General features: G+C 68.4%; 55 protein-coding genes, 1 tRNA gene and 2 pseudogenes. 28 read left to right on the plus strand and 30 right to left on the minus strand.

Annotated elements, in window-relative coordinates:
• Nucleotides 1–64: 64 nt before the first annotated feature.
• Nucleotides 65–1,153 carry a GAF and ANTAR domain-containing protein gene (locus tag CV1CTNOD_RS04655; RefSeq protein WP_131784929.1) on the minus strand — a complete coding sequence of 363 codons (1,089 nt, stop codon included), beginning with the start codon at nt 1,151–1,153 and terminating at the stop codon, nt 65–67.
• Nucleotides 1,154–1,265: 112 nt separating this feature from the next.
• On the minus strand, nt 1,266–1,505 hold the full coding sequence (locus CV1CTNOD_RS04660) for a mycoredoxin (RefSeq protein WP_131765516.1): 240 nt from the start codon (nt 1,503–1,505) through the stop codon (nt 1,266–1,268).
• A gap of 95 nt (nt 1,506–1,600) precedes the next feature.
• Here CV1CTNOD_RS04660 and CV1CTNOD_RS04665 point away from each other — a divergent pair, with 95 nt between their 5' ends.
• From CV1CTNOD_RS04665 to CV1CTNOD_RS04685, 5 genes are all read left to right on the plus strand, one after another.
• Nucleotides 1,601–3,913, plus strand: a complete 2,313-nt coding sequence (locus tag CV1CTNOD_RS04665) for an ATP-dependent DNA helicase UvrD2 (RefSeq protein WP_131784930.1) — start codon at nt 1,601–1,603, stop codon at nt 3,911–3,913.
• A gap of 263 nt (nt 3,914–4,176) precedes the next feature.
• The gene (locus CV1CTNOD_RS04670) at nt 4,177–4,446 is read left to right on the plus strand and encodes a hypothetical protein (protein ID WP_131784931.1); all 270 of its coding nucleotides are present in this window, start codon (nt 4,177–4,179) and stop codon (nt 4,444–4,446) included.
• 187 nt (nt 4,447–4,633) lie between these two features.
• A complete protein-coding gene (locus CV1CTNOD_RS04675; protein ID WP_206442960.1) occupies nt 4,634–4,909 on the plus strand; it encodes a WhiB family transcriptional regulator in 276 nt (91 codons plus the stop codon).
• Between the two features lie 376 nt (nt 4,910–5,285).
• The gene (locus tag CV1CTNOD_RS04680) at nt 5,286–6,944 is read left to right on the plus strand and encodes an alkaline phosphatase family protein (RefSeq protein ID WP_131784932.1); all 1,659 of its coding nucleotides are present in this window, start codon (nt 5,286–5,288) and stop codon (nt 6,942–6,944) included.
• Nucleotides 6,941–7,123: a hypothetical protein gene (locus CV1CTNOD_RS04685; protein ID WP_131784933.1), complete on the plus strand. Its 183-nt coding sequence runs from the start codon at nt 6,941–6,943 to the stop codon at nt 7,121–7,123. Before CV1CTNOD_RS04680 ends, CV1CTNOD_RS04685 begins: the two co-directional genes overlap by 4 nt.
• Here the strand turns inward: CV1CTNOD_RS04685 and CV1CTNOD_RS04690 are convergent.
• Nucleotides 7,113–7,412 (minus strand): DUF433 domain-containing protein, encoded by a 300-nt coding sequence (locus tag CV1CTNOD_RS04690; RefSeq protein ID WP_131784934.1) that lies wholly within the window; start codon nt 7,410–7,412, stop codon nt 7,113–7,115. The two genes, CV1CTNOD_RS04685 and CV1CTNOD_RS04690, sit on opposite strands and share 11 nt — an antisense overlap.
• A gap of 104 nt (nt 7,413–7,516) precedes the next feature.
• Here CV1CTNOD_RS04690 and CV1CTNOD_RS04695 point away from each other — a divergent pair, with 104 nt between their 5' ends.
• Nucleotides 7,517–7,795, plus strand: coding sequence for an SCO4848 family membrane protein (locus CV1CTNOD_RS04695; protein ID WP_131784935.1), 279 nt, complete (start codon nt 7,517–7,519; stop codon nt 7,793–7,795).
• 216 nt (nt 7,796–8,011) lie between these two features.
• On the opposite strand, the pseudogene CV1CTNOD_RS04700 reads toward CV1CTNOD_RS04695, so the two are convergent.
• Nucleotides 8,012–8,401, minus strand: a pseudogene (locus CV1CTNOD_RS04700) (GNAT family N-acetyltransferase); the annotation flags it as partial.
• 32 nt (nt 8,402–8,433) lie between these two features.
• On the opposite strand from CV1CTNOD_RS04700, the pseudogene CV1CTNOD_RS26290 reads away from it, so the two are divergent.
• A pseudogene (locus CV1CTNOD_RS26290) lies at nt 8,434–8,861 on the plus strand (DUF5131 family protein); the annotation flags it as partial.
• Nucleotides 8,862–9,242: 381 nt separating this feature from the next.
• Here CV1CTNOD_RS26290 and CV1CTNOD_RS04710 read toward each other — a convergent pair.
• The 3 genes from CV1CTNOD_RS04710 to CV1CTNOD_RS24400 all read right to left on the minus strand — a co-directional run bounded on the left by CV1CTNOD_RS04710 (nt 9,243) and on the right by CV1CTNOD_RS24400 (nt 12,889).
• Complete coding sequence (locus CV1CTNOD_RS04710; RefSeq protein ID WP_131784937.1) at nt 9,243–11,048, minus strand: ABC1 kinase family protein; 1,806 nt, start codon at nt 11,046–11,048, stop codon at nt 9,243–9,245.
• A 152-nt stretch (nt 11,049–11,200) separates the two neighbouring features.
• Nucleotides 11,201–12,397, minus strand: coding sequence for a ThiF family adenylyltransferase (locus tag CV1CTNOD_RS04715; protein WP_131784938.1), 1,197 nt, complete (start codon nt 12,395–12,397; stop codon nt 11,201–11,203).
• A gap of 330 nt (nt 12,398–12,727) precedes the next feature.
• Nucleotides 12,728–12,889: a DUF5679 domain-containing protein gene (locus tag CV1CTNOD_RS24400; protein WP_165034771.1), complete on the minus strand. Its 162-nt coding sequence runs from the start codon at nt 12,887–12,889 to the stop codon at nt 12,728–12,730.
• A 398-nt stretch (nt 12,890–13,287) separates the two neighbouring features.
• Here CV1CTNOD_RS24400 and CV1CTNOD_RS04720 point away from each other — a divergent pair, with 398 nt between their 5' ends.
• Nucleotides 13,288–14,088, plus strand: a complete 801-nt coding sequence (locus CV1CTNOD_RS04720) for an enoyl-CoA hydratase/isomerase family protein (RefSeq protein ID WP_131765525.1) — start codon at nt 13,288–13,290, stop codon at nt 14,086–14,088.
• Between the two features lie 167 nt (nt 14,089–14,255).
• On the opposite strand, the gene CV1CTNOD_RS04725 is transcribed toward CV1CTNOD_RS04720, so the two are convergent.
• On the minus strand, nt 14,256–15,668 hold the full coding sequence (locus CV1CTNOD_RS04725) for a zinc-dependent metalloprotease (protein ID WP_131784939.1): 1,413 nt from the start codon (nt 15,666–15,668) through the stop codon (nt 14,256–14,258).
• A 321-nt stretch (nt 15,669–15,989) separates the two neighbouring features.
• On the opposite strand from CV1CTNOD_RS04725, the gene CV1CTNOD_RS04730 reads away from it, so the two are divergent.
• From CV1CTNOD_RS04730 to CV1CTNOD_RS04740, 3 genes are all read left to right on the plus strand, one after another.
• Nucleotides 15,990–16,574 (plus strand): molybdenum cofactor biosynthesis protein MoaE, encoded by a 585-nt coding sequence (locus CV1CTNOD_RS04730; RefSeq protein WP_131784940.1) that lies wholly within the window; start codon nt 15,990–15,992, stop codon nt 16,572–16,574.
• Between the two features lie 57 nt (nt 16,575–16,631).
• Nucleotides 16,632–16,868, plus strand: a complete 237-nt coding sequence (locus CV1CTNOD_RS04735) for a hypothetical protein (protein WP_131784941.1) — start codon at nt 16,632–16,634, stop codon at nt 16,866–16,868.
• Nucleotides 16,869–16,979: 111 nt separating this feature from the next.
• A complete protein-coding gene (locus tag CV1CTNOD_RS04740) occupies nt 16,980–18,020 on the plus strand; it encodes a YlbL family protein (protein ID WP_131784942.1) in 1,041 nt (346 codons plus the stop codon).
• A gap of 156 nt (nt 18,021–18,176) precedes the next feature.
• Here the strand turns inward: CV1CTNOD_RS04740 and CV1CTNOD_RS04745 are convergent, their stop codons facing one another.
• Complete coding sequence (locus tag CV1CTNOD_RS04745) at nt 18,177–18,683, minus strand: PPA1309 family protein (RefSeq protein WP_131784943.1); 507 nt, start codon at nt 18,681–18,683, stop codon at nt 18,177–18,179.
• 96 nt (nt 18,684–18,779) lie between these two features.
• Here CV1CTNOD_RS04745 and CV1CTNOD_RS04750 point away from each other — a divergent pair, with 96 nt between their 5' ends.
• Together CV1CTNOD_RS04750 and CV1CTNOD_RS04755 are read left to right on the plus strand one after the other, a co-directional pair.
• Nucleotides 18,780–21,788, plus strand: a complete 3,009-nt coding sequence (locus CV1CTNOD_RS04750) for a UPF0182 family membrane protein (protein ID WP_131784944.1) — start codon at nt 18,780–18,782, stop codon at nt 21,786–21,788.
• Between the two features lie 110 nt (nt 21,789–21,898).
• A tRNA-Met gene (locus CV1CTNOD_RS04755) sits at nt 21,899–21,972 on the plus strand.
• 95 nt (nt 21,973–22,067) lie between these two features.
• Here the strand turns inward: CV1CTNOD_RS04755 and CV1CTNOD_RS24405 are convergent.
• From CV1CTNOD_RS24405 to CV1CTNOD_RS04765, 3 genes are all read right to left on the minus strand, one after another.
• A complete protein-coding gene (locus CV1CTNOD_RS24405; RefSeq protein ID WP_165485312.1) occupies nt 22,068–22,244 on the minus strand; it encodes a hypothetical protein in 177 nt (58 codons plus the stop codon).
• A gap of 190 nt (nt 22,245–22,434) precedes the next feature.
• A complete protein-coding gene (locus CV1CTNOD_RS04760) occupies nt 22,435–23,178 on the minus strand; it encodes a hypothetical protein (RefSeq protein ID WP_131784945.1) in 744 nt (247 codons plus the stop codon).
• Nucleotides 23,179–23,431: 253 nt separating this feature from the next.
• On the minus strand, nt 23,432–23,689 hold the full coding sequence (locus CV1CTNOD_RS04765; RefSeq protein WP_131765590.1) for a hypothetical protein: 258 nt from the start codon (nt 23,687–23,689) through the stop codon (nt 23,432–23,434).
• Nucleotides 23,690–23,979: 290 nt separating this feature from the next.
• On the opposite strand from CV1CTNOD_RS04765, the gene CV1CTNOD_RS04770 reads away from it, so the two are divergent.
• Complete coding sequence (locus CV1CTNOD_RS04770) at nt 23,980–25,371, plus strand: polyamine ABC transporter substrate-binding protein (RefSeq protein ID WP_131784946.1); 1,392 nt, start codon at nt 23,980–23,982, stop codon at nt 25,369–25,371.
• Between the two features lie 141 nt (nt 25,372–25,512).
• On the opposite strand, the gene CV1CTNOD_RS04775 is transcribed toward CV1CTNOD_RS04770, so the two are convergent.
• Nucleotides 25,513–26,808 (minus strand): aspartate aminotransferase family protein, encoded by a 1,296-nt coding sequence (locus tag CV1CTNOD_RS04775; protein ID WP_242606367.1) that lies wholly within the window; start codon nt 26,806–26,808, stop codon nt 25,513–25,515.
• Nucleotides 26,809–26,996: 188 nt separating this feature from the next.
• Entirely contained in the window at nt 26,997–27,488 is a 492-nt protein-coding gene (locus CV1CTNOD_RS04780) for an Lrp/AsnC family transcriptional regulator (protein WP_347402891.1), read from the minus strand.
• Nucleotides 27,489–27,734: 246 nt separating this feature from the next.
• Between CV1CTNOD_RS04780 and CV1CTNOD_RS04785 the strand changes: the two genes are divergently transcribed.
• From CV1CTNOD_RS04785 to CV1CTNOD_RS04800, 4 genes are all read left to right on the plus strand, one after another.
• Entirely contained in the window at nt 27,735–29,132 is a 1,398-nt protein-coding gene (locus CV1CTNOD_RS04785) for an aspartate aminotransferase family protein (RefSeq protein ID WP_131784948.1), read from the plus strand.
• Between the two features lie 391 nt (nt 29,133–29,523).
• A complete protein-coding gene (locus CV1CTNOD_RS04790) occupies nt 29,524–30,954 on the plus strand; it encodes a gamma-aminobutyraldehyde dehydrogenase (protein ID WP_131784949.1) in 1,431 nt (476 codons plus the stop codon).
• Nucleotides 30,955–31,052: 98 nt separating this feature from the next.
• Nucleotides 31,053–32,117, plus strand: coding sequence for an alpha/beta fold hydrolase (locus CV1CTNOD_RS04795; protein WP_131784950.1), 1,065 nt, complete (start codon nt 31,053–31,055; stop codon nt 32,115–32,117).
• A gap of 557 nt (nt 32,118–32,674) precedes the next feature.
• On the plus strand, nt 32,675–32,881 hold the full coding sequence (locus CV1CTNOD_RS04800; RefSeq protein WP_131765539.1) for a hypothetical protein: 207 nt from the start codon (nt 32,675–32,677) through the stop codon (nt 32,879–32,881).
• 306 nt (nt 32,882–33,187) lie between these two features.
• Here CV1CTNOD_RS04800 and CV1CTNOD_RS04805 read toward each other — a convergent pair whose 3' ends face one another.
• The 5 genes from CV1CTNOD_RS04805 to CV1CTNOD_RS04825 form a co-directional block, all read right to left on the minus strand.
• Nucleotides 33,188–33,970, minus strand: a complete 783-nt coding sequence (locus CV1CTNOD_RS04805; protein ID WP_131784951.1) for a glycerophosphodiester phosphodiesterase — start codon at nt 33,968–33,970, stop codon at nt 33,188–33,190.
• Nucleotides 33,967–34,887: a histidinol-phosphatase gene (hisN, locus tag CV1CTNOD_RS04810; protein WP_131784952.1), complete on the minus strand. Its 921-nt coding sequence runs from the start codon at nt 34,885–34,887 to the stop codon at nt 33,967–33,969. The genes CV1CTNOD_RS04805 and hisN overlap by 4 nt, the downstream gene beginning before the upstream one ends.
• Before the next feature lie 171 nt (nt 34,888–35,058).
• A complete protein-coding gene (gene rsgA / locus CV1CTNOD_RS04815) occupies nt 35,059–36,165 on the minus strand; it encodes a ribosome small subunit-dependent GTPase A (RefSeq protein WP_131784953.1) in 1,107 nt (368 codons plus the stop codon).
• 38 nt (nt 36,166–36,203) lie between these two features.
• A complete protein-coding gene (aroA, locus tag CV1CTNOD_RS04820; protein ID WP_131784954.1) occupies nt 36,204–37,526 on the minus strand; it encodes a 3-phosphoshikimate 1-carboxyvinyltransferase in 1,323 nt (440 codons plus the stop codon).
• Nucleotides 37,527–37,715: 189 nt separating this feature from the next.
• Nucleotides 37,716–38,603: a methyltransferase domain-containing protein gene (locus CV1CTNOD_RS04825; protein ID WP_131784955.1), complete on the minus strand. Its 888-nt coding sequence runs from the start codon at nt 38,601–38,603 to the stop codon at nt 37,716–37,718.
• 376 nt (nt 38,604–38,979) lie between these two features.
• Here CV1CTNOD_RS04825 and CV1CTNOD_RS27625 point away from each other — a divergent pair, with 376 nt between their 5' ends.
• From CV1CTNOD_RS27625 to CV1CTNOD_RS04845, 4 genes are all read left to right on the plus strand, one after another.
• A complete protein-coding gene (locus CV1CTNOD_RS27625) occupies nt 38,980–39,486 on the plus strand; it encodes an alpha/beta family hydrolase (protein ID WP_347402896.1) in 507 nt (168 codons plus the stop codon).
• A gap of 246 nt (nt 39,487–39,732) precedes the next feature.
• The gene (locus tag CV1CTNOD_RS04835) at nt 39,733–40,656 is read left to right on the plus strand and encodes a sigma-70 family RNA polymerase sigma factor (protein ID WP_347402892.1); all 924 of its coding nucleotides are present in this window, start codon (nt 39,733–39,735) and stop codon (nt 40,654–40,656) included.
• The gene (gene rsrA, locus CV1CTNOD_RS04840; protein WP_131784956.1) at nt 40,653–40,937 is read left to right on the plus strand and encodes a mycothiol system anti-sigma-R factor; all 285 of its coding nucleotides are present in this window, start codon (nt 40,653–40,655) and stop codon (nt 40,935–40,937) included. The genes CV1CTNOD_RS04835 and rsrA overlap by 4 nt, the downstream gene beginning before the upstream one ends.
• Nucleotides 40,938–40,986: 49 nt before the next feature.
• A complete protein-coding gene (locus CV1CTNOD_RS04845; RefSeq protein WP_131784957.1) occupies nt 40,987–41,937 on the plus strand; it encodes a GDP-mannose 4,6-dehydratase in 951 nt (316 codons plus the stop codon).
• A gap of 183 nt (nt 41,938–42,120) precedes the next feature.
• Here the strand turns inward: CV1CTNOD_RS04845 and CV1CTNOD_RS28105 are convergent, their stop codons facing one another.
• Both CV1CTNOD_RS28105 and CV1CTNOD_RS04850 read right to left on the minus strand, forming a co-directional pair.
• Entirely contained in the window at nt 42,121–42,195 is a 75-nt protein-coding gene (locus CV1CTNOD_RS28105) for a 50S ribosomal protein bL37 (RefSeq protein WP_369809780.1), read from the minus strand.
• Nucleotides 42,196–42,246: 51 nt separating this feature from the next.
• Nucleotides 42,247–42,888: a DUF5317 domain-containing protein gene (locus CV1CTNOD_RS04850; RefSeq protein ID WP_131784958.1), complete on the minus strand. Its 642-nt coding sequence runs from the start codon at nt 42,886–42,888 to the stop codon at nt 42,247–42,249.
• A 281-nt stretch (nt 42,889–43,169) separates the two neighbouring features.
• Here CV1CTNOD_RS04850 and CV1CTNOD_RS04855 point away from each other — a divergent pair, with 281 nt between their 5' ends.
• Nucleotides 43,170–43,400 (plus strand): biotin/lipoyl-binding carrier protein, encoded by a 231-nt coding sequence (locus CV1CTNOD_RS04855; RefSeq protein ID WP_131765544.1) that lies wholly within the window; start codon nt 43,170–43,172, stop codon nt 43,398–43,400.
• Between the two features lie 43 nt (nt 43,401–43,443).
• Nucleotides 43,444–43,650, plus strand: coding sequence for a hypothetical protein (locus tag CV1CTNOD_RS24410; protein ID WP_207386192.1), 207 nt, complete (start codon nt 43,444–43,446; stop codon nt 43,648–43,650).
• Between the two features lie 187 nt (nt 43,651–43,837).
• Here CV1CTNOD_RS24410 and bioB read toward each other — a convergent pair whose 3' ends face one another.
• From bioB to CV1CTNOD_RS04875, 3 genes are all read right to left on the minus strand, one after another.
• A complete protein-coding gene (gene bioB, locus CV1CTNOD_RS04865) occupies nt 43,838–44,911 on the minus strand; it encodes a biotin synthase BioB (RefSeq protein ID WP_131784960.1) in 1,074 nt (357 codons plus the stop codon).
• A 127-nt stretch (nt 44,912–45,038) separates the two neighbouring features.
• Nucleotides 45,039–45,755, minus strand: a complete 717-nt coding sequence (gene bioD, locus CV1CTNOD_RS04870; protein WP_131765595.1) for a dethiobiotin synthase — start codon at nt 45,753–45,755, stop codon at nt 45,039–45,041.
• On the minus strand, nt 45,752–46,975 hold the full coding sequence (locus tag CV1CTNOD_RS04875; protein WP_131784961.1) for an 8-amino-7-oxononanoate synthase: 1,224 nt from the start codon (nt 46,973–46,975) through the stop codon (nt 45,752–45,754). Before CV1CTNOD_RS04875 ends, bioD begins: the two co-directional genes overlap by 4 nt.
• 141 nt (nt 46,976–47,116) lie before the next feature.
• Here CV1CTNOD_RS04875 and CV1CTNOD_RS04880 point away from each other — a divergent pair, with 141 nt between their 5' ends.
• Entirely contained in the window at nt 47,117–48,589 is a 1,473-nt protein-coding gene (locus tag CV1CTNOD_RS04880; RefSeq protein WP_131784962.1) for a sensor histidine kinase, read from the plus strand.
• Between the two features lie 270 nt (nt 48,590–48,859).
• Here CV1CTNOD_RS04880 and CV1CTNOD_RS04885 read toward each other — a convergent pair whose 3' ends face one another.
• Nucleotides 48,860–49,108, minus strand: coding sequence for a WhiB family transcriptional regulator (locus CV1CTNOD_RS04885; RefSeq protein WP_013872459.1), 249 nt, complete (start codon nt 49,106–49,108; stop codon nt 48,860–48,862).
• 556 nt (nt 49,109–49,664) lie between these two features.
• Between CV1CTNOD_RS04885 and CV1CTNOD_RS04890 the strand changes: the two genes are divergently transcribed.
• Complete coding sequence (locus CV1CTNOD_RS04890) at nt 49,665–50,402, plus strand: glycerophosphodiester phosphodiesterase (RefSeq protein ID WP_131769595.1); 738 nt, start codon at nt 49,665–49,667, stop codon at nt 50,400–50,402.
• Between the two features lie 13 nt (nt 50,403–50,415).
• Here CV1CTNOD_RS04890 and CV1CTNOD_RS04895 read toward each other — a convergent pair whose 3' ends face one another.
• Nucleotides 50,416–51,411 (minus strand): diacylglycerol/lipid kinase family protein, encoded by a 996-nt coding sequence (locus tag CV1CTNOD_RS04895; protein WP_131784963.1) that lies wholly within the window; start codon nt 51,409–51,411, stop codon nt 50,416–50,418.
• A 133-nt stretch (nt 51,412–51,544) separates the two neighbouring features.
• Here CV1CTNOD_RS04895 and CV1CTNOD_RS04900 point away from each other — a divergent pair, with 133 nt between their 5' ends.
• The gene (locus CV1CTNOD_RS04900) at nt 51,545–52,024 is read left to right on the plus strand and encodes a hypothetical protein (RefSeq protein ID WP_242606368.1); all 480 of its coding nucleotides are present in this window, start codon (nt 51,545–51,547) and stop codon (nt 52,022–52,024) included.
• A gap of 71 nt (nt 52,025–52,095) precedes the next feature.
• Here the strand turns inward: CV1CTNOD_RS04900 and CV1CTNOD_RS04905 are convergent, their stop codons facing one another.
• The 3 genes from CV1CTNOD_RS04905 to sodN form a co-directional block, all read right to left on the minus strand.
• Nucleotides 52,096–53,070 (minus strand): RNA polymerase sigma factor SigF, encoded by a 975-nt coding sequence (locus CV1CTNOD_RS04905; RefSeq protein WP_131784964.1) that lies wholly within the window; start codon nt 53,068–53,070, stop codon nt 52,096–52,098.
• Between the two features lie 32 nt (nt 53,071–53,102).
• Nucleotides 53,103–53,645 carry an anti-sigma factor gene (locus CV1CTNOD_RS04910; RefSeq protein ID WP_131784965.1) on the minus strand — a complete coding sequence of 181 codons (543 nt, stop codon included), beginning with the start codon at nt 53,643–53,645 and terminating at the stop codon, nt 53,103–53,105.
• Nucleotides 53,646–54,085: 440 nt separating this feature from the next.
• A complete protein-coding gene (sodN, locus tag CV1CTNOD_RS04915) occupies nt 54,086–54,481 on the minus strand; it encodes a superoxide dismutase, Ni (RefSeq protein WP_131765551.1) in 396 nt (131 codons plus the stop codon).
• A 149-nt stretch (nt 54,482–54,630) separates the two neighbouring features.
• Here sodN and CV1CTNOD_RS04920 point away from each other — a divergent pair, with 149 nt between their 5' ends.
• Nucleotides 54,631–54,954, plus strand: coding sequence for a S24/S26 family peptidase (locus CV1CTNOD_RS04920; protein ID WP_131765552.1), 324 nt, complete (start codon nt 54,631–54,633; stop codon nt 54,952–54,954).
• Here the strand turns inward: CV1CTNOD_RS04920 and rfbC are convergent.
• The gene (gene rfbC / locus CV1CTNOD_RS04925) at nt 54,915–55,565 is read right to left on the minus strand and encodes a dTDP-4-dehydrorhamnose 3,5-epimerase (protein ID WP_431607069.1); all 651 of its coding nucleotides are present in this window, start codon (nt 55,563–55,565) and stop codon (nt 54,915–54,917) included. The two genes, CV1CTNOD_RS04920 and rfbC, sit on opposite strands and share 40 nt — an antisense overlap.
• Nucleotides 55,566–55,741: the final 176 nt, after the last annotated feature.

The following is a 55,741-nucleotide window of genomic DNA, read 5'->3' on the forward strand; positions in this document are numbered from 1 at the left end:
GTCCGCAGCCGCGGTTCCGGGACCAGCCCCGAACCGCTCCGGAGCCGGCCCGTAGCCGTCGGAGTCAGTGACGGGACTGGTTGGGCCGCGGCGGTGCCGGTCGGGGAGGGCTGCCACCGCGACCGGCCAGTTCCCCGGGTAGGACCGTCCGTGGGTCGGAGACCGACTCGACCACCTGCCGGGCGAGGTCGTGTACGCGTCGTCCCATGCCGCGAGCGGTCCGCCGGAGCCGCTCGAACGCCTCCCGAGGTCGCAGACGGTGACGTTCGGCCAGTACGCCTATTGCCTGCTCGACGATGACCCGTGAGGCGAGCGCGTGCTCCAGCTGCACCACCGACAGCCGCAGCTGTTCGATCTCGGTCAGGTCGTGATCGGGACGCCGGGGCCGGCCGGGTGGAGCGAGGTCCTCGGCGAGCAGGTCGGCGAGAACCATCGCGGACAACAGGTCACCGACCGGTCGGACCTCGCCTGCGGGGCCTTCCACGATCCATCCGACCGGGGCCCGGCGCAAGCACAGCTCGGGACGAGCGGTCGGTGAGGGCCCGGTGGGCGATGGCGGCGCCGCGGGCGTGACCGCGGAGCCCCGGGCGGGCGGCCCGTCCGGGGCCGGCCCCGGACGCGCGGGCCGGGCCGCGGCTCCGCCCGGCTGCGCGGTCGGAGCCGACGGTGGCTTACGGCGTGCGGTCTCCGTACGTTCGGCTGCCTCGACGCGTTCGGCCTCACCCACGATGGCACCCAGGGCGTCGGCGATGCCTCGCAGCAATGTGACCGCGGGCGTGGCGATGGTAACACGCTGTCGATCGAGTCCGACAAGCAGACCGTGTAACCGTCCATCGTCGCCCAATACCGGCATGGCGACGTAGCTGCGGACTCCCAGGCGCGACGGTTCGTCCGTCCCCGCGAACGCGGGATCGTCGCTGACGCCCGCCAGGGCGACGGGCGCGCCGTCGAGCACCCGCGTGCTGACGGTCTCGCTCCAGGGCAGCGTCAGACCCGCGTCGAGGCCGGGCAGGGTTCCTGCCGTCCGCTGGTAGGTCGCGGTCGAGCCCGACAGGACCACGAAGCCCGTCGCTTCCATCTGATGGACGGCGCCCGCGGCCTGCAGCGCGGCATCGACTGCGCTCCACGTAGGTGCTGAAGGTACTGACGACACAGCCCGAACTCTCCCACAAACTTCACGGGCAGTGACGGAGACCGTCCCCCGATCAAGCTCTACGGGCTCAAGTCGGCGCGCGACTGCTGGCGTCTGTTACTTGGAGTATCCGTTATGCGGCAGAAGCGACCTTCTCGGTAACCTGGCGCAAGCTTGGGTTCGTCATCGCGGTGCCGTCGTCGAAGACAACGGTGGGTACAGTTGCGTTGCCGTTGTTGACCGCTCGAACGATCTGCTCGGCCTGTGGGTTCTGCTCGATGTCGACCATTTCGTACGGGATACCTTCCTGGTCGAGCTGGCGCTTGAGACGGGTGCAGTAGCCGCACCACGACGTGGTATAGATCGTCAGCACGAACGGTCCCTTCTGTGGCCATGGCAGAACAAATCTTCATAACCACGGCGCGGCCCGGTCGCTTCCCGTCGGTGGCGGCGGCTACCGTTCCTCCCATGGCGCGTGCGACCGTCGATGACCCGGTGCCCGCGGTACCGCTGGTGCCGGACGCGCCGTTCGAGGGCGGGCCGGGCATGTCCGGGCAGTGGTTGGCCGATGCGCTCGATCCGGAGCAGCGTCGGGCGGTGCTCGCCCCGGTCGGCCCGGTCTGTGTCTTAGCCGGTGCGGGCACGGGCAAGACGCGGGCGATCACTCATCGGATCGGCTATCTGGTCGCTTCGGGCACGGTCCCGGCCGGCCAGGTACTTGCTGTGACTTTTACCACACGCGCGGCCGGGGAGCTGCGCGGACGCCTGCGGACGCTCGATGCAGACGGCGTCCAGGCGCGTACCTTCCACGCGGCCGCGCTACGGCAGCTCGGCTACTTCTGGCCCAAGGTTGCCGGAGCCGCACTGCCCCGGCTCGTCGAGAGCAAGATCGCACTGGTGGCCCAGGCGGCGAACCGGATACACCTGTCGCCGAGCCGGACCGAGCTTCGGGATCTCACCTCCGAGGTCGAGTGGGCCAAGGCCACCCTGCTCACCCCCGAGGAGTATCCGGCGGCCGCGACCGCGGCGGCGCGCGAGGCGGCGCACCCGCCCGAGGTGATCGCCCGTCTGTACACCGCCTACGAGGAGGCCAAGCGGGAGGCGGGGGTTCTCGACTTCGACGACCTGCTGCTGCTGACCGCGGCCGTGATCGAGGAGCACGGCTGGGTCGCCGAGGAGCTGCGCTCTCGCTACCGGCACTTCGTGGTGGACGAGTACCAGGACGTCAACCCGTTGCAGCAGCGCCTGCTCGACGCCTGGCTCGGCGAGCGGGACAGTCTCTGCGTGGTCGGTGACGCCAACCAGACCATCTACTCGTTCACCGGGGCGTCTCCCCGCTACCTGCTGGATTTCCCCCGGCGCTTCCCCGACGCCCCTGTGGTCCGCCTCGTGCGGGACTACCGCTCCACGCCGCAGGTGGTCAGGCTGGCCAACCGGCTGGTCGCGCGAACCGGCACCGGTGGCACTGCCGGCGCACCGGGGGCATCGGGCGCACGGGGTGCATCGGGCGCGGCCGTGGGTGCTGCTCCCGCCGCGTCCCGGCACGAACCGCTGCGGCTGGTCGCGCAACGTCCGGACGGCCCGGCACCGGCGTTCACCGAATTCGACAGCGAACCCGAGGAGGCGGCCGCGGTCGCCCGCCGCATCCGCATGCTGCTGGACGCGGGCGTGCCGGCCAGCGAGATCGCCGTGCTGTACCGGGTCAACGCCCAGTCCGAGGCATACGAGACCGCGATCGCCGCCGCCGGTATCCCGTACCTGGTCCGGGGCGGCGAGCGGTTCTTCGCGCGGCCGGAGGTCGCCGAGGCCGTCCGGCTGTTGCGGGCGGCCGCACGGTCGGCCGACACCGACCGGCCGGAGGGTCTCGCGGCCGAGGTCGCGGAGGTCTTCGCCGCGCTGGGATGGCGGGGGAACGATCCGCCGAACGGCTCGGGCGCACAGCGGGAACGCTGGGAGAATCTGGCCGCGCTCGTGCGGCTCGCAGACGACATGGTGGTCTCCGACCCCGGGGCCACCCTCGACCGGTTCGTCGCCGATCTCGCCGACCGTGCCGCCCACCAGCACATTCCCACCGTCGAGGGGGTCACGCTCGCCTCCCTGCACGCGGCCAAGGGCCTTGAGTGGGACGCGGTCTTCCTGGTCGGCCTGGTCGAAGGGACGATGCCGATCATCCATGCGCAGACTCCGGCGCAGATCGAGGAGGAGCGGCGCCTGCTCTACGTCGGTGTCACCCGGGCACGGGAGCATCTGGCGCTGTCGTGGGCGCTTGCCCGCAACGAGGGCGGCCGTAAGTCTCGCCGGCCGTCACGCTTCCTCGACGGGCTCGTGCCCCGTTCGGCGACGTCGGCGAGTGCGTCGGCCGGCGGGCCGGCGGGCACTGGTGCGGATGGCGCTGGTGCGCAGCGGTCTCGCAGCCGCTCCGCGGTGCGTTGCCGGGTGTGTGGGCGTCCGCTGGTGGGCCAGGCCGCCCGGACGGGCAGGTGCGACGACTGCCCGTCCGGCGTCGATCAGGCGCTCTTCGACCGGTTGCGTGCCTGGCGGTCCACCCGGGCCAAGGAGCAGGGCGCGCCGGCCTTCGTGGTGTTCACCGACGCGACTTTGCTGGCGATCGCCGAACACCGGCCCACTTCCGTCGCCGAGCTGGTGGGCATCCCTGGAATCGGCCAGGCCAAACTCGACCGCTACGGCGAGGACGTGCTCGCCCTGGTTGACGGGCGTGAACCGCCCGGATCCCTCTCGTCGCCTTCCGCCGGGGTCCCCGGCTCCGAACCAGCCGGATAGTGATACCGGCCCCGCTGTCCCAGCCGCTGCCGTCCTGGCGGGAACCCCGCCTTCCCGGTAGGGATCATCCGCCGTCCCGTCGCAGGTGATGCCGCCAGAGCGGCGATGATCGTGCTACCTTCAGTTAGGTTCTCGACTACATCAGGTACTTGATCGGAAACGCAGAAAATAGGTTGCGACCGTTCCGGTCGGCTTCTACGGTGCTGATGGGCGCTGAGTGTGCCCAGTCCACGCCCGACACGAACGCGAAGGAGGTGATCCCCATGAGGATGACGGGGATCGTCGCCGTGTTCGTGCGCCGAGCGTATCCGCTTGGCCTGCGTAGCGCGGTCCGGTTGGCCGCGGCCGTGACGTCCAAGCACGTCCTTGCGTCCGCCGGTTTCCGAGCTACCCGTGGGTTTGCCGACGGTCCGCGCTGGGCTGACGCAGCCGCGCACCACACCCCGACCGCGGATGCCCGCATCCAAGCATCGACGATGCGCCGCCACACGCTGTACGTCCCGGGTCCACCCCGAGGTCTGCTCCTGGTTTGACAAGCCAACCGAGCGCCGACCGAGGCCGCGGATCCCTGACGGGAACCGCGGCCTTTGTCGTCTCCCGATCCGATCCGCCGGGACAACCGAACCGATTGAACCGGTCGAACCGACTATTCCGATCTGACTGTTCCGACCGAACCGTCCCCGACCGATCCTTTTTCCTTCAGTGCCGGAGGTGACACCGGTGTTCGACCCCTCGATCGTTGCCCGGATCGAGCTGGACCGGTTGGCGCTGCCCTGCTGGGACGTCGACCCGGACCTGTTCTTCGCGGAGTCCCCCGAGGACGTCGAATCCGCGAAGGCGGTCTGCGGTGGCTGTCCGCTGCGGCACGCCTGCCTGGCCGCTGCTCTTGACCGGCGCGAGCCCTGGGGCGTGTGGGGTGGCGAGCTCGTTGTCACGGGCGCCGTCGTCCCACGCAAGCGGCCCCGTGGCCGTCCCCGCAAGAGCGTCGCGGCCTGACGCTCTCCCCGCGTCCTACGGCGTGTGTCCCGGGGCTCCTGCCGGATCGGTTGCGTCCATCCGGCAGGAACCCCGGGCGGTGGCGGCGTTGCATGTACTGGAAGGTATGTGGCCACAAATTTGTGATATATGACCTATGACGACCGGCTCGCCGCAGCCGCCGGCGACGCCGGATTCAGCCTGCTCAGCCCACGGGACCCACCGGCGATCGACGCCGGCCTCCAACCGACCCGGAGACCTCTGGCGTAGGGCATCGGCGGAGTCGCGGAGGAGGGCAGCGTCGGCGTACGGATCCGCCGGGTCGTCTGTTATGTGATCGCAAGATGTTGACGTGTGTGTTTCCTGCCGGGCCATATGGTGCCGGTAGTGTTCGGTCGTGCCCAGCAGCAAGCCCGCCCAGGCGGCCCGGATCGGCGCTCCGGGGATTTCCATCGCCGCGGACGTCGCCGTCGAGCGATCGGGAGGCCAGGCGTCCGGCAACGACCCTGCTCGGCACGACGGCGCATCCCTTGGTCGTCCCGGTGGTGCACCCTTTCGCAGGGCCGGCGGTGGCGAGCTGTCCGCGGTGGTCGCGGTCCTCACCAGGCCGGATCTCGCCGGGATCGTGGACCTCGTCGCCTGGGTGGAGGGCGGATGGCTCCATGTCGCGAACGCGGACGGTGCCTCGCGGCTGTCACTGACCGACCCGAGCGGCCCCTGGGAGGTGCTGCGTGGTCGTGATCCGGTGGCCGTTCAGGATCCGATGCACGGGGTCCCCCTGAGCCTGGCGCGCAAGGACCCCTCGCCGCCGAACGACCGCAACTCCTACCCGTTCGCCGGAGCGCGGCTCGCGTCGGTCTTCGCTGATCCGGCCCGGTCGCCGGACGTCGTCGTCGTGCACAGCGCCGCGCACCACTGGCCGCGGCGCGGGGGGCATCTCGGCGAGCACGGGTCGCTGGACGCCGGCCAGTCCCGAGCGCCGCTGCTGCTGTCCGGGGCCGGCGTCCGCAGGCGGGGGCTGCTTGCGCGTTCAGCCCGCGTCATCGACGTCGCACCAACCCTGGCGTACCTGGCCGGGGCGTCCATGACGGGTGCGGACGGCCTGGACGTCGACGGCCGGGCCCTCGCGGACCTGTGCGTGCCCGGTGCCCGTCACGTCGTCGGCCTGCTCTGGGACGGCGTGAACTGTAACGACCTGCTGAACATGGCCGGCGACGGCGAACTGCCGGCGATCGCCCGTCTGCTGGCGCGGGGCGCTGCCCTGACCGGTGGTGCCGTTGCGGAGTTCCCCAGTGTCACCCTGACGAACCACACCTGCGCGCTGACCGGTGTCGGCCCGGGGCGGCACGGCATCCTGAACAACGTCTACTTCGACCGGGAGACCGGACGCCGGATCGTCGCCAACGACGCGGCCACCTGGCATGTGGCCTGCGAGCAGCTCCGGCCGGGCGTGCGGACGGTGTTCGAGGCGATCGCAGCCTCCCGGCCCGGGGTGTCGACGGCCTGCGTCAACGAGCCGATCGACCGGGGCGCGACGTATTCGACGTTCGGGGTCGTCCGGGCGATGAACAGTACCGACGGTGCCGGCGGGCTGGGCCAGCATCTGCCGTCCGCGTCGGACGACCCACACGCGACCCAGGAGTGGGTGGCCGCCGACCCGGACTACGCCTGGTCGACGCAGGTGGACGCACTCGGTCTTGCGCAGGTCAGCCAACTGTGGGGTGAGGAGGCGGAGCCGCCCGCGTTCACCTGGTGGAACACCACGGTGACCGATACCGGGCACCACGGGGGCGGGCCCTATTCGCCGCAGGCCCGGGCGTCGATGGTCGATGCTGACCGGCGCCTCGGGGTCTTCCTCGACCTGCTGGAAGCCCGTGGACTCGCCGACGACACCGCCATCCTGCTGACCGCGGACCACGGCAGCGAAGGTGCGAATCCCGCGTGCACGGGGGATTGGGACGAGGCGCTGCGCGCCGCCGGTATCCCCTTTCGCGACGAGGCTTACGGCTTTCTCTACCTCGGTGCCCCGCCGGAGAGGCGTGATCGAGGCCGATGAGCGGGCTGCGTGCGGAGTTCTTCTTCGACGACGAAGCCGGCAATTGGCATTTTCGTGTCCCGGCGCTGCACACCATCGGTGGTGGCACAGCGAGTCGGGCGGAGGCGGAGAGCGAATGCCTCTCCGCGGTTTCGTTTCCTCTCCAAGGAGATCCGAGCGAGTTCGACATTATGATCTAGGTTTCTTGGAGCCTCCGGTCAGTGCGTCAGCTCTGGTGGAAGGGCTGTCTACTGATCGGAGGGCTGAGTGCGGGGCCAGGAGCTGACGTTCGAGGATGGCTTCGGCGGTGAAGCGGAGAGCCTCGCGGACGTCCTCTCTGCCGAGGTCGGGCAGCTCGTTGGTCACCTTGTCGACGGACATGCCGTCCGCGATCATCCCCATGACGGTGGCGACCGGGATGCGAAGCCCACGGATACAGGGCGTGCCGCCCATCTGAGCCGGGTTCACGGTGATGCGGGTGAAGCGCACGGCTTCTCCTCCCGAACTCAGGATACGGCGATCATGAACCTCGGAGACTGGCCCGACGGGGAAGGCCACAGCGTCATGCGCGTGAGGAGTGCGAAGCTGGAGGGGTGACCTTGTCGAAGCGTGCGTCCTGGTTCCTGATCGCTGTTGGCGTGTGGTCGTGGATCATCTGGCCCACGTTCCTCAAGAACGTTTGGAAGGACGATCGTTCCTGGGACGACGGTCCGACCGGCTTCTTCCTCGTCCACCTGGTCCTGACGGTCGTCTCGCTCGCGATCGGCACAGCCGTCGGCTGGCTCGGCATCCGCGGGGTGCGCGCCGGCCGGCGTGGCGACACCACCCGTGTAGCTTCGTCCGATCGTGCCTTGATCGACTCAGGCCGCTGAGCTCTTCGAGTTCAAGACGGTCATGCCACAGTGTGGTCTCACAACCTGCGCTGATGAGATCGGCAGGCCATCTGATGCGATGAAGGAGCGGGGCCTCCGTTCCCGGTGACTCTTCCGTTCCCGGTGACTCTTCGAGGCGGGGTAAATTCTCGGGGTTCTCACGTCTACCGACAAAGGAGGCTTCAGTGAATGACCCGCGGTCTTCTCTGCACCAGTTCACGTCCGGTCGAAGGGTTTGGGGTAGGCGAACCTCCCACGCAGCGATGGGTCACAGGCCGTCAGAGCGCGTACCTGGAAGTGCGACCGCCACTCGGGCTTGGGCGGAGTGATGCCGCGTTCGTCGCCGAGGACAAAGCCGAATCGGGAGTAGTAGCGCGGGTCGCCGAGCAGAGCAACCAGCGGTTCGTCGAGCGCGTCGGCGGCGCCGAGCACGGCGTGCATGAGTGCGTGACCGACCCGGCGTCGCTGCTGGTCGGGCCGGACGCTGAGCGGTCCGAGTGCGAGCACCGGGATTGTGTCGATTCTGCCGCGGGTGCGCAGAGCGTGGCCGATGACCTCGCCGGCGGTGCTGGTCGCGACGAGCGAGAGCGCAGGCAACCACGCCTCACTGGCACGAAGTTCGCCGCGGGTGTGTGGTCATGAGCACCTCAACAAAGATCGAGTGGACGCGTGGCGACGACGGTGTAGCCGGGGCGACGTGGAATCCGGTGACCGGGTGCGTGAAGGTCTCCGAGGGTTGTGATCACTGCTATGCGGAGACGTTCGCGGAGCGGTGACGGGGTGTCCCCGGCCATCCGTTCGAGCAGGGCTTCGACCTGCGTCTGCGGCCGGAGCGGCTGGCATGGCCGTTAACGTGGCGCAAGTCCAGGCGGGTATTCGTCAACAGCATGTCCGATTTGTTTATCGGACGTGATCAAGTGCCCGGTGCGTTTATTGCCGCGGTCTGGACGACGATGTACTGGACGTCGCCGGAGGTCCGGGGCTCTTGCCGGTCAGGCGCCATCGGCAAGCGATCCACACCTACCAGGTCCTGACCAAGCGGCCGACGCGGATGCGGGCCTGGCTTGCCAGGTGGGCCGACTGCGACCAGCGGGTCCGGATGCTGATCGAGGCTGCCGAGCAGGGCTGGGCCGACGATGAGGATCTGCGGGACGTGCCGCGGATGCCCGTCGTGCTGCCGAATGTGTGGGTGGGGACACGGTGCGCGCGGTAAGGCGGACGACCCGTCTGCGTGGCCGGCTGACCTTCGTATTTGTCAGTTTCCAGCCGCTGGATGGGCGGTTTCCGCATGAATTTCGCAGGTCCTCGACGCGGTGGTCTCCTCGATCGGCCGGTCCTGGTGCATAGCCGACCGGTAGCGGCGCCACCGGTCGGCTATGCACCAGAAGAGTTCAAGCAGGTCCAAGGCCGAACGTGTGGCTACTTCGTACTGCGGGATGGACGTGGCTCAGGTGGTTTCGGCGGCTGTTTCGGGTGGGTTTCGTGTGCCGGAGTTGTCGTTACCGGGCCGGGCGTTACCGGGTGTCGTGGCGGCGGGAAGATCCGGTTCGTCGCTGGCGTCGCGTGGCCTGGGCGCCGGGACCTTCGGCTGCCTGGGTCGCCTGGCCCGTTTCGGCTGTCTGGACGGAGTGCCGGCACCGGAGGATGGCGTTCGCGGGGCGGGTGCGCCTGCCGTGCCGCCGGCCGGCGTCGGTTGCTCCGCGACGGGTCGTGTCGGATCGGCGCCACCGTCATCGCTGCCGTCGCCGTCATCGGTGCCGCCCGCCGGCGAGGCCTCCGACGGTGGCGCCGGAGTCCCCGGCAGCGGTGCCGGGACGAACAACCCGTGCGGGGATCCGGACGCGAGCGGCCGGATCACATCGGCGTCCATCTCGACGGCGAGCGCCGGTACCTCGCGTCCGGGTTGGTTCGCCCAGGCCGCGTGTTCGGCCGTTGCCGACCCCGGCGGGGCGAAGCCGGGATGCCAGCGCTGCATCTCGGCACGAAACGCCCCTGCGCTGCCAAGCTGGCACAGGATGCCGACCGCACCCAGGGTGACGCGGTGGATCAGCAGGTAGGACGGGGGCAGGTTGAGCTGGCGGCCGAGCTGGGCCGCGGGGGAGCGGGGGTCGCCCAGCCGGACGGCCTCTCCTCGCAGCCAGTTGCGGGAGAAGCGGAACTCCTCGGCGGCGACAGGTGCGAGAAGCGGCACCAGATAGTCGAGGAGGTCCGCCGCCTTCATCTTCACCGTCGGCAGGATGAAACCCTCAGCCCGCAGACCCGCCATGACCGCGTCCGCGTCGCCTTCCAGCGCCAACCGGCTGAGCCGGCCGATGGGTTCGGGCAGCCCGTCCGGAAGGCGGTTGACCGCGCCGAAGTCCAGGACGCCCAGGCGGCCGTCTGCCAGCAGCCGGAAATTACCGGGATGCGGGTCGGAGTGCAGAAGGCCGACCCGCGCGGGACAGGAGTACAGGAAGCGCACAAGCAGCAGCCCGGCCCGGTCGCGTTCGGCGTCCGTGCCACTGTTTATGATCGTTGACAGGGGCTTGCCGTCGATCCACTCCGTGATCAGCACGTGATCGGTCGCGGCGACGGCCCTGGGCACATGAATGTCGGGATCGTGGTCGAACGCCTCGGCGAAGGCCGCCTGCCCTGCTGCTTCCAGGCGGTAGTCGAGCTCCTCGAGGATCCGTTCCTTCAGTTCGGCGACCAGCGGCTTGATGTCCAGACCAGGGGCGATGGCGCTGAACAGCCGCGCTGCGCGCCCGAGTTGGGTGAGATCGCCGAGCAGGGCCGGACCGACATCCGGATACTGGATCTTCACCGCGACCTCGCGTCCGTCCGCCCACACGGCGCGGTGCACCTGGCCGATGCTCGCCGCGGCGGCCGGGGTGTCGTCGAAGCTGAGGAAGTTCGCCTGCCAATCCGCGCCGAGGTCGCCGGCGAGCACGCGATGGACCGAAGCCGCGGGCAGGGCGGGTGCGGTGTCCTGCAGCTTCGTCAGCGCCGCCCGGTAGGGCCGTGCGACGTCCTCGGGTAGCGCCGCCTCGAAGACCGACAGAGCCTGCCCGAGCTTCATCGCGCCGCCCTTGAGCTCGCCGAGGACACGGAAGATCTGAGCAGCGGTGCGCTGCTGCAGTTCCGCGGCGACGATCTCGGCGGGGCGTCCGCCGAGCCGTTTACCCGCACCGATCGTGGCCCGCCCGGCGAAGCCGAGGGGAAGGCTCGCCAGCTTGGCGGTGCGGACGACCGCGCGTTTTGGGATTTCGGACACAACTCCATCGTGCCTGTTCTGTGGACGGGAGGCGGGAGGGATCGTAGCTTGCAGCCTTAATACTACTCACTGTAATGATGACGGCAGGTTCGGTGGGTGGCGACCCCTGGATGGTGCTCGCTCCGCCCGGCCACAGCGTCCGGTTCACTCGGTCACAACCTCCGATCCGCCCGATCGGAGGCTGTGACCTCGTCCGGATCCCCGCCCGCCGGCTTGTCCTCGGCATCCCCGGTGCATGCAGCTGCTAGCAGCCGAGCACTATGACAAGGACACGAGGGGTGAATCGACCACGATCGGCGCCGGAGCCGAAGGTCGGAAATCGTCATTTCCAGTGTCCCGTCGATGGTGGGCAGCTCTTCGGCCGCCGGCTGACGCAGTTGCCCCAGCCCCTGAGCCTGGTCGTGACGGCCGGCGCCGTGGTTGTTGTGATCAATAAGAGCGAGTGCCTGCATGGCGGTGAGCCCGGCGGCGACGGCGGCGAGCGTCACGTCGCAGGCGTCAACCCCCGTGTCCGGACGGCGGGACATCTGCAGGGCCAGCAGTGGCCAGGCCGGCTCCATGCCTCGGCGGCGGAGATGCTGGCAGTGTAGGCATGATGTCACCCCAGGTAGTACAAGTGGCCCGATCACCGCGGTTGTCTCACGAACACCGGCAAGCAGGTGTGGGATGCCGGAGCGTTCCAGCTCAAGTGACTCCTGTGGGTGGACGACCGGTATACCAGCCGGCGTCACGACGACCAGATCGGGATGGAACGGCGTGGAGTGCCGGAGCAGGCGTGGCGTGAGGGGACGCGTCACCCGCGCGATTGCCGCGGTGGCGGCAACCGAACGCGGACGCCCGACGTCGTCGAGACGGGCTCCGCCCGGCGCGACGTCGGCCGGCCGGGTCGTACCGGTGTCGTCGACGACCACGTGACCGACCCCGGCGGCGGCCAGCAGAGCCGCTACCTGAGCGCCGATCCGGCCCGCTCCGCGGACCTGGATCCGTGCCCGGCGGCGGGCCTGCATCGCGCGTCGGGCGTGTGTCGGATCGGTCGAACCCAGGGACATCGCCGCCAGATCCGGCTGGAGGCGCTCCTGGTCCAGCAAGGGTGGTGGTGACCGGTCGGTCGGACCGGCGTCCGCCAGCATGCCCGTCCTCTCCAGCAGAAGAACGAGTTCCGCCCGGGTGGCGTCCAGCGAACTCAGTACCTGCTCGCGGGAGCGGGTGCCGTCCAGCAGGTCGAGCACGGACGCGTCTCGTGCCGTCAGCCCACCGAGGACGATCGCCCGTGCCGGGTCGACGCCGATCTGCAGGGTGGACCCGTCACGCCAGAGCCGGCGTAGACCGGGCTTGAGGATGGGGCGCATCGCGTCCTCCCCGACAGAAGGTGACCGGATCGTGATCAAATGGTCTCACGCCGTTTCCCATTATGGACATATGTCCATTTTCTGTGGATATACCACTGGTGTCGGGGAGGAGGTGACGGTAGCTGTGGATAACTTCCGCCGGACTGTCCTGTGCGGGCATCCGCCGGTCGGTCCGTGACGGTGCTTCGCGACGTCACGCCGGCCCTGTCCGCCGGCCGAGCCGACACACCATCGTCCGGTATCGGTTCGGCCGGCGGCCCTGCCGCCAGGTGTGAGCCGGTCAAAGAGCGCGCGATAACGGTTTGTCGCGCGCTCGGCGGCCCTGGAGATCTATGAGGATGAAGCCTTGCCGAGGATTCTGTTGATCGTGGTTCCGCAGACCGGGCAGGTGCCGCGCGCCATCCGGCGTCCGGAGTCGCTCACCCGCACCTCACCCTGGTAATGCCGTTTCTCCTTGCACTTGACGCAGTAGCCCTCGAACGTCTCTGCCACTCGTTCTCCCTCTTGCCGGCGCTCGCTGATGGACCGCGGGTTCGCAACGAAGAAGGCCGGCCTGAACGGCCGACCTGGAGCCATCCTCCTCAAGTCAAGGATCTTGTTTTGTGTCGCCCCCCGGAAGATGCCGTGGCTGATTTTCCGTTGTCCCGCAGTGGTTCTTTCTTCGGTGACAGGTCCTGCGGCTGTGGTGGGCCGTGGTGGAAGCGGTGCGGGCGTGGTCATGTTCGCAGCGCCGGAAGCTGTGAGCCTCTACCCTCGGGAGGGTCGCCGACGGGGGGCGAAAAACATGATCGCGCTGCCTTTGGCTCTGGCAACTCGGAGACCGGGGCCTCCGGCAGCGCGAAAAACATGATCGCGCCGCCTTTGGCCGTCCAGACTTTCAGGAGCCGACTGTGTCCGAACCGCTGCTGGTCGAACGTCCCGCCGACGGTGTCATCCTGCTGACGTTGGCCCTGCCTGAGCGGCGCAACGCAATGACCGTGGCGCTGACCGAGGCGTGGTCGGAGGCGCTGGACACGATCAAAGCCGATCCTTCCGCGCGGGCCGTCGTCGTCACGGGGCAGGGCCGCGCATTCTGCGCGGGTGGCGATCTCGATTGGATCGACCCGCGGCGCAACGGCGACTCCGGGGCGGACCGGTTGCGTGCGAAGATGCTCCCCTTCTACCGGACGTGGCTGAAGATCAGATCGGTGGAAGTGCCCACGATTGCCGCGGTGAACGGCGCCGCGGTGGGCGCCGGTCTGTGCCTGGCGCTTGCCTGCGATCTGCGATTCGCCTCCGAGGAGGCGACCTTCTCCGCCCCCTTCACCCGGCTGGGGATGCATCCGGGGATGGCCGCCACCCGGCTGTTGCCGGAGGCTGTGGGGGTGGTCCGGGCCCGAGAAATGATCTTTACGGGTCGGGTCGTCGGCGCGGAGGAGGCCGCGGCCGTCGGTCTGGTCAATGCGGTGGTGCCGGCCGCCGATCTGGTCGCCACCGCACTGGAGAGCGCGGTTCGGATCGCCTCGGCGGCCCCGGTCGCGACCCGGTTGGCCAAGGTCGCGTTGACGGGCGAGAACGACCTCGAACAGGTACTGCAGTGGGAGGCACTCGCCCAGGCCACGACCATGGCCAACGGTGAGGCTGCCGAGGGGATCCAGGCGCAGCTGGACCGGCGGTCGCCTTCGTTCGCACCAGTGGTCACAGCTGGCTGACCATCTGACGCGGTAAGTGTCGCGCGGCATGCACCGGGTGGGGGCATGCACCGGGTGGGGAGGAAACCCCCGGCATGCGGTCGAGCTCTCCAGCTTCCCCTTCTGGAGGGTCCTCCGGTAGCCGGGGGCTTCGTGCCCGTCAAGTTATGGCCGCATGGCAGTTGCGGTCAACGACCGCCGCGCGGACCATCGGGCGGATCTGTGCCGTGTGTTCCTTCCGGCCCTGGTGGCTCGTCCTGGGCCGGGGTGTCTCGGAGCCGTTCGAGCTCCGAGATGGGGTCACCCACCGTGCTGGTGGTGTCGCCAGTGGCGAACCGCTGCGGGTTGGTGAGATCGTCGGTGTTCGGGAGCAGGTCGGGATGGGCCCACAAGGCGTCGCGTCCGTCGATTCCCCTGGCCTCGCCCACGGCGTCCCACAGGGTGGCTGCCTCTCGCAACTTGCGCGGACGCAGGTTGAGGCCAACGAGCGTGGCAAAGGTCTGTTCGGCCGGCCCGCCCTCGGCCCGACGCCGGCGTATCATCTCCCGCAGTCTGGGTGCCGCCGGCAGGTTCTTCACCGCGGCGGCATCGGTGACGGTTTCCACCCATCCCTCGACCAGCGCAAGGATCATCTCGAGGCGGGTCAGCGCGGCGGCCTGTTCCGGAGTGGTCGCCTCGTCGAAGACGTCACTACCGAGCGCTTCGGAGAAGCTCGCCGGGTCCATCAGCCGGGAAGGGTCGAGCATTGTCATCGCCCGCGAAACCGCGTTCGGATCGACGGTGATGCCTCGCGCGTACTCCTCGACCGCGCCGAGGACGTGCGCGCGCAGCCACGGGACATGGGCATACAGGCGCTGGGACGCGGCTTCGCGCAATGCCAGATAGATCCGGACCTCGGCGGGGTCGACCTCCAGGCCGGAGCCGAACGCCTCGACGTTGGCCGGTATGAGCGCGGCCGTGCGTGCCGGGCTGAGCGGCAGCCCGACGTCGGTGGAGGAGGCCACCTCACTGGCGAGCAGGCCGATCGCCTCGCCGACCTGTGCGCCGAACAGCATCCCGCCGATCCGGTTGATCATCTGGATGATCGGGCCGCCCGCGGACGCGAGCTGACTCAGGTCGATGCCGGGTGGGATCTGCGCGGCGAGTTCCGGCGGTAGCCCGCTGTCGACGTCACCCATCTGCGCGAGCCCGCTGGAGATACCGCCGCGCATGGCGTCGGCGACCCGGGCGGCCACCGGATCGCACAGCGTCCGCCAGACAGGCAGCGTCACCTCGATCCATCTGCCCCGCGTCCACCCCTGCGCGGTCGTGGCTCCGGCGGGAAGGGGCGTCACCGGGTCGAGCCAGACGTCGGCGAGCCGGATCGCCTGGCGGACGGCCTCGACGTCGGCCTCGGAGACGGCGCGGTCCGCGTCGCCGAGGGTGCGTACCGCGACCTGGCGCGCGAGCTCCCAGTTGACCGGACCGTCGTGCCAGGACAACAGGCGTTCGAGTTCGGCGAAAAACGGGGCTCCGGTGCCGAACGGCATGCCGGAGCCGCCGCCCGCGCCACCCGAGGACGAACCGCTCGGGGTGAACCCGAACGGGAAGCCGCCGCTCATCGCCGTCGTCCCTGCCGGGAGGAAGTGTGGTGCGGTTCATGGACCCTGGATCCGGACATGCACCAACGGTAGTGCGTTTTCCCGGCGATGCCGAAACGACATCACCGGGGTTACCACCGGGACGGGCGGCGACCGCCGCGGGAGCCGCGAGCCGGACGGTTCGTCCTTACGGCCGCTGCTGTCCTCGGTTGTCCATGAGGCCTTCAGCCGTCAGTTCTGTAGGGGGTTCTTCAGCTGTCGGTTCTTCGGTCGTCGGGTCTTCGGTGTCTCAGCCCGGCGCGAAGCCGACAGCGGCTGGGTGCCTGCCCTACGGTCGGACACATGGGCCATATCTGTGCTGGACCGGACCCGCTGCCCGGCGCCCGCGGCGTGACCACCCACCACCACCATGCGGTCGGCGACGGTCGCATTGCCGGCCCGACTGTTGATCTCAAAGCCGTTGACCGCGAAGCGGCCGGACGGCCGGGCGCGGTACGGCCAGGTGCCGGACGGGTCCTCCTCGCGGCGGTCCGCGAGGAGGAGTTGTCGGTCGACGAGTGCCTGCGAGCCGTTCACAGGCCGGACGTGGGCGGAGTCGCGCTTTTTGTGGGCACGGTGCGTGACCACGACGGCGGGCGTGGAATCGCCGAACTGGAGTACACGGCCCACCCGAGTGCCGGCACCGAGATGGGACGGGTGGCAGCCGGCGTAGCCGACGCGCACCCGGTGCTGGCCGTGGCCGTCACCCACCGGACGGGTCCGCTCGACGTCGGTGACATCGCCGTTGTCGTCGCGGTGGGTGCCGCGCACCGCGACGGGGCATTCGCGGCGTGTCGTCAGCTGATCGACGAAGTCAAGGCCCAGGTACCGATCTGGAAGCGGCAGGTCTTTCTGGACGGTTCGTCGGAGTGGGTGGGCGCGTGCTGAACGTGGCCTTATCATGATGGTCGCCTCCCCCTTTCCCATCTTGACGCCGAGGCCGCCATGTGGTTCCTGCTTATTCCGCCGATCGCCGTCCTGATGACTCTTGTCTGGTTCGTCCTGCGTTCGCGTCCTGAACGTCGACCCGAAGCGTTGATCACCGTCGAGGGTTACCGGCGTAGCATGGCCGCTCTTGCGCGGCCGCTGCACTCGTCGCGTGATCCGTCCGCTCATGATCGAAACTGGGCGGTCCGTGCTGGCACCCGGCTACCGGACCCGCGACCACCGGACGCGCCGTAGCTTCTACCCGCTGTGGATCCCTCGTGCGGGGTAGTTTCTCGGGCCTGCGCGCGCGTGAAACCGCGGAACAGGGTCATGATCGTGCGTTTTTCAGCCCGCTAGACTGCGGACATGACGCGGCGTATCCAGACACTCATTGTTGCGTCCACTTTGTCATTGCTGCTTGTGGTCGTGGGTCTGTGGCTACCGGTGCCGTTCGTGCTGCTGTCACCCGGGCCGGTGACCGATACGCTCGGGCGTCCTGACGGTAAGCCGCTGATCGAAATTGATGGCCGGCAGACCTATCCGACCTCGGGGAAGCTTGAGCTGACAACGGTCGAGGAGGTTCCCCGGCTGAACGTGCTCGGCGCGGTCCGTGGCTGGCTCGACAGTGACCAGGCCGTAGTGCCCCGGGAACTGGTACAGCCACCGGGCACCAGCGATGAGGAGATCCGCCAGGAGAACACCGCGGCAATGATCGATTCGCAGGATCAGGCGACCGCCGCGGCTCTCGGCGAGATCGGTGTCGCCGCAACCGGAACGTCCGTGGTCGTCCATCAGCTCGGTGAGCACTCACCCGCCGAGGGCAAGCTGCTGCCGGGTGACGTGATCGTATCCGTGGACGGCACCGGCGTCTCCACGCAGGAGCAGCTGCGGGACGCGATAGCGCGCGTCCGCCCCGGGCAGCCGGTGGCCATCTCCTACGTTCGTGACAGCGGCGCGCCCGCGCAGACCTCCATCACGACGGTGCCCGCGCCGGGTGACGCGGGTCGGCCGGCTATTGGGATCATCACCACCGAGAAACACAGCTACCCGTTCACGGTGAAGATCAGACTCAAGGACGTGGGCGGACCGAGCGCCGGGCTGATGTTCGCTCTCGGCATAGTCGACCTCCTCGGGCCCGAGCAGCTCACCGGCGGCCGGACGATCGCGGGCACCGGCACCATCGACGCCAGTGGTACGGTCGGGCCGATCGGAGGCATCCAGCAAAAGCTCCTCGGCGCCCGCCAAGCCGGCGCCGTGGCCTTCCTCGTACCGGCTGCGAACTGCGCGGACGCCCGGGAGTCCGCGCCGGCCGGTCTCCGGCTCGTCCGGGTCGAAACGTTGAAGGACGCCATCAGCGATCTGAACGCTCTCGCCGGCAATCCGCAGGCGGACGTCCCCAGCTGCTGAGAACCGGGCAGCTGCCCTCCTACGGTGGTCCTCCGATCGGCCTCCGGCGTCCAGCGCCGGAGGCCGATCCGTCAGCGGAAGTGCTGGCCTGGGGCAAAGACGGCACGATCATGTTTTTCTCGCTCCCGGTCGCTGGTGAGCCCAGATCCCCAGTCACTAGTGAAAGGTTGCGAGCAGGCCGTCCACGAGGCCGTCGGCAAGGTCCGGATCGACCACGAGCTCCTCCTCCCCGCGTACCCGCAGGCAGGACGCATGCTGCCCATCGCGGGTCACCCCGACCGCCAACCGCACGTCCTGGCGTTCGGGATGGTTGGCCGCCCAGATCTCGATGTCCACCTCTTCGTAGGGAGCTTCCTGTTCGGCGCTCGGGGGCAGCACGACGAGTTCGGTGACCAGGACGCAGCCGAGGACCTCCGGAGGCCAGCCGATGCCGGCCAGCACCTCGTCAAGGCGTCCGACGGGCAGGGGCTCCTGCTCGACCGGAGTGAGTGAACCGGGGACGACCTCGCCGATGTGCGAGGCCAGGGTCGGCTCACGGGCGACGAGCTCGGACGTGTCCGCCAGCGCGTAGACCTGACTGGGCTGGTCCCAGCCCAGATCGGCCACGTGCCGCTCGACCTCCAGCACGACGGAAGTCAACTCACTGATGTCGGGGCTGCTCACTAGCCCATCCTCTCCGATGGTGCCAGTCGGGCACTGGCGTAGGTTGCCTCCCAGGTGGACAACCCGGTCGTGTGCCCCCGACACAAGGAGGAGCGAGTGGCAGCAGCCCGCAGACCACTGGTGGCGCGTACCCGCATCCTCATCCCCACTCTGGTCGTGGTCATTGTTCTGATCGTTCTACTCGGCGTCTTCACGCGGGTCTACACCGACCTGCTCTTCTTCCGGTCGGTCGGCTTCGGCAAGGTCTTCAAGACCGCCCTGTCAACGCGGATACTGCTCTTCGTCGTCTTCGGTGCGCTGATGGCTGCCGCGGTGGGCACCAACCTGGCGCTCGCGTACAAGCTGCGACCACCGGTCCGTCCGCTCTCCCTCGAACAGCAGAATCTCGAGCGCTACCGGGTCGCCATCGAACCGTACATGGTCCCGATCCTGCTCGCGGTCTCGATCCTGTTCGGCATCGTAGCGGGTATCTCGGCATCCGGTCGGTGGCGGACCTGGCTGTTGTGGCGCAACGGCGAGTCCTTCGGGCAACGAGACGCCCAGTTCCACCGTGACATCAGTTACTACGCATTCACCTATCCGTTCCAGCGCTTCCTGCTCGGCTTTCTGTTGACCACCGTGGTGCTGTCGTTGCTGGTAACACTGGTGACGCACTACCTGTTCGGCGGTATACGGCTGCAGACCCAGGGCGAACGGGTGGTGTCGGCGGCGAAGGCGCACATATCCGTCATGTTGGGCCTGCTCGCCCTGCTGAAGGCGTGGGCTTACTACCTCGATCGCTTCGGGCTGGTTTTCTCCTCACGCGGGACGGTGAACGGAGCGTCCTACACCGACACGCACGCGGTACTTCCCGCGAAGCTCATCCTGTTGTTCATCTCACTGCTGTGCGCGGTGTTGTTCATTTACAACATCTTCCAGCGGGGATGGACGTTGCCCCTGCTGTCCGCCGGCATACTCGTGCTGTCCGCCCTGGTGGTGGGAGGTATCTACCCGGCGATCGTCCAGCAGTTCCAGGTCCGGCCGAACGAGGCCTCCCGTGAGGCGCCCTACATCTCCCGGAACATCGCGGCCACCCGCTCCGCATACGGGATCGACCGGATAAGACCGCAGGCCTACGACGCGGCCAACACCCCCGACACCACCGAGCTCGGCGCGGACTCGGCAACGCTGTCCAATGCCCGCCTGCTGGACCCGAATGTGCTGTCCCCGACCTACGACCAGCTCCAGCAGATCCGCGGATACTACGGATTCCCGGCCTCGCTCGACATCGATCGCTACACCGTCGCGGGCCCGGACGGGCGCAGCGGCACCCAGGACTACGTGCTCTCCGTCCGCGAACTCGATCAGAACGGTCTCGCGCAACAGCAGCGGAACTGGATCAACCTGCATCTGACGTACACCCACGGCAAGGGATTTGTCGCGGCGCCGGCGAACACCGTCGACAGCTCCGGGCGCCCGGTCTTCACCGAGCAGAACCTGCCGCCGATCGGCCCGCTGAACGTGCAGGAGAGCCGGATCTACTTCGGCGAAATGTCCCCGGACTATTCGATCGTCGGCACCCGGCAGGCTGAGATCGACGGACCGGGCGCCACCTCGGGCAGCCAGGCGACGACAAGCTACGACGGGGACGGTGGCGTGTCGATCGGCTCGACATTGCGCCGGGCCCTGTTCGCGTTGCGCTTCCAGGAAAAAAACATTCTGCTGTCGAGTGACATCACTGACAGCTCCCGTATTCTCTACGTGCGTAACCCGCGTGACCGGGTGAGCAAGGTCGCACCCTGGCTGACCCTGGACGGCGACCCGTACCCGGCGGTCGTCGACGGCCGGGTGACATGGATCCTCGACGGCTACACGACCACCGACGGATATCCCTATGCCGAACGTCGGACGCTCGGCTCGGTGACCGCGGACGCGGTGACCAACCGTGCATCCAACCGGCCCGGGCAGGCCGCGAACGAGGTCAACTACATCCGTAATTCCGTGAAGGTCACCGTCGACGCCTACAACGGAACCGTCACGCTCTACGCCTGGGACGAGGCGGATCCCGTCCTGAAGACCTGGATGAAGGCGTTCCCGGGCACCGTGAAGGCGAAGAAGGACATTCCCGCGTCCCTGCTGAGCCATCTCCGCTACCCGGAGGACCTCTTCAAGGTGCAGCGGGATCTCATCGCCTCGTACCACGTGACCGATCCGCGTGAGTTCTACTCGCAGGAGGACTTCTGGGCGGTTTCGCCGTCCCCGGATGACCAGAACCAGACACAGCCGCCGTTCTACGTCTACAGCCAGCTGATCGGGCAGTCGCAACCCAGCTTCAACCTGACCTCCCCGCTGCTGGCGCGGGGATCGTCGAAACTCGCCGCCTACATGGCGGTGTCGAGTGATCCCGGCAACTACGGCGAGTTCCAGGTCCTGCAGCTACCCAAGGGCGTCACGATCAACGGGCCGGTCCAGGTACAGAACCTCATCGAGTCCAATGCGAAGATCTCCCAGGAGCTGAGCCTGCTGCGGGGCCAGGGCTCGCGGACCATCCAGGGGAACCTGCTGACCCTGCCGGTGGCGGGCGGGCTGCTTTATGTCGAGCCGTACTACGTCCAGGCGCGGGAGAACGCGGTGTATCCGACCCTGCAACGGGTGGCGGCGGTCTTCGGCGAGAACATCGGTTTCGCGCCGACCCTGAGCGAGGCGCTGGGACAGGTCTTCGGCACGGCTACCGGGCCACCCAGCGCGGGAACAGGCGGGACGGGAACGGGCGGGAATGTTCCGCCGAGCAGTACGAGCGATCCGCAGATCCGGCAGGCGATCACCGATGCCGACCGCGCGTTCACCGCCGGGCAGGAGGCGTTGAAGAAGGATCCCCCCGACTTCACCGCCTACGGCACCGCGCAGAAGGACCTGTCGGACGCGTTGGACCGGTTGGCGCGGCTGGCAGGGGCGGCACCGTCATCGCCGGTGAGCCCTTCGCCGTCGCCCTCTCCTTCCTCTCCGTCACAGCCGGCGCCGGCCGCCCCCCCGCCGTCGACTCCCGCGCCGGCAGCGGCTCCTACCAGCGTGCTGCTCCCCGGCGCACCGGCGAGCACGGCGTCGGCTCGGGCGCCAAGCGGGTAGCCGGCGAGTGGGAGCCTGCCGGCGGCAGCCGGCTGGCAGCCGATCGAGAAATTCGATCAAGCTCGTTTGACACCACCCACCCTGCATCTAGTATGGTGAAGCCACACCGACGCGGGGTGGAGCAGCTCGGTAGCTCGCTGGGCTCATAACCCAGAGGTCACAGGTTCAAATCCTGTCCCCGCTACCTAGGGAAAACGCCCCCGGAGAGATCCTCTCCGGGGGCGCTTTCGCGTCCGTGTGACCAAACTTGTGACCAGACGCCGCGCGGACGTGGCCCTGTCAGCCCTCCTCGGGCTCCTCCCTTCCAAGGATCAGGTTCGTGACCGTGGTGGCGGTGGTGGCCTCCCGGGTGAGGTCGCCGGTCCGCTGGACGTAGGTCGCAAGCGTGAACGCCACGCTGGCGTGTCCGATGCGTTCGCTGACGACCTTCGGGTTCGCCCCGGCGTCGATCGACACGGTGGCGTAGCCGTGGCGCCCGTCGAAGGTGATCTGCTCGTGGTCGGCAACGGTCGGATGTGAACCTTCGGCGGTTGGCCGGAACCGCTACAGCCGATCGGCTACATCGCCGCTGCCGCCGCTGCCGCCGCTGCTGCCGCTGCCGGTGCCGGTGACGTGGGCAAGGGTGAGCCGGTGGCTGTCCGAGCTTCTACTTGAATGTCACCGAGCCGCAGCTGAGCATCTCCGGCGGTGGGATCGAAGCTGATTTCCCGACGGTGACGAGGCGGGATCCGGAGAAGTTGTAGAAGGTGCTGTCGCCCCGATAGTCCTTACCGTTGGTGCTGCTGCCTGCCCAGCTTTCGATCGCGGCGGCAGGCGGCTGCGTCCGGCGGCACCCCCACGTTGCCGCGTTCCGCAGTGAGGCGCCGTACGGCAGTGCCGCCTGCTGCCCGTCGAGTGTGACCAGCCGCAACCGGGCGTCGACATATCGGAAGGCTGTTGCCAGCTGCATCGCCGCTCCCTGGTCGAACCGGACGAACACCTCCGCGTGCCCGTCCCGGTCGGCGTCGACCGAGCCGAGTACACCCTGCGCCGCGGGGTACGGCCCACTGTCGAAACGAACTTCCTCGGTACGGCCGGTCGAGTAGACGACACGGAGCAGACCGGCAGCGGGAAGCGTGATCGATTCTGTGCGGCCGTCACCGTCGACGTCACCGTCCCGAGCCGCTTGCGGCGAGCCGTTCGAGCTCGACGACGACGCTGGGCCGATCGCCGTTCCCGGCGATGCTGATCGGACCGCACTCACCTGGCCGGTACCCGCCGATGTCGAGGCGCTCGACGGCCGTGTGCCGGATGAATCCACGGTGTCGGTACCGGTGCAGCCCGTTGTCATCAGGATGAGCGTGGTGGCTGCCGCGACAGCGACAACGATGGAAGGCGCAGATATGCGCATGACGACCCCCGGCAGTCAGAAAAAGCGTCCGTTCTGCATATCCGATGATTCAGATGGATACGAGACCGCTGTGGTGTGACGGGCCTGTCCGGATACTGACAGGGGTAAAGCCGCCGTCACCTCGTTGAAATGCTGCGGGTTTTGTTGGAACGCGGCGGAGCGCCGACCGGCTTTCGTACGGGCGACGAAGCCGTGGCGGTCACCGCCGGGCGCGTGTCGCGACGGGCTCAGAGCCGGAGGATGCGCCGCGGGCTCAGGGTCGGGGGGTGCGCCAGGGGCTCGCCGGGCGTAGCAGGTCGGCCGAGCGCAGCAGCACCTCGGCGAGCATGCGGGCTTCCTCGGGCGTGAGGTAGGCGGCGGCGAGGGCGTCGAGCATCGGAGCGTCCAGACGCAGCAGGATCACTGGAGCCTGCCCCGGGGCGGCCGGCGGCTCAGGCCGGACCGTGATCTCTGCCTGACCGATCCGGGTGGTCAGAACGCCGTCCTGCGGATCGTGATGAACCAGTGCCATGGTCATCCACTCCTCCTGAACCGAACCGGTTCCGGCTGTTGCACATGTTGGACTCTCTTCCCCCGGTACTGGTTGCTCCGGTCGGACGTCGGCTTCCCGACCCTGGACGCGAGAGAAGCATGATCGTGCTGCTTCCGGCTCGCTGGGTGCTGTCCGGACCATGCAGCCACGCCGTGGTCCTAAAAGTAGTCATACGGGCACGCAGTTGAATGTAGGTGAGGGAAACTTCGATCTTAATTCACGATCAGTAGTTCTATTGCCACCTATCGCCTACCTCTGGAAGGGCCGAGATGACGCCGAGCTCCGAGGGGCCCACCGCCGATGTGCCGGAGCGGGACCGCCGTGATCCCTATCATTCCGCGCTGCTGCGCGGCCTGACCATGCCACGCACGCGTCCGCGTCAGGCGGCGGGACAACGGCCGGCACGGCCGGCAGGGCCGGCAGGGGGCTGGAGCATGATCGGACGGCGGGAGTTCCTCCGCCTGTCCGGCTTGATGGCCGGTGGTGGCGTCCTGCTGGCAGCATGCGGTGAGGACCGCCCCGTATCCCCACCGCCACCCCCGGAGCCGAGCCCTCTTCCGGAGCTCACCGTCACCGAGTACTGGACCGGCAAGACGCCCGCCGGCCATCTCGACTTCGCGAACTGGCCGCTGTACATCGACACGTCCGCGGTCCGGGCGGACGCTCATCCGACACTCGACACGTTCACCCACGCGACCGGTATCACGGTCTCCTACCACGAGGTCATCGAAAACGACGAATCGTTCTATGCGGGGATCCGGCCGCTGCTCGAGGCAGTACGCCCGGTCGGTTACGACCTGATGGTCATCACCAACGGGCAGGTGCTCGCCGAACTCATCCGGCTGAACCACCTGGCGCCGCTGGACGCAAGCCGGCTTCCGGCCTTTTTCGCCAACGCCGACGAGAGTATCGTGAATCCCGCCTACGACCCGAACAACCGGTTCACGGTCGCCTGGCAGTCGGGAATCACGGGGATCGCCTATGATCCCAACCGCACCGGCCGAGAGATCAGAAGCTTCAACGATCTGTTCGATCCGGCTTTCGCCGGTCGGGTCGGGATGTTCGGTGACGTCCGTGACCTGCCGAACTTCGCCTTGGTAGGCATGGGAATCACGCCTGAGACGTCGACGCCGGCGCACTGGCGGAAGGCCGCGGACATCCTGCGCAAACAACGGGACGACCGTATCGTCCGCAACTACTACCAGCAGGACTACATCGAGCCTCTCAAGAAAGGGGACATATGGCTGTCCATGGCGTGGTCCGGAGACATTTTCCAGGCCAATTCCGAGGGCGCCGACCTGCGTTTCATCATTCCCGACGAGGGTGGAATACTGTGGACGGACAGCATGTGCATCCCGGTTACCGCACCACATCCGGTGGACGCCATCACCTTCATGGACTTCGCCTATCAGATCGACATCGCCGCGAAACTCGCCGAAGGGATCAACTACATCACCCCGGTACCGTTCGCGCGGGACCGGATCATCCGGGACGCGGGTGCCGCCAGCGGTGCCGCACAGGCGCAGATGATGGCCACCGCCGACAGCCCGCTGGTTTTCCCCGTCCGTTCGGATCTGGCCCGGCTCCGGCGCTACCGCGTCCTGACCAGGGCCGAGGCCGCCGAGTGGAACAGCCTGTTCCAGCCCATCTACCAATCCTGACGGCTACCAGCCCTGACCCGTCCGGTACCGGTCCTGACAGCTGCCAGCCCGACCTGTCCTCTCCGATCTGTCCGATCCGATCTGTCCGATCCGATCTGTCCGATCCGACCTGTCAGCTCTGGCGGCGCGGGCAGGGCCGGCTCAGCCCTCGGACAGCGCTGCCGGCGGGGCCGTCGTGAGAACCGGATCCGATGCCAGGTCCGCTGCCGTGTCGAGTGCCGCCCGGAGAGCGGCCGACAGCACGTCCACGTCGGCGAGGTCGATGACCAGCGGCGGGCAGAAGGCAAGGGTCGACGTGCCGATCGGACGGACGATGACGCCGTGGGCGAGCATGCGGTTACGGGTCGCGGTGGCGTCCAGTCCGCTCGGCAGGTCGACCGCCCACATGGCGCCGCAGCCACGGACGTCGGTGAGACCGTGCGTCCTCGCGACCGAGCGCAGCCCGGCCGCGAGGCGGTCACCTATCGCCGGTGCCCGATCGATCAGGCCCTCGGACTCCAGCAGGCCGATGTTGGCAAGGGCGGCGGCGCACGCCGCCGGATGCCCCGCATAGGTGCCGCCGTGGCGCAGCAGCACGGCCGGGCGGTTGAGCGGTTCGTGTACGGCGGGACCGACGAGCACTCCGCCCAGCGGTTGGTAGCCGCTGGTGACAGCCTTGGCAAAAGTGACGATGTCGGGCCGGACACCGAAGTGGCCCGCGCCGAACCAGTCTCCCAATCGGCCGAATCCGGTGATCACCTCGTCGAGGATCAGGAACGCGCCGTGACGGTCGCACAGGTCACGCAACCCGGTGAGGTAACCCGGACGCGGGGGATGGACGCCCCCGGCGCCGATCACAGGCTCGGTGATCACCGCGGCGACCCGGCCGTGGTTGCCGTCCATCACCGCGCTCACCGCGTCCAGGTCATCCTTGCCGACCTGGACGATGTCGCCGACACCCGGGCCGAATCCCTCCCGGTTGGCTGGAAGGCCGGTCAGGCTCATCCCGCCGTAGGTGACGCCGTGGTAGCTCGGGGAGCGACTGATGATGATTGTCCGCTCCGGCTGGCCGGCGACGGCATGCGCAAGACGGGCGATCTTCACGGCGCTGTCCACCGCCTCGGACCCGCCGTTGGTGAGGAAGACCCGGGCCCGCGGCATGGGTGCGAGCGTGGCGAGCCGTTCGGCGAGTGCCTCGGCCGGGGCGTTGGTGAACCGTTCGAAGAGGTGGAACGCGTCCAGCTTCCGCAGTTGCGCCGCAACCGCTTCGATGATCTCCTCGCGGCCGTGTCCGGCCGCGCAGTACCACAGGCCTGCCATGCCGTCGATGTAGCGACGGCCGGAGTCGTCCGTGACGTACGTGCCCTTGCCGGAGACGATCCGGATGAACGAGTCCGCGGGCGCCGCCGGACGTGCGAACGGGTGCAGCAGCGGCCCCGGTTTCGCCGGTTCCCGCACGGCAGGGTGCGGCTGGGCGGGGTGCGATTGTGCGGGGTGTCGCGCGGGTGCGGGGTGTGGCATGGAGGCAAGTACCGCACGTCCCAGGCACTGTCGCAACAGCCTTGCCGGTACACACACGTGCCTTGCCGGTGCGTATGCGCCGGGTGCGTATGCGCTGGGCGTATGCGTGCGGCGGCCTGGTCCGGTCAGCGTGCGCCCCAGGTGAAGGTCTGCTTCACCAGGCGCAGGTAGACGAACGTCTCTGTCTCCCGCACCTGTGGCAGGGCGCGGATGCGATCGTTGATCAGCGAAAGCAGGTGCTCGTCGTCCTCGGCGACGATTTCCAGGATCAGGTCGAACGAGCCCGCGGTGAGCACCACGTAGTCGACCTCGGGCAGCGCCGCGATGGCGTCCGCCACTTCCCGGGTGTCACCGGACACTCTGACGCCGATCATGGCTTCGCGCTGGAATCCGACGCGTAACGGATCGGTGACCGCGACGATCTGTACGATTCCGGCGTCCAGCATCCGCTGGACCCGCTGGCGGACCGCGGCTTCGGACAGGCCCACCGCTGTGGCCATGGCCGCATACGACCGCCGGCCGTCCCGCTGGAGCTGTTCGATGATCGCTTTGTTGACGTCGTCCAGAAGGGGTTCCGGCGCCGTCCGCGCACTGCTTGCCTTACGTGGTTGGGACAACGTCCTCCTTATCGGGTGAGGATGAACCGGGAGTAATCGTGATTTGGTCCGCTGGATGCACCCGAAGGTAATCGTAAGCCTGTCGGAGTGGTTCATCCGGTATGGAACCGACATTTCCTGTCCGGACTGTTGCGACGGATTCCCTGGTAGTCCTCCTGGACGGGCTACGCTTTCCGTACCGAGCGCTGGAGGTCCGGGCGGCCCGAGTCCCCGAGTCCCCGGGTCATTGGGAGGGGTGCGGAGAACATGGCCGGAACAGCGTCTGCAGGCATCTCACCGACTCACCGCGACGGGCGCGTGGCTGCCCTGACCGAGCGTGAGGAACTGCGGCTGCAGGCACGCACCCCGGGTTCACAGGCGATGCATTCCCGGGCGGTGCGGTCGATGACCGGCGGGGTTCCGTCGTCCTACCAGGCCCGTGATCCCTGGCCGATCTACCTGACGCATGGGCGTGGTTCTCGGGTGTGGGACGTCGACGGGAGTGAGTACTGCGACTTCCACAACGGCTTCGGGTCGATGGTGCAGGGGCACGCGCATCCGGCGATCGTCCGGGCGGTACAGGAGCGGATCGGGCTGGGCAGCCACTTCGCCATGCCGACCGAGGACTCCGTGATTGTCAGTGAGGAGCTGGCGCGTCGCTTCGGGCTGCCGCAGTGGCGCTATGTCAACTCGGGGTCGGAAGCGACCATGGATGCGATCCGGATTGCCCGGGCCGTCACCGGACGCGAGACGATCATCAAGATTTTCGGCTCCTACCACGGCCATCACGACTACGTGATGGTCTCCATCGGGACTCCTTACGACGAGATCGGCCCGCCCGACAACATGGCGTCACTCGCCTACGGCGAGGGCATCCCGCAGGCAGTCGTCGACCTGACCGTGCCGGTGCCGTTCAACGACGCCCCGGCCATGGCGCAGCGGATTGAGGCACTTGTCGCCGACGGGCGCCCCCCGGCATGTGTGATCATGGAAGCCGCGATGATGAATCTCGGCGTGATCCTGCCCGAGCCCGGTTACCTGGAGGCCGTCCACGATATCACCCGGCGTCACGGTATCGTGCTGATCTTTGACGAGGTCAAGACCGGCCTGTGCGTGGCGCCCGGGGGAGCGACCGAGCGGTTCGGTGTCGTGCCCGACATGGTCACCCTCGCCAAGGCGCTCGGCGGTGGTCTGCCGTCCGGAGCCCTCGGCGCGACCGCCGAGATCATGGACATCGTCGCATCGGACCGGGTCAAGCAGGTCGGAACGTTCAACGGCAATCCGCTGACCATGGCCGCGGCCCGGGCCAGCCTGCTGGAGGTCCTCACCCCGGAGGCGTACGCCCGGCTGGACCGGCTGTGCGGCCTGCTGATCGCCGGCTGCGACGAGATCCTCCGTCGCCACGGGCTGCCCGGCTACACGGTCGGGATCAGTTCGAAGGGCTGCGTCCACTTCACCGACGCGCCGATCCGCGACTACACCTCCTTCATGGCGCATCAGAACGCGGCTCTGCCGGAACTCGCGTGGCTGTACAACGCCAACCGGGGCGTCCTGATGGCGCCGGGCAGGGAGGAGGAGTGGACGCTGTCGGTGCAGCACACCGACGCCGACGTCGACCGCTACCTGGACTCCCTCGACGCGCTGGCCCGTGACGTCACCTCCTGACGGGGCCACCTCCTGACGGCGGCCGCGGTTCGCCGCACGCCGCCGGCCACAGCGTGCAGGTGGAGCCTGGGCCGTTCCGGCCACCGGGTCGCCTGACCAACCTTCTGGGAGTACCCGAGGGATGCCTGCGGGATGACCGAGGATATGGCGTTCAAGGGATACTTCGGTATGGTTTCCGTTTCAAATCCTTCTGACGAAGACGTAATCCGTGGTCTAGGCTGCTTGTCAGCGGCCTTCTCATGCTTAGGGAACCTGGTTGGCCGAAGAGTACGCGATCATGGTTTTCCTCGGGGTTCGGAGATCTTGAGGAACCTACAGTGGATGGCGGTGCCAATCGGTGCCGGAGTAGCCCCAGGCCCGTTCGTTTCGTGCTGGCTACCGGAGTGTGCGTATGGACAGGATCCTGACGAACTTCATCGGCGGCGCCAGGGTTCCGGCGTCGGACGGGCGCACGATGCCGCTGGTGAACCCGTCCACCGGAGAGGTCTTCGCCGAAGCACCCGTGTCCGGCCCGTCCGACGTCGACACCGCGGTCCGAGCGGCCGCGCGCGCTTTCGAGTCCTGGCATGACACCACGCCGAGCAAGCGGGCCAGGGCGCTGCTCAGGCTGGCCGACGCGGTCGAGGAGCACGCCGGGGACCTCGTCCGGGCGGAGTGCGAGAACACCGGCAAGCCGATCGCGCTCACCCTGACCGAGGAGATCCCGCCGACGGCGGATCAGATCCGTTTCTTCGCCGGTGCCGCCCGGCTGCTCGAAGGCCGCTCGGCCGGCGAGTATCTGGCTGGCCACACCAGTTTCGTGCGCCGTGAGCCGGTTGGGGTCTGCGCGCAGGTCACGCCGTGGAACTACCCGATGATGATGGCGGTGTGGAAGTTCGCGCCGGCAATCGCCGCGGGGAACACCGTGGTCGTCAAGCCTTCGGAGACAACTCCGGTGAGTACGCTGCTGCTCGCCGAGATCGCCGCCGAGTTCCTGCCGGCCGGCGTCCTGAACGTGGTGTGCGGGGATCGGGACACCGGTCGGGCGCTGGTGGCTCACCCGCTACCCGCAATGGCATCGGTCACCGGCAGTGTCCGGGCGGGTATGGAGGTTGCCCGAGCGGCCGCGGATTCCCTCAAGCGGGTCCACCTGGAACTCGGGGGCAAGGCGCCGGTCATCGTCTTCGACGACGTCGACGCCGAGGAGGTCGCGCGGGGGATCGCGGGCGCGGCCTACTTCAACGCCGGCCAGGACTGCACCGCCGCCACCCGGGTACTGGCCGCCCCGGGCGTCCACGACGACCTTGTCGCGGCCCTCACCGAGCAGGCCCGGGCGACGCCGACGGGGTCGCCACAGGAGCCGGATGCGGCCTACGGCCCGCTGAACAATCTGGGCCAGCTCGGCCGCGTCCACGGCATGGTGGACCGCACGCCGCCGCATGCCGAGGTGCTCACCGGTGGGGCGCCGGTGAGCAGGCCCGGGTTCTTCTACCCGGCGACGGTGGTCGCGGGCTTGCGTCAGGACGACGAGATGATCCAGCGCGAGATTTTCGGCCCGGTTGTGACCGTCCAGCGGTTCAGCACCGAGGACGAGGCACTGGCCTGGGCGAACGGGGTCGAGTACGGGCTCGCGTCCAGTGTGTGGACGCACGACCACGGGCGGGCCATGCGAGTTGCCCGCCGTCTGGATTTCGGTTGTGTGTGGATTAACACCCACATCTCGTTGGTGGCTGAGATGCCGCACGGAGGCTTCAAGAAGAGCGGATACGGGAAGGATTTGTCGATCTACGGTCTTGAGGACTACACCCGGATCAAACACGTGATGAGCAACATCGAGTTCTGACCGGTCCGGGCTGTCGGAGGCCGACTGGGTCGCAGGTGTGTCAAGCCAGGCATCCTGCTCCACCCGGCCGACCGGTGATGAGCGGTCGGAGGGCGGCTATGGATGAGACTCGTACCCGTAAGGTGCACGATCTGATTCGTCTACCAGCGGATGGCCAGGATGACCTGACCATGGTGGACGGCGCGGATGCGGCGCGGGCCGTCCACCCGCCGGGTTCGTTGCGCTATGCCACTCGATATGTGACGGTGCACGGATATCGAAGGGCCTACATACGGGTGGGGCGCGGCCCCGCGCTGCTGCTCATCCACGGGATCGGGGACAGTTCGCAGACCTGGCGCGACCTTATTCCATTGCTCGCCCAGGGGCGGATGGTGATCGCACCGGATCTTCTTGGTCACGGTGAGTCCGACAAGCCGCGTGGTGACTATTCCATCGGTGGATACGCATGTGGGATGCGTGACCTTTTGACGGTGCTCGGTATCGACCGGGTGACGGTGCTCGGCCATTCCCTGGGTGGTGGCGTCGCCATGCAGTTCGCCTATCAGTTCCCCGAGCGTTGCGAGCGTGTGGTGCTGGTGGCGACTGGCGGGGTGTGTCCGGACCTCCATCCGCTGCTGCGGGCCGCGGCGACTCCCGGGTCGGGGCTGGTGCTTTCGCTGCTCGCCGCGGCGCCCCTGCGTCAGCTCGGCTGGGCGGCGACCTGGGCGCTGCGTTGGCTGCACACCGACCTGGGCCGGGATGCCGACGACCTGATGCGGACGTTTGACACCCTGCACGTGGACACCGCCCGTACGGCATTTCTGCGGACGCTGCGAGCCTCGGTGGACGGCCATGGTCAGGCAATCACCATGTTGGACCGTTGCTATCTTTCTGCCGGAATGCCGTCTATGATCATCTGGGGTGGACATGACGCGGTGATTCCGGTCGAGCACGCGCGGATCGCACACGCCGCGATGCCGGGTAGCCGCCTCGAGATCTTCGAGGATGCCGGACATTTCCCCCATCGGAGTGACCCGGAGCGCTTTCGGGCAGTGGTGGAGGACTTTTTGTCCTCCACCCGCCCGGCAACGTACTCCGCCCGGCAATGGCGGGATCTGCTGTGCTCAAGGGGACGGGCGGACCAGCAGCCCACCCGTGACCGGGGCACGGTCGGATGTCGGTGACCGCCGGCGGTGGGAAACCGCTGACAGGTGGCCCGGTGCCGGTGCCACCGCCGGCCCATCGACGCCGGTGGCAACAAGGGATCGGGCCCGCCCGGCCAGGTCTGACCGGACGGGAACCGAGGTGAAGGAACCCAGGTGAAGAAGGTGAAGCCAGAAGCGAAGATGCGTCCGTAGCCCCTCAGTCGGCGGTGAACTCACGGCGGTTGTCGGTTCGGGTTGTCGGCCTGCCGATCGTGGGCATCGTCTTGCCGAGAGTTGTGTTTGAGCCGTACCGGCAACCGTTCATACTGGTGGAAGCCTCATGCTGTTCTCGGGCATGAACAACCGCGGGTCGACTGGTCGAGTGTCCGTGATCAGCCGGGTATGATGGCCCGCTCCTGCCTGCACAGTCGGCTGCCGCACCAGATCGTCGAGACAGATGCCACTTCTATGTTCCAACCCGGTGTCGTATTGGGACGCCGCTGCCCGCTATCGTGGAGTTCGTCGAGCACGGTCATGCCAATATGGCCTATCCTTGCCGTAGTAACTGAAGTCAGAGATATATCGGAGGTCGACCGTTGGCACGTCGTGCGCGTCTGAGCTGGCCAGAAGAGCGTCGCCAAGCAAGTGAGGTCGTCGTCCGCCGGGTTGATCCCGGCCGTGGCTGGACCCTTGAGCAGGCCCGTGACCTGGTGCGGCAGGGCTACTCTGTCGAGCATGTAGCGGAACGCACAGGATTTCCGCCGCAGATGTTGAAAGTCGCCGAAGTGGCTGCCGACGAGTGAGTCGTTCGGTCACCACGCGCTCCAGTTGTGAAATAAGCACTCTCGGCGACGCGTATAGAGGCAGGCTCCGGTGGGGTTCGCCGAGCCGGACCGGGGAAGTGAGGAGCGCTACGCCGACGTTCTGGATCGGTCACCCTGCGGAGCCCGACAGCGATCCGGGGATCTGGGCCGCTGGCAGCGCGTAAAAAAGAATGATCATATTGCCTTTGGTCCGCTGGATTGCGCCGGCATCCGCGTCCGGGTCTTAATGCGGGCCCGGTGATTCGCGTCGGTCATTCCCCGGCGATGATGATCGTCCTCTTCTGATCACTTAACGTCGGTGTGCTGCGTGTACGTGATTGTTGTCTCGCTGCCCGTGGCACGAACAAGCCGATCGAGGTGGTCCGAGTAGACGCCGTCCAAGCCGAATCCCACAAGCCGATTCAGCGTCCCGGACGTCTGCGCATGCCAGCCGAAGGCGAGCAGCCCGCCAGCGTGAACCGACCGCACCATCGGTGCGCTCCACTCGTTGGCCCGTAGGTTCAACACCGTGGCACCGGAGGCCGCGGCATCGCGCACATACGCGTCCAGGTTGCCGCTGCCGGCGTGCCCGCGGAAGCCGGCATCTCGCGCGGACGCGGAGTTGACCAGTTTCACCTGATCGGGTCCGGTGACGTCGTCGAGCGATCGCCAGCAGCGGATCGCTACGAGGCTCCCGCACAGCCACAGCCGTCCTGCCGCGCCCGCGGTCCGCGCCACACCGACGACAGCCTGAGCGGCTCGCCGGGTGGCCTGCGGCGGGTCCTTCAGATCCAGGCTGAGCTCGAAGTCGCTGCCGCAGGCGGCGTAGAGGCCGGCCAGGCTCGGAAGCCGGTTCGGCAGCTGTGCCGCGGGCAGGTCGCTGATCCGGCGGCGGCGGCCCGGGGGTCCGAGGACACCGTCGTGGTGGAGTACCGGGACGCCGTCGGCGGTGAGCCACACGTCCGACTCCAGACCGCCCGCACCGCCGGTCAGCGCCCGCCTGAACGCCGCCAGGGTGTTCTCCCGCTGGAAGCGGCCTGGCGCGCCCCGGTGGGCGAATCCGATCGGACGCCTGGCGGGACGGGTCACCGAGCGATGGGCCGGGCGGGCTGGTTGAGGATGTCCAGCGTCCGGGTGTGCAGGCGGCCGTTGGTTGACAGGATCGAGCCGCCACCGGGCCCGCGGCGTCCGGTGAGATCGGTGAAGGTGCCGCCGGCCTCCTCGACGATCACCTGGAGCGCGGCCATGTCCCAGAGGGAGACGTCGGGCTCGCAGGCCAGGTCGACAGCGCCCTCGGCGACCATCATGTGGGACCAGAAGTCGCCGTAGGCGCGGGTTCGCCACACCGCCGCCACCAGCGCCATGAAGGACTCCAGCCGTCCGGCGGCCGACCAGCTCTCGATGGAGGCGAAGGACAGATAGGCGTCGGCCAGGTCCGTCACCGCGGACACGGCAAGGGAGCGGATCTCGCCGACCGCGGTCCGGGTGTGAGCGCCCTGGCCGCGCGCCGCCCACCAGCGCCGGCCCATCGCGGGGGCGCTCGCCACCCCGGCGACGACTTCGCCGTCGACTTCGAGGGCGAGCAGCGTCCCCCATACCGGTACCCCGCGCACGAAGTTCTTGGTGCCGTCCACCGGGTCGACCACCCAGCGGCGCCGGGCGTCATCACCGATCAGGCCCTGCTCCTCGCCCAGCACCGCGTCGCCGGGCCGGGCCTCGGCCAGTCGCTCGCGGATCATAGCCTCCACGGCGGTGTCGGCGTCGGTGACCGGGGTGGCGTCGGGTTTCGTTTCGACGTGCAGGTCAACGGCCTGGAAACGAGCGAGTGTGATCGCGTCGGCGGCGTCCGCGAGGGCGAGGGCGAGGGCGAGGTCGTCACCGACCGGATACCCGCCGGTGGCAGCCGCGTATCCCTCGACGGCGGCCTGCGTGCCATCGTGAACCGGCTCTTGGCCTGTTCCCAGCGTGTCTGTTCCCACAGCGTCTGTTCGCACAGCATTGGTCACGCGGGGAGCGTACCCGCGTGATGCACGTACCCGGGCAGAAGGTGGACTTCGCGGATGAGGCGCGCCAGGTGCGGCGAAGGTACCTCCGATACCGGAGGGATACCGGAGGCGATCCGCCGCTCTCCGGCGGCACCGGGAAACGAACGACATCGCCGTACCCGGGTCCGATCGTCATGACGGGTCGGCGCCGGAGCGGGCGGCAAGCAGCCGGCGCAGGCTGGCCAGCCGGGCCGGGTCCGCCCGGCCGTCCTCGACCGCCTGATCAAGCGCACAGCCGGCGAGACCCGCCAGGTGGGTACAGCCGCCAGGGCAGGCCGCCGTGGCCGGGGCCAGATCGGGGAAGGCCCGAAGAAGCCGGTCGGTGGAGACCGCGCCCAGCCCGAACGAACGCACCCCGGGGGTGTCGACGACCCATCCTCCACCCGGCATCGGCAGGGCGATCGCCGCGGACGAGGTGTGCCGGCCGCGGCCGGTGACCGCGTTGACCGCACCGATCGCCTGGGCGGCGTCGGGCACCAGGCGGTTGACCAGCGTCGACTTACCCACCCCGGAATGACCGAACATGACGCAGACGTGGGCCGCCATCAGCGCGGTCAGCCCGGACAGGTCGGCATCCGGCCTGGTGGTCACCACAGGGAGGCCAAGTGGTGCATAAAGTGCGCGCAGAGGCGCATCGTCGGCGAGATCGGCCTTGCTCAGGCACAACAGCGGCTCCAGCCCACCGTCGTAGGCCGCGACCAGGCACCGGTCGATCAGCCCCGCCCTCGGCGGTGGGTCGGCGAGGGCACAGACGATGACGAGCCGGTCGGCGTTGGCCACGATCGGGCGCTCCACCGGATCGGTGTCGTCGGCGGTGCGGCGCAGCACGCTGTGGCGTTCGGCCCGCCCGACGATCCGTGCGAGGCTGCCGGGCGTGCCGGAGACGTCCCCGACCAGGGCGACCTCATCGCCTACGACCACACTGGTCCGGCGCAACGAACCGCCGCGAACGGCAGCCACCAGAGCGCCGGTGGACGCGGATGGAACACCGGTGGACGCGGGCGGGCGAGGCGGTCTCCCGGCTGCGCCCGAGCCCGCACCTGGCTCCGCGCCCGTCCCCGCGTTCCAGCCGGCTTTCGCCGCCACCTTCCCGACGACATGGCAGGTGTAACGGCCCCGGTCGACCGCCACCACGGTCGCCGCCACCGCGTCGGCGTGGTCGGGACGTTCCCGGGTGCGTGGCCGAGACCCGCGTCCGGCCCGCACCCGGACGTCGTCCTCGTCGAGTTCCCGAGGCATTCAGACGTGCCGTTCGAGGTCGCGACGACGGCCGGCTCTCACGGGCGCGAGCCCGTCCCGCCGAGCATCTGTGTCCACAATCGGGGGAACTGCGGCACGGTCTTACCGGTCGTACCGATGTCGTCGACGAGCACGCCTGGCACGACCAGCCCCACAACGGCATAGGCCATGGCCAGGCGGTGGTCGGCCCGCGGGTCGAGGCGGGCGCCGGTCAGCGGCGTGGGGGAGACGGCCAGCCCGTCGTCGGTCACGGTGATCGCCGCGCCCAGGCGTCCCAGCTCGGCTGCGAGCGCACCGAGCCGGTCGGTCTCCTGCAGGCGCAGGTGGGCGATGCCGCGCAGGCGGCTGGGCGAGTCGGCGAGGACGGCCAGCGCCGTGAGCGTCGGGGCAGCCTCGCCGTAGTCGCTGAGGTCGACGTCGATGCCGCGCAGGCGGTCGGGTCCACGGACCTCCAGACCGGCTGCGGTCGGGGTGCAGGTGCATCCCATGGCGGCCAGCAGGTCGGGCAGCATGCGTCCGGGCTGGACGGTCCCGCTCGGCCAGTCGGCGAGCACGACCCGGCCACCGGTCGCCGCGGCCGCGGCCAGGAAGGCGGACGCACTGTTGATGTCGGGCTCGATGACACGGTCATGGGCGTGCAGCGGCCCCGCAGCGACCGACCAGCGTGCGCTGCCGCCGGCGTGACGGTCGACGTCCACCTCGACCGTCGCGCCGGCGGCGCGCAGGTCCGCGACGGTCATCTCCAGGTACGGCCATGACGGCAACCGCGGGCCGATATGACGGACGGCGGCTCCCCTGTCGTAGCGGGGAGCCGCCAGCAGCAGGCCGGAGACGAGCTGGCTGGACATGGAGGCGTCCACCGTCACCTCGCCCCCGGTGAGGTGACCCCGGCCGTGCACGGTCAACGGCATCCGGTCGCCGTCGATGGACGCGCCCAGGGTCCGCAGCGCGTCCAGCAGCGGGGTGAGCGGACGCTCCCGCATGCGCGCGTCGCCGTCGAAAACTACGTCACCGTGCGCCAGCGTGGCCAGCGCGGGGGTGAACCGGGCGACGGTACCGGCGTTGCCGCAGTCGATCCGGGCGGCCGGGGCCGCCTGCAGCGGACAGCGGCCGTGGACCAGCCAGTCATCATGATCGTCGACAACGGCCACGCCGAGCTCGCCGAGGGCTGCGGCCATGAGCAGGGAGTCCCGGGACCGTAGCGGCCTGGTCAGCCGGCTGGTCCCGGCGGAGATCGCCGCGAGGATCAACGCGCGGTTCGTCGCCGATTTGGACCCCGGCATGGTCACGGTCGCGTCGACCGGCCGATCAGCTGTCGGCGCCGGCCAGGGATCCGTGGGTACGTCCGTAGTGACGGTCACCAGTTCAGCATGCCGGACACAGGGGGTCGGTACCGCCTCCCGGGCTGGCAAGCCGCGGCCGGGTACCGCGGTCATATCCCGCGGCCGGGTACCGCGGCCGTACCCGTTCGCGCTTCATACCGGATATGTGCCGGATAACTGCCTGTCGAGGGCAATCATTGCGTGCGGACGCGACGATTGTGACGTTGTTCAGCCGGGGCGGCGGGCGCTGGCGACCAGGTGGATGCCGATCGACTCGCCTTCGCGTTCGGCCGAGAGTTCGACCTCTGTCCGGACCAGGGTGGGAAAGCAGGACACGTCAGAGGCGACCGCGCGGGTCACCGCCTCGGCTGACAGCACCGTCCGCGGTCGGATCCAGTCGACGTCGAGGCCGGCGCTGGTCAGCAGGGCGTGCAGTTCCTCCGGCCAGAAACAGCGGGTGATGGACCCGTCCTCGGCGGGGACGAGGACGACGTCGGCGCGCGGGACGTCGGACAGTTCCGCCCAGCGGTGCTGTTCGGCGAGCCGGGCAAGGCCCAGCAGCAGCGAGTCGACGCACAGCAGCAGCCGCCCACCAGGGCGCAGCATGCGGTAGATCTCTTCCAGGGTCGTCTCCGTGGCCAGGCAGAACGACAGCGCGCGGCCCTCGGCCAGGACGGCGTCGAAGCTTTCCGGCGCGAACCAGTCCAGCGACCGGGCGTCACCGGCCACCTGCACCAGCCGTCCGCAGCCCGCGGGGTCGCCCGGCCGGGCCGGACCTCGTCCGCCGGCCTCGCCGGGACGCGAGGGAACCCGGGATGGGCGAGCATGGCTGCCTTCGCGTCTGCCGACGCTGCGGGCGCTCGGGCGATCCGAGGACGGGACAACGCGCACGACATCGTGTCCGGCCGCGACCATCTGGCGTGCGAACCTCGTCCGTGGGCCGGACACGTCCAGGACTCGGATCTGCGACATCGGCAGCCAGCTGGCCAACTGGGTCGCGGCGACATCTTCGTAGAACGCCCAGTACGGATCATCGCTGTCCGTGGGGGCCTCGTAGACGAGGGTCGGCGTTCGTCCGCGCGGCTGATCTGGCTCGGCGTCGAGACGCGGCAGCATGGACCTTTACCTACCCTTCAGGGGAGAAGATGCGAAACAAGTCACACACACTCACGGGAAGTCTGACAGATGTACACAGGCAGCGGTGACATTTTTCTCTCGGGCATGACCGCGGTCGGTGCCTCCTCCACCGATCGGACTTCCCTGGATGTCGACGGCGGGCGAGTGTTTCTGGTTCCCGCGGCGAGGACACCGATCGGATTTGTTGTTCTTCTGCATGGTGCTGCTAGTGGAACGGATGTCGGTGTGTTGTCCGAGCTCGCGGCGCGGCTGCCGGGGCGTGGGGTCGGCGTTGCCCGCCTGGAGATGCCCTACCGGGTCGCGGGACGCCGTGCCGGATCGCCCGGCCCGGTTGGACGCCGTGCTGCACGCGGTCATGGACGCTCTGGGGCAGCCGCGGCCTGTTGTCCTCGTCGGCCGTTCCATGGGATCGAGAGTGGCCTGCCGCTGCGCCCCCACGGTCGGGGCCGCCGCAGTCGTGGCCTTCGGCTTCCCGCTGTGTCCCCCTGGAAGGCCCGCCGCCCCGGCTAGAGAAGATCCCAGCAGGGGTTTTGGGCGGAATCCGCGGGGGAATCGGCCGTCACGCCTGCCCGAGCTGCTTGCCGCGGGCGTCCCCGTGCTCGTGGTCCAAGGTGATCGGGACGCGTTCGGCATGCCCGATCCGGACCCGGCCCGTCATGTCGAGGTACACGTCCTGGCCGGCGCCGACCATGCCATGCGGACGCGTCGTAGGGACGGCCGCACTGAAACCGAGGTCGTCGACGAAGCGGCGACCGTCGGGACAGAGTGGATCATCAGGCGGTTGGGTTCCTCGGGGCCTACGCGCGTGCGGCGGACGGTGAGTGACCGTTCTGCTTCGGCAGGGAGCGTGGATACCGGATAGTGATCTGCTGGGTCGCTGGAGGGTCAAAGGCGGTGCGATCATGCTTTTTCACACCGCCGGAGGTCCAAGGCCCTGGGCCACGGGTGGGAATCCGACGGCTGATCGGACAGTTACGTCACCTGCAAGGATCCTTGGAGCCGTCCGCGACGCGGGAGAACAGACGGGCCGGGGTGGATCGTTCCGTGATTCGCCGGTCCCCATGATCGTGTTGATTTCGGCCGGCAGGGACATCCACTCGGAGGTTCGATGACTGCCCAGTTCGCAACCGGGCTAGAGGGCCAGAAGCGGCGCGATGATGTTTCTTTCGCGCGGCCGGAGGCCCAAGTCCCCGGGTCGCTGGTTGCCTGTGCCCGCAACACCGCATCGACGCCCGCGCCGGTTCCCCGTCCCCATGATGGTCCGATCGGCCCTCTCGATCGGTGGCCGACCGTCCCGGAACCTGCCGTCACCGGTGACTTTTCTGCACGCGCGCACGCACCTGCCGGGGTATCGTCCGTTTCAGGGGCCGCCGGCACGTCCGTGAGCCGGCACGCCGCGGACGACCCAAGGAACGAGGGAGTGGTCCTGGTCGACGAGACCGTCGAGGAGCGGAGCAGCCGCTTCGAGCGAGACGCCTTGCCTTTTCTTGATCAACTTTATGCGGCGGCGCTGCGGATGACGCGAAACCCCGCCGATGCCGAAGATCTGGTGCAGGAGACCTTTGTCAAGGCGTTCGCGGCCTTCCACCAGTTCCAGGAAGGTACAAATCTCAAGGCATGGCTCTACCGCATCCTGACGAACACCTTCATCAACACCTACCGCAAGCGTCAGCGCCAACCGCTGCAGAGCCCGACCGAGCAGGTCGAGGACTGGCAGCTTGCCGACGCGGAGTCGCACACGTCCAGCGGCCTGAAGAGCGCTGAGACCGAGGCGTTGGAGCATCTGCCGGACAGCGACGTCAAGGAGGCACTCCAGGCGCTGCCCGAGGATTTCCGGATTGCGGTGTATCTTGCCGATGTCGAGGGGTTCGCCTACAAGGAGATCGCGGAGATCATGGGTACCCCGATCGGTACCGTGATGTCACGCCTGCATCGTGGCCGCCGCGGGCTGCGCACGGCTCTCGGGCACTACGCCCGGGAACGTGGCCTTGTCCGAGCGGGCAGCTCCGAGGCCGACGGCGGTGGGTTGTGAGCTGTGGGGGCCCGCACGCGGTCGACTGCGGGAAGGTGCTGGAAGCGGTCTACCTCTATCTCGACGGCGAGATCGACTTCGACCACAAGCACCTGGTTCGTTCGCATCTGGACGAATGCTCCCCATGCCTTCGCGAGTTCGGCGTGGAACACGAGGTGAAGCTGTTGGTAGCCCGCAGGTGCGGCGGCGAGCGTGCTCCCGAGTCCCTCAGGGAGAGCGTTCTGGAACGGTTGCGCGCCGCCCGTATCGACGCGGACGCGGCAGAGTTCCGCACCGAATAGGACTTGCCTGTGGCGGCCGGCCGTCTGATGGCGGTTAAGCTCTCATGCCGTGCGTATCCTCGTCACCGGCGCGGCCGGTTTTATCGGTTCCACGGTCACTGACCGTATGCTTGCCGACGGCCACGACGTCGTCGGGATCGACGACCTGTCCACCGGTCGGCTGGAGAACCTCAGCCCCGCCCTGCGTGACCGCCGATTTTCATTCGAGAAGGTGGATATAACGTCTGCCGAGCTCCTCGGTGTCGTCGGGCGGGTCCGTCCCGATGCCGTCCTGCATCTGGCGGCACAGATCGACGTGCGGGTGAGTATCAGCGATCCATTGCTCGACGCCCGGCTGAACGTGCTGGGAACGATCAACGTGCTTGAGGCGAGCAGGCTGGCCGGCGTCGCAAAATTCATCCACACGTCGTCCGGCGGTTCGATCTACGGGACGCCGCAGCAGCTGCCGGTCAACGAGACCGCGCCGGTGGCTCCCGAGTCGCAGTACGCCGCGGGCAAGGCAGCCGGCGAGCTCTACCTGTCCGTGTACCGGTCCACATATGGGCTGGCCACGACGGCGTTGGCACTGGGGAACGTCTACGGGCCCCGGCAGGATCCACACGGCGAGGCCGGGGTGGTGGCGATCTTCGGGACGGCGATGCTCGAGGGCCGCCCGACAAGGATCTTCGGTGACGGCGCGACTACCCGTGACTACGTCTTCGTCGGCGATGTCGTGGACGCCTTCGCCCGGTCCGTCCCGCCGGATGCCGCCAACGGCGAACGCCTCAACATCGGCACAGGCACCCAGACGGCCGTCCGGGATCTGCATCGCACAATTGCGGAGATCGCCGGGGTGGCGGATGCTCCCGAGTTCGCCCCGCCCCGACCGGGTGAGCTGCAGCGGATCGCACTCGACGTCAGCAAGGCGGCCCGGCTGGTCGGCTGGCGGCCCCAGGTCGATCTGGACAGCGGGCTGAGGCAGACCGTCGAATGGCTGCGAGCCCACACCACCACCGGCTGATTGGCGCTTTCTCCCGCTACCGGCCTGTTCGCCGATCGCCGCTGTTCGCCGATCGCCGTGGCCCGGTGAGGCCTCACCGGGCCATTGCCGCACCCCAAATATTACTCAAAATCATATAAAGGACGCGAACAGTAGCCGAACTGACAGTATTAGGTGCCTGAGACCGACCGCGGTCCGAACGGCTCAGGTGTTCGGGCGCTTGCCGTGGTTGGCCTTGTGCTTGGCGCGTGCACGCCGCTTGCGCTTCTTCTTCGCCACGTCAGGGACCTCCTTTCTGCTCGGGTCATCCTGTCATGGCTACTGGCCTGGCTACTGGCCGAGGTGAGCATCCGCGGGTTCGGCGGAGGCGAGGTCCGGATCGTCGGCTTTCGGATCATCGTCGGGACGGACGCCGGCGGCCGGCGTGTCACGGACGCGGCGGGACTCGAGAGCTCGGCGTGCCCGTACCGGCGCGACCGCGCCGAACAGTCCGATGCCGGAGGCGACCAGGACGTCGCCGATGCTGACGACGGCTGCCGCGTTGGGAAACGCCAGCGGAATCACGTCGGTGGCCGGGCGCAGGACCGTGTCGGCATCGCCCGGTGTGTGCTGGGCGGAGGCTCGCAGCTCGCTGACGGGCACCCCGGCCCGCTCGGCTCCCCACAGTGAAACCGGCATCCGGCCGCCGTTGGCGAGGATTACCACGGTGTTCAGTGCGATCCCGACCCACAGCAGGCCGACGCCGGGAAGACGGGAGTTCGCCGCGGCGAACAGCACGATTGCCACCGTGGCCACCACCCATGCGGCCGCATGCAGGCCGGGAACGAGCCGGCCGGCGATCAGGGTCGCGATCGTGGCCGCGAACATCCACGGGCGTGACACATAGACACGGACCAGAGCGTCCAGCGTGCCACCGCGGATCAGTCCTACGGTGACACCGCCCACCAGAGCAAGCACAAGGAGAACGAACACCCTCGTAGTGTGCGTCGTCCGGCGGGCCTTCGATCGCAAGCGCGGCATTCCGGCATGTCTGTGCTGCCTGCGCCGGCTCCCCCGACCGTTCAGGGAAGATCGTTGCCGGGCTTTGGGCGGGAGTTGCTACCGCCGCGTTAAGAGCTTGGGTGAATCAGCGGTCGAACAGGGACTTTCTTTGTCGACGTGGCGCGCAGCGGCCGGGTGCGGCCACACACTACGCTCACGCTGTGCACATGTCCGCGCGGGAGAAGGAACGCTCGGGACAGGGAAGGGGAGCCGTGGCCGAGGAAGTTCGGGCTGAGATGGTGGCCAACGTGTGGAAGGTCGTGGTCGGTGTCGGTGACACTGTGTCGGCCGGCGACACGCTGGTGATTCTCGACTCCATGAAGATGGAGATTCCGGTACTCAGCGAGGACGGTGGTCGGGTTGCCCAGATCGCGGTCCAGGAAGGAGACGTCGTTCAGGAAGGGGACCTGATCGCTCTCCTCGACCAGCTTCCGGTGGCCTGACCGCGGGCCTGCGGCCGGCAGGGCCGGAGGTCAACTTGCGATTGTGCCGTGTTCGGTGCAGCTGGCCGTCCATCCGGTCGGCGTGATCTGGACGACCATCCGTCGCCGGCAGGTCCGGCAGAACCGCGGTGGTTCCAACAGCCGTGCCTGGACGCAGGTGTCGTGCCCGCTGTCCGCGAGCGACTGCCCGCACCGGTCGCAGAATGCCGTCTCCGTCCCGCTGAGCGACCCGGACGCGGGGGAAGCATGATTGCGTTGCCTTAGACCCTCTGGAGTCATGGTACCGAGGGTAGAACATCGGGCGGGCCGTCCGATGTTCTACCCGGACCCGCGGGCCCGTCATCAGTACTACGGAACTACAGGTCCGCGGGTGTCCTCCGCTTCGGTTGTCCCCTGCTCGGCACGGGTCAGCCCGTCCGATTTGGGGGCCGGTCTGGTCAGAACGTGGACTGCATGGACTTGATGGGCATCTTCAGGTCGACGAGCATCTCCAGATCCGCTTCGGCGGGTCGACCCAGAGTAGTGAGATAGTTGCCGACGATGACCGCGTTGATGCCGCCGAGCATCCCGTCGACGGCCAGATCGCCGAGGGTGATCTCGCGTCCGCCGGCATAGCGCAGGATGGTGCGTGGCAGCGCGAGCCGGAACGCGGCGATCGTGCGCAACGCCTCCTGCGGGCTGATCACGGGAAGGTCGGCGAACGGTGTGCCCGGCCGCGGGTTGAGGAAGTTCAGCGGAACCTCGTGGGGCTCCAGCTCGGCAAGCTGGCCGGCGAGTTCCGCCCGCTGTTCCAGCGTCTCGCCGACCCCGATGATGGCGCCACAGCACAGCTCCATGCCGGCGGCTCGCACCATCTCGCAGGTGTCCCAGCGTTCCTGCCAGCTGTGGGTGGTCACGACCTGCGGGAAGTGCGAGCGCGCCGTCTCCAGGTTGTGGTTGTAGCGGTGCACGCCCATCGAGGCGAGCGCGTCCACCTGCTCCTGGGTGAGCATCCCGAGCGAGCAGGCGATGTTGATGTCGACCGCGGCACGGATCGCCGCGACCCCCGCTCGGACCTGCTCCATCAGGCGTTCGTCCGGGCCTCGGACGGCGGCGACGATACAGAACTCGCTCGCACCGGTCTCCCTCGTCGCTTTCGCGGCCTCGACCAGCGACGGGATGTCCAGCCAGACCGCGCGGACCGGTGAGTCGAACTTGCCGGACTGGGAGCAGAAGTGGCAGTCCTCGGGGCAGCCGCCGGTCTTGAGGCTGACGATTCCCTCGACCTCGACCTCCGGGCCGCACCAGCGTATCCGTGCCTCGTGGGCGAGCGCGAGCGCCTCGCTGATCCGGTCGTCGTCCAGGCGCAGCACCTCCAGGGTCTGCTCGGCCGACAGCCCTTGGCCGCGCTCCAGCACCTGCTCACGGGCTACCCGGAGGATGTCGGCGGCAGTCCCTGCGTTCTCGTCGAGCCCCCCGAGGGCTGGCGGCTGGTTGGTTGTCGGCGGTTGCGTTGTTGGCGGCAGGGTCATGGGTGCGGCTGCTGCTGACGACGGCGGCAAGGCGGTCTCCCTGTGGTAGGTCGGTTACGGACCCTCGACTCCTCCGGAGGTCCGAGAGGTCCGAGTCTCTGGGATCGCTGGAGGGTCAAAGGATGGGTCACGGTTTGTGGCTCTCCCGGAAGTCGTGGGCGTCGAAGGTGCCGCCGAGGGCGGGCGCGAGGCATGCCCGGGCGGTGTCGCGGAACACCGCGGCATCGGTCTGCCCCGCTCCCGCCGGCACTGCTCCGGCGAGCGGACGTGCGGCGAGCATCTCCATGTCCATGATGTTCGAGCGACAGGCGAGGTCGGGGACGGGTGGCCATGAACCGATGACGAGCCCGGCGAGTTCCAGTCCACGGTTCGCCAGCGCCTCCAGGGTCAGCGCGGTGGTGTTGAGCGCGCCGAGCCCGGCCTCGCTGACCAGCAGCACCGGCGCGGCCAACGTATGGGCGAGATCGGCCACGGTGGTGCCCTCGTCGTCGTAGCGGACCAGTAGTCCGCCCGCTCCTTCCACCAGGACGAGCCGGCGGTGCTCGGCGAGTTCCGCCACGCGCTGGGCGACGTCGGACAGCTCCACCGGAGCACACCGGTGGAGGCGGGCCGCGGCAGCCGGCGACAGCGCCGCCGGGAACCGGGCGTATTCATGCAGGTCCTCGACCCCGGACAGGTCGCGCACATGGTCGAGGTCGCCGGGTTCGCCGGGCTCGACGCCGGTCTGGGCGGCCTTCACCACGGCGACGTCGACGCCCCGATCACGGGCCAGGGCGGCCACCGCGGCGGTGACGACCGTCTTCCCGACGCCCGTCCCGGTCCCTGTCACCACGAGGACCGTCATCTGGGTGTGCCAGGAGGGCCGGGTACGCCGGGAGGGAGTGTACCGAGGGCTGCGGCGAAAGCACCAGCGGCCTGGGCCAGGTCGGTTTCGGTGAGGTCGGCGCGGGCCGCGACCCGCAGCCGGCTTGTGCCCGGGGGCACGGTCGGGGGGCGGAAGCAACCGACGGCCACCCCGTGCGCACGGCAGATCTCCGCCGCCTGCACCGCGCGTTCGGGCTCACCCAGGACGACCGACACGACCGCGCCAGCCGGCCGGGGCGCGCCGGTGAGGGCGGCCAGCCGGCGGGCGTGCCGTCGTACGTCGTCCGCGAGATCCGGGGTGGAGGTGAGTATCTCCACCGCGGCGAGTGCCGCGCCGGCGCAGGCCGGGGCCAGCCCGGTGTCGAAGATGAACGTGCGGGCGGTGTCGATGAGGTGCGCGCGCACGGCCGGCGGGCCCAGCACGGCACCGCCCTGGCTGCCCAGCGCCTTGGACAGGGTGACGGTGGCGATCACGTCCGGCTCGCCGGCGAGCCCGACGTCCGCGAGCGCCCCCCGACCGCCGGGGCCGACGACGCCGAGGCTGTGTGCCTCGTCCACGACCAGCAGCGCTCCATGAGCCCGGGTGACCGCATGCAACGCGGCCAGCGGCGCCAGGTCGCCGTCGGCGGAGAACACCGAGTCGGTGACCACGACGGCGTGCTGCCACGACCGCTCGGCCAGCGCGTTGTCGACCGCTTCGACGTCGGCATGCGGGATGACGAGCACCCGCGCCCGTGACAGCCGGCAGGCGTCCACCAGCGACGCATGGTTGCGCTCGTCCGAAACGATGAGGTCGTCGGGTCCGGTGAGCGCGGTGAGCACGCCCAGGTTGGCCGCGTACCCGGAGGCGAAGACCAGCGCCGAGGCGAAGCCGGTGTGGTGGGCGAGGGCGTTCTCAAGGTCACCGTGCAGGGTGGTCGTCCCGGTGACCAGCCGGCTTCCGGTGGAGCCTGCGCCCCAGGTGCGCAACGCTCGCACCCCACCTTCGATCACTTCGGGATGGCGGGACAGGCCCAGGTAGTCGTTGCTCGCCAGGTCCAGTGGGTGCGCGGGATCCTCGTGAGGTGGGTTGCCCGGCGTCCGTCCGTCGGGCGTGCGTGGGCGCACGACTCGGCGCAGCCCGGCCTCTTCGCGGCGACGGGCATGGCTGTCCAGCCATCCAAGCGGATTGCCGACCACATCGGTGGTACGTGGATGCACACCAGGAAGCCTAGGTCAAAGGCGGTGCGATCATGGTTTTTGCGCCGCGGATTGGTGCCCGGATCACGGCGAAGCCGCGATTGGGGAAGCTGATCCGGCACCCGCGCTCCGGTGCGGCGCCACGTCTGGCAGTCTGCCTGCGTGGGAACGCTGGCGGACCTTCTGCGCGAGAGCACCGATCTTGGTGCGGACGACATCGACCACCTGTACGCCCTGGTGGCTGATTGGGCACTGTTGGCCGACCTGTCCTTCGCGGACCTCCTGCTGCTCGTGCCCAGCCGGACCGCGGTGGCCCGAGGGGGGTCCGGCCCGGGGGCCGAGTTCCTCGTGGTCGCGCAGGTACGGCCGACCACCGGGCCGACGGCGTACCACAACGACGAGGTCGGTAGCGTTGTGATTAACAGGTGGGTGGTGCAGAACTCGTGGCGTGAGCGCCGGATCGCCCGGGAGGGCGAGCCGGAGTGGGACGGCGGGGTGCCGGTCCGGACCGAGGCGATCCCGGTACTGCACTCCGACCGCGTGATCGCCATACTGGCGCGGGACACCAACCTTGCCACCACCCGGACACCGAGCGCGCTGGAGTCGGCGTACCTGCAGTGCGCGAACAACCTGGCACTGATGATTGCCGAGGGAGCGTTCCCGTTCCGGGGGAGCAACGCCGAGCTGCCCGAGGCACCGCGCGTCGGTGACGGGATGCTCCGCCTGGACGGCTCGGGAAAGGTCATTTTCGCCAGTCCGAACGCACTGTCGGCATACCGCCGCCTTGGTTATACCGGCAATGTCACCGGTGAAGACCTGCGGTCGGTGCACCGGACGCTGAACCTGCCCGCGACCACACCGGCCGTGTGGCACGCGATCGGGCGTCGCCGGCCGGTCGAGGTGGAGCTCGCGGTCGGGAGCACGGTGGTGCTGTTGCGCGCGATCCCGCTGTTTCCCGGTGCCACCCGTGAGGTGCTGGTCCTCGTCCGTGATGTTTCCGATCTCCGGCGTCGTGAGGCGCAGTTGCTGAGCAAGGACGCGACCATCCGAGAGATCCATCATCGGGTGAAGAACAACCTGCAGACGGTCGCGGCTCTGCTGCGCCTGCAGATGCGTCGTACCAAGGTGGACGAGGCGCGCCTGGCGTTGCGGGAGTCGGTGCGAAGGGTGACCTCGATCGCCGTTGTTCACGAGACTCTTTCGCAGAGCCTCGGCGAGTCGGTGCCCTTCGACGAGATCGCCGACCAGATCACGTCGGTAACAGTAGATCTCGCTTCGACCGGGACCCGGGCGAGTACGACCCGCAAAGGATCATTCGGCCGGCTGCCCGGTGAACTCGCCACGCCCCTGGCACTTGTGCTCTCCGAACTTTTGCAGAATGCTGTCGAACATGCGTTCGACGGTTCGGCAGGTTCGATCGAACTCCGTGTCCGACGGTATGCCGACCGGCTGGACGTGGTGGTCGCCGACAACGGTGCCGGGCTGCCCGAGGACTTCCAGCTGGAGCACTCACCCCGGCTCGGTCTGCAGATCGTGCGCCAGCTCGTCCTCGGTGAGATGCAGGGAGCGATCCGGCTCCAGGCGGGGGCGGAGCGTGGAACAGAGGCCCTGCTGTCCATCCCGTTGCGCGGCTGAGAATTTTTTTCGAGATCGGTGTTATGTGGACCGTCGAGGTGGGTACAGCACCACCGTGCCTGGCGCCGTCCCACCCCGTCCCGGCCTGTCGTTTCCTACCGTCTCAGCACCGGTACAGCGGGTGCTGATGGCTCCGCTGACAAACGAAGCGGACACGGACGGAAGCAGCCCTAAGGCACACGACAGCACCCCGATGACCAATACATCACGGCAAGGTCACCTGGGAAGTCGTCGTGTGGCTCGAACTGGTTTGGTGCTGGGGGGTACTGCTCAGGCGGTGCGAACTCGGGTGCGCGCAGGGCGTTTGAGTGCTCGGCGTTCATCCTCGCTCAAACCGCCCCAGACCCCGGAGTCCTGCCCGGTGTCAAGAGCCCAGCTCAAGCAATCACTTGTTACAGCACACCGTCTGCAGACGGCCTTTGCTTCTTCGACCTGGCGTTCAGCCGGACCGGTAGTACCGATCGGGAAGAAGAGCTCGGGATCCTCGTCACGACAGAGCGCTCTGTGGCGCCAGTCCATGCGTACAACTCCCTCTCTCGTCTCGGGCCACACTGCACGTGAGACGCTTTACGAGTCGCCACGGTTGTGTCGCACTTTCCGGCGGCCAAACGGCTACCGGGTCCATGCGGCTTCTCGATCTTTCGACCAGATGCACCGTCGCGTGTGAGTCCGAGGTGTATGCGGTCCATCCACCTCGGACATTCGCCACCCTCCCACCGCAACTGGCATGGGCGCAAGAACCTGCAAGTGGCTTCCCACCCCTTACTGGCCCCTGCCTGCCTGCCTTCGTCCGTTAGAGACACAGGTGGACCACTCTTTGCGGCTGGTCGAACGACGGCGACACACAGACAGTCCTAGTACTGCCAACTCAGTGAACACGCATGCCCGGCAGAGCCGGGCAACATGCCGAATTGGCATTGGATGTTGTCATCTATCGGTTTCTGGCTTACCGACCCGGGGATCTGGACCTCCGGCAGCGTGAAAGGAACATGATCGCGCTGCCTTTGGCTCTGTAGCGGATCCTGCGCCGAGGCCCTGGCGTTACCGGGTATGGCCGTGATGGCATCGTTGGCTCATGCAGGTTCTTGGTCACCGCGGTAGCCGGATCCCCGGCCCGGAGAACACAGTCGAGGCGGTGGACGCCGCGTTGCGCGCCGGCGCTGATGGTATCGAAGTGGACGTGCGGCGCAGCGCCGACGGGGATCTGGTCTGTGTGCATGATCCCCGGCTGCCGGGGCGGCTGACCGGCCGGGCCGTGGTACGCCGGACGACCCGCGAACTCACCCACCTGGGTGTGCCCACCCTGGCCGAGATCCTCGATGTCTGGGACGGTCGTGGCCGCATCATTCTCGAGGTCAAGAACCAGCCGGGCCAGCCCGACTTCGACGCCCCCCGGGAAAGGACCGCCCGGACCCTGATCGAATTTCTGCAGGCCCGCGGGCTCGCCCGGGCCTCCGGTGCCGTCGCACCCGCGGCCGTGACCGTGTCCTCGTTCGACTGGTTCGCGATCGAGGCGGTGCGCGACGCCGGGATCGGCGTGTCCACCGCGTTCCTCGCCATGCCGCGGATGTCGGTGAGCGGAGGCATCGCCTATGTGCGCTCGGCAGGGCATCACGAGCTGCACGCCCACATCTCCTCGGTGCTGGGCTCCTCGGAGGTGCCCGAGCGGGTCCGGGCAGCCGGTGTGAGCCTGGTGACCTGGACCGTCACGTCGGTGCGGGACGCCGATGAGTTGCGGCAGGCCGGTGTGGACGCGGTGATCTGTGACGACCCGGCCGAGGTCGTCCGCGGACTCGGCCGTGGAGCGGCCTGAGCGCACGTTCGAATCAGACGATGACGCGCAGGGCCCTGGGTTCGGATCGCAGTGTCACCTGAGTCTGCGGGCCGATGTACTCGCCGTCCATCTGGAACGGGAGCTCCTGCGTGGCCGTCAGCGTGATCGTGCGCTGGTCATGCAGGGTACTGACATTCCTACCGTGTGGGCCCCGGGCGCTGTGCAGCATGTGCAGGCCGATCCGGGCTGTTGTCATGGCCGTCAGCCGGCGCAGGCCGACAAGGTCCAGACCGGTGTCGAACGAGGCTTCCGGGCATGCGCGCACCAGCCGGGAGTTGAGGTACGTCCAGGGCGTCGTGTTGCACACCACGGCGACCAGTACGGTGTCCGGCTCCGCGGTGCCCGGACCGCTTCCGTCGACGGTTGCCTCTGCCGTCTGGCTTGGTTCGTCGGTGGTGATGGTGATGGGTGGACGGCGGCGCCCGGCGTTGCGGACGAACTGGCTGGCCGCCGAGCGCAGGTACAACCCCGGGGTGTTGCGGCGCCCGTGTACCCGTTTGCGCTCCACCCGTTCGACGACAGCCGCGTCGAGGCCGAGACCGGCACAGAACGTGAACCACCGGGACTGGCTGCTGCCTGACCGGTTGGTGAAGGTAGCGTGTCCGAGCCCGATCCGGCGGCTTCGGCCCTCTCGCAGAGCCTCCAGAAGTTCTCCCGTAGCTTCTACCGGGGACGCGGAGTAGCCGAGCGCACGGGCGAAGACGTTGGTGCTCCCGCCGGGTACCACTGCCAGTGCCGGCGTGCCCGGATCCGGTCCCGCCCGCAGGAGACCGTTGGCGATCTCGTTGACCGTTCCGTCGCCGCCGAGGGCGACAACAAGGTCGAGGCCGTTGTCAGCGGCGCGTTCGGCGAGCTCGGCAGCGTGGCCCCGGCCCTTGGTGGCGACGGTCTCGAGGCTCAGGCCGGCGGCCAGGGCGCTGACCAGGACGTCCCGGATGCGCTGGGTCGTAGCCGTGGCGATGGGATTAACGACCAACAACGCGCGCATGATGTCTACGTTAGCTGTTCGGACCTTTTCAGGTCCCACGAGGTAATCCTTGCCACGCACGCACATCTGCGCGCCGCGGTGGTCCGCCGGGATGGTCCGCCGCGGTCGCTGGGCCCGGCGGGATTATGCGGCCGTGGCGACCACGTACTGTCGGCATGTGCGTTCCAGGGCTGAATCCGAGCGGGTCGCGCCGACCCGTTGGCGGCGTGACCGTGCTCGGCATGCCGTACACGCTCTGCGGGCCGCTGTAGTGCTACTGGCCGCCGAGGGATTACTACTTGTCGCCCTTGGCATGTTCCTGGTGGTACGGGGTTTCGGGGCGGACACCGACGACCGTGGCCGGGCCGAGCTCGGAGGTCTGCTAGCCGTCGTCGCCGGGGTTGTCCTGTGGCTGCTCGCGGGGGCATTGCTCGCCCACCGCCGGTGGGCCCGCTCACCTCTCGTCGTTGTGCAAATGTTGTGCCTTCCAGTCGGTGTTGGTCTTTTGCAGGCTCACCGCTATGGCGAAGGTATTCCGCTGGTCGTGGTCCCGGTCGGGGTGTTGGTGCTGATCGGCCTGGCCGGCGGCTATCGTCCCCGCCAGCCTCCGGGTCCCGGTGATCCCCTTGCATGACCGTTGCGACCTGCATGCCTGTTACGACCTATCCGACCCTCTCAGGAGACGGCCGTCGGAGGAGACGGCCGTCAGGCGTCGTCCAGCAGGCCGCGGCGTAGCTGGGCCAGCGTGCGGGCGAGCAGGCGCGAGACGTGCATCTGGGAGATCCCGAGCTCGGTGGCGATCTGCGACTGGGTCATGTTGCCGAAGAACCGCAGCAGCAGGATGCGTTTCTCCCGTGGAGGCAGCTTCTCCAGGAGCGGCTTGAGCGACTCCCGGTACTCGACACCTTCCAGGGACTCGTCCTGGACGCCCAAAGTGTCGGCCACTGCCGGAGCCTCGTCGTCGCCGGAGTCCGGCGCGTCCAGCGAGACCGCCGAGTAGGCGTTGGCGGACTCCAGGCCCTCCAGCACCTCCTCCTCGCTCATCTGCAGATGAGCCGCGAGCTCGCTGACCGTCGGTGAGCGGCCGAGCGTCTGGGAGAGCTCCGAGGTGGCTTTGGTCAGCGACAGCTTGAGTTCCTGCAGCCGCCGCGGAACCCGGATCGCCCAGCCCTTGTCCCGGAAGTGCCGCTTGATCTCTCCGACGATCGTCGGCGTCGCGTAGGTGGAGAACTCCACCCCGCGCTCGGGATCGAAGCGGTCCACCGACTTGATCAGCCCGATCGTCGCCACCTGGGTCAGGTCGTCCAGCGGCTCGCCGCGGTTGCGGAAACGACGCGCGAGGTACTCGACGAGCGGCAGGTGCATCCGCACGAGCTGGTCCCGGATCTCAGCTCGATCGGCGTTTCCCTCGGGGAGGGCGACCAGCTGGGCGAACAGTTCCCGGGCGCGTACCCGATCGTTGGTCTCGCCAGGATGGTCATGACCAAGATAGTTGGGGTCGTGACCCGGGTGGGTCTGGGCCGCGACCGTCGGCGCGTGCTCGGGCGGGTGCGGCGTCAGAGCACTGTCCGTCACTGACGTGCCGGGCGGTGTCTCGTCCGTGGCCTCCTTGTCCGCGGCGAAGAAAAGATCAGGGGTGTCCTCGAGAAGGGCCTTCGAGTGTTGCGTGGTCGTGGCCACGGCGTCCTGAAGCGGTCGGGTAGGCCCTGCGGTCACGGCGTGCCCACCGGTCCGGTAGCCGGCGCGCCGGCGCTCTCGGTCCATGGTGTCTTGGGTGCTGTGGTTTGGGGACTGTGGATGTATTCCTCGGGTACACCGCGCCGCTTGCGCAGCCCGATGGTGACCCGCGAGTCCGCGTCCACGGAGCTGGACACCCCGTCGGCCAGGGCGGTCAGTACTGTCCAGGCGAACGTCTCGATGGACGGAGACTCGCCGTCCAGGCTGAGCACCGTGACCGAGACGTCGATGACACCGGGGGAGAGTTCGAAGGTGCATTCCAGGTCCGAACCGGGAACAGCCGACAGCAGCAACAGCGCGCATGCCTCGTCGACGGCGATCCGCAGGTCTTCGATGTCGTCGAGGGTGAAGTCCGCGCGGGCCGCCAGTGAGGCCGTGGCGGTCCGCAGGACCGACAGGTAGGCACTCGCCGCGGGCAGCGTGAGCTGGACGACGTCTCGCAGCCGTCCACCGGGAACCCCGGTTTTGGGGACACCGCCCTGACCGCTGGCAGTTTCGGTCTTCGGCGTTGTGTCCACGACGCTACCCCCTTGTATGACTTGTGCGCTTGCGTCCCATTTGGCCTCTCAGTCTCCACCTGAGCAGCAGCCGCGTTGGTCGAGGCTCGAGTATCCGTGCTCAGCTCATGCCACGTGAAGACCACCGTACCCAGCGCCGAGGTGTCACCGCAGGTCGGGTGATCAATTCTGAGGGTTGTGAAGGTAATTCCGACTACGTCTCGTCGTCCCGCGGATGATCCCACCCGCCGGCTCCGGCCGGGGCCGGGATCGTGATCCACGACGGGATCATCGTGTGCCACGGCCGGTCCGGCGGATCTTCGTCATCGCAGCCGACCGGACCGGCCTCACTGTGCAGGCCGGAGTCCCTGGGCTACCAGCTGGCCAAAGGCAGCGCGATCATGATCTTTTCGCGCTGCCGGGGCCCGGGTCCCCGGATATCTCCGGATATTGTGAGGGGGCTACGCGGCCTTGGTCTCCCAGAAGATCGTGGAGATCCGGTCGATGAGGTCGAGCAGCTTCTGCCCGTCGGCCGGGTCGACCGAGCCCTTGGCCCCGGCTGCGCCGGCCGCCTTGGTGGCCTGCCAGAACAGGTCGTGGAGTTCGGGGTACTTCTCCAGGTGGTTGGGCTTGAAGTAGTCGGTCCACAGCACCCATAGGTGGTGCTTGACCAGGTCTGCCCGCTCCTCCTTGATGGCCAGGGCACGGGTGCGGAAGGCCGGGTCGTCGTTCCCCTGGAACTTCTCCTGGATCGCCTTCACGGACTGCGCTTCGATCTTCGCCTGGGCCGGGTCGTAGACTCCGCAGGGCAGGTCGCAGTGGGCGCTGACCGTTGTCTTCGGACGTAGGAGGCTCATACCGCCATCCTTTCTCGTCTCGTTGGACGTCTGAGGCAACTCTGGTGGGTGCACATGCTTGTAGGTCGCAAGTCGGGGTACAGCGGGCATGCCCTCAGTGGCCCCGGACGGTGTCGAGGCATGGCTCCACCTTGTGGCAACTTACCCGTGTGAGCCGACATGTTGCCGTGCGGATGGTCTCTGTCAGCGGCCGGTCCATGACGCCGACACTGCGGGACGGGGACGCCTGCGTGGTGCTATGGGGCGTGTTGCCGCGGGTGGGCGACGTGGTTGTCGCACGGCTGCCCGGTCGTGGACTCGGGGTGAAGCGGGCGGCCTTCGTCGAACCGGACGGGTCGTGGTGGCTGCGATCCGACAACGTGACGGCCGGCACCGACAGCGCGACGTTCGGCTCGGTCCCGTCCGAGGACATGCTGGGGCGGGTGGTCGCGCGTTACTGGCCGCGGCCCGCCTGGATCCGCAGGGCCTCATAGTAGGCCGTGCACGCACTGTAGGACGGCAGCAAGCCGGCGGCCTCCGCCTCCTTCAGCGACGGAGCCTGCGCGTCCTTCTCGGACAGCAGCGGAGTCAGGTCCCGTGGCCAGGGCAGTGCCAGATCGGGGTCGAGCGGGTCGACGCCGTGCTCGTGCGAGGGGTTGTAGGGCGTCGAACAGATGTATGAGATCGCCGCGTTATCGGTGAGCGCCATGAAGGAGTGACCGAGTCCCTCGGCGAGGTAGAGGCCCCTGCGGTTCACGTCGTCGAGCAGCACCGCCTGGTGCGTCCCATATGTTGGTGAACCCAGGCGGATGTCGACCACACAGTCGAGAACCTGACCATGGACGCAGGTGACGTACTTGGCCTGACTGGGTGGTACGGCGGCGTAGTGGACGCCGCGTAGCGTCCCGCGCCGGCTCACACTGTGGTTCGCCTGGGCGAGGCTGAGCGGGTGACCGATGACCTTGGTCACGGTCTCGGATCGGAACCACTCCAGAAAGGTGCCCCGGTCGTCGGTGTGCTGGCGGGGGGTGAACACCCATGCGCCGGCTATCGCAAGTTCATGAACCTCCACGAACGCGCACCGTACCCGGTAACGATGCCTCATGGGTGGTTGATGTGTCCGTGGCTGTCAGCAGACACCCGGGTCGCCGCTGATCCATTGGCGTTTCGGCACGCCGAGTGGACTTCGGCGCCTACCTTGGACGCCCGGTGGCGTGCGCATGCTTCAGTCAGAGTCGAGAGGCGTCCGCGGAGGAGGTAGAAGGGCCCGCGTGCCATATT

Origin of the sequence: Protofrankia symbiont of Coriaria ruscifolia (assembly GCF_900634745.1) — a bacterium.
GTDB lineage: Bacteria > Actinomycetota > Actinomycetes > Frankiales > Frankiaceae > Protofrankia > Protofrankia californiensis.

Bases quoted from the DNA above. Each gene is read 5' to 3' on its own strand.
- CV1CTNOD_RS04665 (WP_131784930.1), top strand. From the start codon at position 1,601: ATGGCGCGTGCGACCGTCGATGACCCGGTGCCCGCGGTACCGCTGGTG.
- CV1CTNOD_RS04670 (WP_131784931.1), top strand. From the start codon at position 4,177: ATGAGGATGACGGGGATCGTCGCCGTGTTCGTGCGCCGAGCGTATCCG.
- CV1CTNOD_RS04685 (WP_131784933.1), top strand. From the start codon at position 6,941: ATGAGCGGGCTGCGTGCGGAGTTCTTCTTCGACGACGAAGCCGGCAAT.
- CV1CTNOD_RS04715 (WP_131784938.1), bottom strand. From the start codon at position 12,397: ATGCGCCCCATCCTCAAGCCCGGTCTACGCCGGCTCTGGCGTGACGGG.
- CV1CTNOD_RS04725 (WP_131784939.1), bottom strand. From the start codon at position 15,668: ATGAGCGGCGGCTTCCCGTTCGGGTTCACCCCGAGCGGTTCGTCCTCG.
- CV1CTNOD_RS04730 (WP_131784940.1), top strand. From the start codon at position 15,990: ATGGGCCATATCTGTGCTGGACCGGACCCGCTGCCCGGCGCCCGCGGC.
- CV1CTNOD_RS04735 (WP_131784941.1), top strand. From the start codon at position 16,632: ATGTGGTTCCTGCTTATTCCGCCGATCGCCGTCCTGATGACTCTTGTC.
- CV1CTNOD_RS04740 (WP_131784942.1), top strand. From the start codon at position 16,980: ATGACGCGGCGTATCCAGACACTCATTGTTGCGTCCACTTTGTCATTG.
- CV1CTNOD_RS04760 (WP_131784945.1), bottom strand. From the start codon at position 23,178: ATGCGCATATCTGCGCCTTCCATCGTTGTCGCTGTCGCGGCAGCCACC.
- CV1CTNOD_RS04765 (WP_131765590.1), bottom strand. From the start codon at position 23,689: ATGGCACTGGTTCATCACGATCCGCAGGACGGCGTTCTGACCACCCGG.
- CV1CTNOD_RS04770 (WP_131784946.1), top strand. From the start codon at position 23,980: ATGACGCCGAGCTCCGAGGGGCCCACCGCCGATGTGCCGGAGCGGGAC.
- CV1CTNOD_RS04785 (WP_131784948.1), top strand. From the start codon at position 27,735: ATGGCCGGAACAGCGTCTGCAGGCATCTCACCGACTCACCGCGACGGG.
- CV1CTNOD_RS04790 (WP_131784949.1), top strand. From the start codon at position 29,524: ATGGACAGGATCCTGACGAACTTCATCGGCGGCGCCAGGGTTCCGGCG.
- CV1CTNOD_RS04795 (WP_131784950.1), top strand. From the start codon at position 31,053: ATGGATGAGACTCGTACCCGTAAGGTGCACGATCTGATTCGTCTACCA.
- rsgA (WP_131784953.1), bottom strand. From the start codon at position 36,165: ATGCCTCGGGAACTCGACGAGGACGACGTCCGGGTGCGGGCCGGACGC.
- CV1CTNOD_RS04825 (WP_131784955.1), bottom strand. From the start codon at position 38,603: ATGCTGCCGCGTCTCGACGCCGAGCCAGATCAGCCGCGCGGACGAACG.
- CV1CTNOD_RS27625 (WP_347402896.1), top strand. From the start codon at position 38,980: ATGGACGCTCTGGGGCAGCCGCGGCCTGTTGTCCTCGTCGGCCGTTCC.
- CV1CTNOD_RS04835 (WP_347402892.1), top strand. From the start codon at position 39,733: ATGACTGCCCAGTTCGCAACCGGGCTAGAGGGCCAGAAGCGGCGCGAT.
- bioB (WP_131784960.1), bottom strand. From the start codon at position 44,911: ATGACCCTGCCGCCAACAACGCAACCGCCGACAACCAACCAGCCGCCA.
- bioD (WP_131765595.1), bottom strand. From the start codon at position 45,755: ATGACGGTCCTCGTGGTGACAGGGACCGGGACGGGCGTCGGGAAGACG.
- CV1CTNOD_RS04885 (WP_013872459.1), bottom strand. From the start codon at position 49,108: ATGGACTGGCGCCACAGAGCGCTCTGTCGTGACGAGGATCCCGAGCTC.
- CV1CTNOD_RS04890 (WP_131769595.1), top strand. From the start codon at position 49,665: ATGCAGGTTCTTGGTCACCGCGGTAGCCGGATCCCCGGCCCGGAGAAC.
- CV1CTNOD_RS04895 (WP_131784963.1), bottom strand. From the start codon at position 51,411: ATGCGCGCGTTGTTGGTCGTTAATCCCATCGCCACGGCTACGACCCAG.
- sodN (WP_131765551.1), bottom strand. From the start codon at position 54,481: ATGAGCCTCCTACGTCCGAAGACAACGGTCAGCGCCCACTGCGACCTG.
- rfbC (WP_431607069.1), bottom strand. From the start codon at position 55,565: ATGAGGCATCGTTACCGGGTACGGTGCGCGTTCGTGGAGGTTCATGAA.